This window comes from Hymenobacter cavernae, assembly GCF_014641455.1.
GTDB classification, from domain to species: domain Bacteria; phylum Bacteroidota; class Bacteroidia; order Cytophagales; family Hymenobacteraceae; genus Hymenobacter; species Hymenobacter cavernae.
The window spans coordinates 394,605-452,275 of record NZ_BMHT01000002.1 but is presented as its reverse complement, the minus strand read 5'-3'; the positions used below and the strand labels follow the sequence as shown (position 1 = coordinate 452,275).

Below are 57,671 nucleotides of genomic sequence, written 5' to 3'. Positions count from 1 at the left end.
GCTGATTCGTCGAAGCAAAAAGTTGTAAATTCCTTATTCCCGCGAGGTAAGCTAGCTTCGTACGTCATGTCCTTGCGGTAGATGGCACCAGCAGAAGCAGTGATATACTTGTTGCCTTGCGGAAAGAACTCAAAGATGTTTGCATCTAGTGGATAGTCTCCATGATATCGATCATTCACGTGGTATGAAGAAGTCCCATTTGCATTAAAGCTATAGTAATCCTGATCAGTGGGTCCAATGTTCAGCGTAATTTCTAACAACTCAGTCGCTGAGTTGGGAAAACGTTTGAAGCGTGTTTGATCAAAGTCACCAGTTTCTGATATCAACTGCTTGGTAGCTCGATTGTATACTTTGAGCGGCCGATTAGTCCATGCAGAGGTAGAGATGAAGAGTAAACCATTATAGGCTACTACACAAGAAGAAGACAGGCCCACATTGAGTTGGTCTACTTTGGCCAGCGTAGCTGCATCATAAATAAATATCCATCCATCATTACGCGGTACATAAAGCTCTTCTACACCATTGTAGGTACCAAAATCACAGTACCCAATAGTAGCCGCCGTATTCACCGATTTGACAATCTGTTCGCTCTTAACATCGTACTTAGAGATAGTGCCGCTCTTTTCGAAGAAGTATAGCAGTCTATCCTGGGGCCGGAATTGTACATCGTACGGCGCAATAGCTAGCGTTTTTATATCCTTTCGCTGGTAGCTAATAATGTTACTACTGATCGTCTGACCAGCCTGATTAGGTTGGTTAGGTTGGTTAGACGATATCCGGGCTATTACTTGATATTCAACCGTAGCGCTGTAAGGCACAGTATTATCCACAAAAGACACCTGATCTGCCCGATAGTTCTGAGCAATAGGAATCTGATAGCTGTCAGACGGTGTTTTACGCAATACGCTATAGCTCATAAAGTTGGCATTTTCCAGCTTGGTCCACTGGAGCTTAATCGAATCACCGACGACTTTAGGCTCGCTCAATACTATCTTGTCCGGGTAGCTGGTTGGACCATCTGGATCATCTTCTTTTTTACAAGCTAATAAGAAGACCAAGCCAATCAGAAATAATAAATTCTTCCTCATGTTAGATTTTATGTGGATTATAAAATGATGAATCATACTCCTATTCAAAGAATAGTAATTACAAATGTATGACCAACCTTATGATATATAATATTAGCCAACCTTAATTAATGATAGTCACTTTCACTCAGTTGATTATGCTCTGGTTTTAGCAGGAAGACTAGTTCATACCTTTTCCAAACGTCCTCGCCCTTCAGGCAAAACCCTGACCGGCCTTGAAGCCTGATCAGGGTTGCAACCTCGGCAAGAGGCACATTCAACATTTGCGGGCGCTACATCTAGCCGCCATTTTCGCCTTTCTTCTGATCATCGTTGCGGATGGCTTTGCGGGGGCGCGACGGGCCAGCATCTGTCGAGCCGAACTGGTAGTTGAAGCTGAGGCGCACAGCGCGATTATAGGCATACTGGTCGCTGCGCAGGTTGTAGCTGTCGGGCACAGCGAAATCGGCGCGAAAGAGGATGGTGCGGGAAAACGGATTTTCGAGGTTGAGCGTGAGGCTAGCTTTCTTATCAAATAGCTCCTTTTTCACGGAAAGCGTATGGGTCTGAAAGCCACTCACATCACCCTGCAACAAGATGCGCCGCGAGCTGACGTACATCGAGGCTTGCAGGCTGTAGCCGTGCTCGAAAGTCCAGGCCGAGGAGAAGTTGCCGTTGTACATGAAACCTTGGTTGCCAAAACCTAGCATCGGGCTCTTCACGCTGAGATAGAAGGCATTAAGAGTAGCGTTCAGCGTCCATTTGGGATTGGGTTTGGTAGAGCCGGTGATGCTCAGACCGCCACTAGACCGACGCGCGACGTTCTGGAAAGTGCTGTAGAGCACGCTGGTGTTAGTAGTATCGTCGGGGAAGATGGTGCGGGCCGGCACCGGGGTGAACACCTGCTGGATGGCATTGTTAGTCTGCCGCCAGTAGGCCGAGAGGTTCAGCGTGCTGCTCTTGTGACTGGTGCTGTAGCCTAGCTCGTAGGCGTCGGCCAGCTCGGCGCGCAGGTTGGGGTTGCCGGATTGGGCCGAGCGTCCGTTGTTCACGTTCACGTACGGATTCAACAGCCAGATATCGGGGCGCTGAATGCGGCGGGTGTAGCTAATCTTGAGCTTCTGTTCTTTGTTAGCGCCAAAGTCATACGAGGCCAGCACGTTCGGAATCACGTTCGTGTAGTCCTGCCGCACTTGGTCGGTGGAGGTGGCAAAATCGCCGAGCACGCTGGTGTGTTCCACGCGGGTACCTAGCTTGAAGCTGTACACTTTATGCAGGCTGAAGCCATACGACAAATAAGCTGCGTACACATTCTGCTGATAATCGAACTGGTTGGAGCGAGACGGCACTAACGCCAAGCCGCGGCCTTCGAGGCTATCGGCCTGCACGGTGTAGTCGCTGCTGGCGCGACGCAGGATGGTTTTGGCACCTAGCTCCAGCAGGCCCGTGCTGTCGGTTGGCTGAGCGTAGTCGGCCTGAAAGGTCAGCTCGCGGTTGCGGCTCGTATTCACGTTCGTTTCGTGGTAGTCGATGCCTTCGCTCCGGAATTGATCCAGAAAATACGCCTGCCGGCCCGTGCTCGTGCTCAGCAAACCCAGCACGCTGAACTCCTGCTTCGGCCGCTTGCCGGTGTGGGTATAGCCAGCATTCACATCGAGGCTCGGAAAGCGGTTTTCCGCATAAGGCCAGTCAATATCGCGGCGATAGATGTCATCGGGCAGATTTGGCGCCGTGTAGGCGGAAGTCATGCCGCGCGTGCCGCGGTAGCGGAACAGCTCGGTGTTGGCACCTAGGGTCAGCACATCCTTGGTAGTCAGGTCGTAGTCGAAACTCAGCCGGCCGGTCAGGCCTTGGTTGTAGTTGCGGGTGGCGGTGCGCTGACTGAGTTGGGCAACTTCGCCGGGAGCCAGCACATCGGTGCGGCTAATCTCGCTGTGGTAGCGGTTGAAGTACGACGCCAAACCTAGCTCTGACGTAGTAGTCAGCTTGCCTTGGTGCTGCGTGATGCTGCTGTTCAGGCTGTTATTCATGTTGCCCACCGTGGCGCTGATTGAGCCCGTCGTGCCCGATAGGTCGCCTTTCTTCAGAATAATGTTGATGATGCCACCCGAGCCTTCTGCATCGTATTTGGCCGAAGGTGAGGTAATTACCTCCACCGACTTGATCTTGTCGGCGGGTAGGCGGCGCAGGGCGTCGGCGATGTTGTTGGCGAGCATGCCGCTGGGTTTGCCGTTGATGAGCACCTTCACGCTGGTGGAGCCGCGCAGCTCGGGGTTGCCGTCGGCGTCGAGGCTGAGCATGGGCGTTTTCTTGAGCACGTCGGCGGCCGTGCCACCGGTGTTGCTCTGGTCTTTCTCGGCGTTGTACACGAGGCGGTCGGCTTTGTTCTCGATCAGCTCCCGCTCGCCGGTCACTTTCACCTCACCTAACTGCTGGGCGGCCGGCGTCAGCAGAAGTACACCTAGGTTTGGGGCGCTGCCGCTCGTCACGTTCACATGCTCCAGTATTTTGGTTTGGAAGCCTACAAAGCTGATACTGAGCTTGTATTCGCCGGCCGCCACTTTGGTAAAGGAGAATTCGCCCTTGGCGTTGCACACGCCGCTTTCCACCATCTTACCGGTGGCCTGATCGAGCAAGCCGACGGTGGCAAACTCGACCGGCTGCCGGGTGCTGGCATTCACCACCGAGCCGCTGAGGCGGCCTTGCCCCGCCGTGGCTTTTACCGCAGGCGCTGCTACGGCAGCCGGGGCTTGTGCCAGCAATGACTGACTGAGCCCTATGAACGCAGGAATAAATATTAAGTGTTTCATAATGAGCATTTTGATAGAACCAGACAGCTCCGGTGAAGGCACGTAAAGAGCCGGCTGCCAGCAGAGCGGGCAGAGGAAGAGTGGAAAATGGAAGGAGGTTTGTGGGAGCTAGCTGGGCGCTTGCGGAAAGGCAGGGTGCAAGTCTAGGTTGTGCTTACTGCGTAGATACGGAAGGGCAACATAGGGCGACTTTTAGTACGAATATTATCGTACTTCAAACTTATACGAATAGATTCGTAGCACCAATTAATTCTACGAAATATTTCGTTTTTATTTTAGAGAGCAGGATTGCTGTAGAGACACCTAGCTTGGGTCTCAATCGTTGCTGATGCTATTTACCTAGGTTGCTCTAGGCTAAGCTGTTCTATTGCAGATCGTTCTGACGCTGAGACACAGACAGGTGTTTCTACTTCGTTTTGCGGAAGTACACGTCGTTGCTGATGGACTCTAGTTGCACGAGCGGGCCGGTGCCGTTGAGCGTGCCGCGGAGCTGGTAGCCAACCGGGCCGGGCTTGTCGCGCTTGTTCTGGAAGACAATATCCTGATCCGTATACACTTCGCCGGTGATGGTCTTCATGGCTAGCTCGGCACCCTTGGCGGCGGGCCAGCTCACGTCGACGGCGCCGCTGATGGATTTGGCTTTGATGGCCGCCGTGGCGCCTTTCACGTTCACATCACCACTGATAGACTTGGCATCGAGGGCGCCGGTGGGACCTTGCACGTCGATGGAGCTGCTGATGGTGCTCACGGTCAGGTCGACGCCGTCGGGGACGGTGATTTCGTAGGTGATATTGGTGCAGATGGAGTAGCCTTTCTTGCCATTCGACCAGTTGGAGTAAGTTCGCGGGCCATTCTCCGGGCAGTCGTTGGCTGGCGAGTTTTTCAGCATCTCCTCGTTTAGCTCCGATTTCAGCGTGACGGCGTCGGTGGTGCTGGTGAGCGTCAGCTGCAAGGCGTCGTTGAGCTTGTTCTGGTTGATATCGACGCTGGCTTTCACCGCCAACGCCTTGCCCACGCCTGCCCGAATCCGAATAGCATTGCCCTGGGGCAGGTTGAGCACTACGCGCTGGCCCTTGGCAATGGGCGCGTTCTTTTCGATGATTTTTTGGGCCATAGCACCAGGCGCCACGCCCAGCACAAATCCAACTACAAGAAGAGAGAAGAAAGAGGGACGCATGATGGTAGGCTTTGAAGGTGAAGGGGTTGGTTATTTTACAAGGGAGTAATTCTGGAAAAGGCAGCTGCTGTTTCCCGCAGAGGAGCGCGAAGGTTCGCAGTGTTCTGGCAAGCACCTAGGTTGGCTCCTTCTTTCGTGCTACTTGGCTTTGCGCACGAACACGTCGCCGCTGATCGTCTTTAGCGTGATGGAGGTGCCGCCGCCGTTGAGGGTGCCGTTTACCGTTGTGCCGCCGACCTGGCGCATGGTTTCGTTGCCGCTGCCTTTGGGCAAGGCCAAGTCGAGGTCGGTGTACAGCTCGCCCGAAATGGAGCGCATCGTGAGCGTGGTTTTGCTGTTGGCCGGCAGCGTCACGTCCACGTTGCCGCTGACGACGGAGATGGAGCTAGGTTCGGGGCGCAGATTGGCGAAGCGCACGGTGATGTCGCCGCTCACGGTGTTAGCCACGACCGGGCCGGTCACGTTCAGGAGCTTGGCGCTGGCATTTTTCATGGCTACTTCCACGCTGCCGTTCAGGTTCTGGAGGAGCACGTCGCTACCGCCGCCCCAGCCGCTTTGGGTGAAGGCTACATCGGCGCGCCGCGGCACCCGGATGGTGTAGGTACCTTCTTTGCGGGAGGCTTTCACGATGCGCAAGGTGTTGTCGGAGCTGGTCACCGACAAACCTAGCTTGGTGTTGTCGACGGCCGAATTGTAGACGGCGTGCAGACCTTCGGCGCGCTTGTTAGGCTCTTCGTAGCCATTGCCTTTAATGACAACCTCGTCGCCGTCAACACCTTCCACGGTCACGTCGCCGGCCTGCATTTCGATGACAATTTTGTGGTCTTTGCCGCTCAGCTTGGTGCGGTATTCCTGGGCATGAAGGGCAGAAGACGAGGCGAGCACGACGCCGGCAGCGGCCAGCAAAACAGACTTTTTCATAGCAAACAATTAGTTTTAATTTGGGCAAAAGCAGGCCTGCGCCGGGAATTTTCATCCGGCTGGAAAGGCAAGCTAAGTGTGGTGTGAGACTTTAGTTGATTGTCATGTTGAGCTGGTCGAAGCATCTCTACCGCTTCGTTGTGCTAGCGTCAGAATTACCATTGCGGTGGAGATGCTTCGACCAGCTCAGCATGACGTTCTATTCTAAATCAGTAAGCCGATGCCTTGTTCGGCCTGTTGGCGCACGGCCGGCAGGGCGTCGCGGCGCTGGGCGAGGCGCTCTAGCTGAGGCACGGCCTCGGGCGTACGCAGCGCCACGAGCAGCTCAATCAGCGTGATCTGCACGTTGGGGTCAGTTTGCAGGGGCAGGGAGTGTACCAGCGCGGGCGCTACCCTAGGATCTTTGCGCAGGCGGTAGAGCGCTTCGCAGGCAGCCAGACGCACGTTGGGGTTGGGGTCAGTGTTAAGCGTATTAACAAGCACCAACACCGTAGCATCGTTCTGCTGATTGGTGGTAGGCGCGTTGCTCACCAGCTGAATCCGGTCGCTGGCGGTGGCGGGCTGCGTGGCTGCCGTGGCAAGCTGGGTGGCGAGGGAAGGTTTGCGCGTCTGGTTGGCTGCAAGCTGCTCAGAACCAGGATGCAACACCAGGCCGAGTACCACGCCCACGGCTACCAGCAGAATGCTGGCTGCTACTTGCAGCCACTGCCGCGTGGCCGGCCGGCTCCACATCAAAATTACCTTGGCTTCGTGCTCAACCCTAGGTTCGGCGTTGGCAATTGGCGCGACGTTCTCAGTCGTTAAAGCCGCTTTTTCGCGGTGCAGCATCGCCATAAAGTCGGTGCGCATTTCGGGCGTGGGGCAAGCGAGAGGCAGCCCTAATAGATCTTGCGCAAGGGTCTGGTACTGGGCTACTTTCTCCTGGCAAGCGGCGCAGGTAGCTAGGTGTGCTTCCACTTGGGCTACCTCCGCCGGAGCTAGCTCGCCCTCGGCGTAGGCCGGCAGCAAGTCTTCCAGCGCGGCGCAGGAAGCAGGCAGATCGTGAGAGGTGAAAGACGTATGCATGGCACTAAGGAAAAATCAGCTGAAGTAAATTTTACGCAACGCTTCCAGGGCGCGGTGCGCTTTCACGCGGGCGGCCCCGGCAGTGCACCCCAGCAGCTCCCCGATTTCGGCGTAGTCGAAACCCTGGAAGCGGTGCAGCACCAGGATTTCGCGCTGGTCGGGCGGCAGCAGGGCCAGGGCTTCCTGTAAGGCCGCGTCACGGTCGGTGGCGGCAGCGTGGGCCAAGGCCGAACGCCCGTAGCTGGCGGTGTGCTCGATCTGATCCACGTCGGCGGTCGGCCGGCGGTTTTGCTGCCAGTGGTCGGTGTGCACGTTGCGGGCCAGCTGGTAGATCCAGGCCCGAAACGGCTGGCCGGCGTGGTAGCTGGCGCGGTATTTCAGCACGCGGTAAAACACGTTCTGCGCTAGGTCTTGGCTCACCTCCCGGTCGCCGGTAAGCCGGCACAGAAAGCTGAACAACGGCTGGTGGTAGCGCTCAAACAGCGGCACGAGCTGATCCAGGTTGTCGGCCTGTACCTGCGTCATCAGCGCCTCGTCGGTCGTTTCCACCAGGGTTTCGGTTGGGGGTGAAAGGGTGCGTTTTTGGAAATTTGACAGGAGTACCGGAAGCAGCGGCAAACGTTACAAGCACTCTGAAAAATTTTTCGGGTAGGCTGTAGAGCCGCAACATATTGCGTCTTGTAATTGAACGACCTGCCTAGAACGATGCGGTTCAGAATGACCTAGGTAAACAACATCCGTAACGACGAGACGCAATATGTTGCGTCTCTACAGGTCGCTGGATGAGCTGCTGTAAAATATTACGCCGCTATAGCACGTTGAGCAGGGCAAGCACCTAGGTCTGTGCCATCAACAGCAAAATTCTGGTAGTAAGTAGGACCAAAACTTTGTTCGTGCCTCACTAATAGTATTCTGTCTATGATAACTATTCACATTCAATCTTCTGAACGAATGTTAGTTAGCAAAACAGATCGGTATTATTTCACGATTTGGCACGATTTTTCAAATATACCTAGCACAGCCCCTAGCTCCTGGGTAGCGCGCCCGAGTAGTCGCTGGCTTATTCTTCTTTCCACTCCCTTCTCTTCTTAGCGATGAACTTTCTGCGTCTTGGCAGCCGCCTGGCTGTGGCTATTCTTTTGGTTTCTGCTTCTTTGTCAAACGTTCAGGCTCAGGTATTTAAGCCTATTCACCGGCCGGTGTACACGTATTATGAGGAGCCAGTTCACCCCAGCGTGGCGCGACCCGTAAAGTTCGGCGTGCGGGCCGGCCTGAACGTAGCCGACTGGTCGGGTGAGGCAGCGCAAACGCTGCTCTCTACCAGCAACTTAACCAACGCGGCCTTAGCCAAGGATACTAAAACCGGTTTTCACGCGGGCCTCTACGCCACCATTCCGTTGGGCAAGCACTTCGCGCTTGAGCCCGGCGTGCTCTACTCGCAGAAGGGCATCACGACCATGGGCACAGTGCCGGTGCAGCAAGGCGAGGCTCTTGCCCTACGGCAGGGCACAGCTACAGCGCGCATGAACTATATCGACGTGCCGGTGCTGCTCAAAGCCTACGTAGTCAAAGGGTTGTACCTCTACGCCGGGCCGCAGGCCTCTTATCTGATGAACGGCAACGTACACGTCACTTCAGGCGGCACCGATGGCTCAGGCTATCAGCAGGATATCAACGTGAAAGACCAGTTCCGTGCCCTTGACCTAGGTGCGGCGGGCGGCCTGGGCTACCAGTTCGACAACGGCCTAGGTTTCAGCGCCGGCTACGACTACGGCCTTTCTTCCCTCGACAAAGACGGCAGCTCCAACTCCCAGAACCGGGTCTTCAAAGCCTCCGCGAACTTCTCTTTCTAATGCTCCTTTTCCACTGCCAAGTAAAAAGCCCCACTGCATTGCGGTGGGGCTTTTTGGTGGTGATTGGAAGTAGAGGGGGTTATAAAGATGATTTACATATTGATCGAACACATCTTATAGATAAACAATACGCTTTCCTTACCTGCTAGCGCGCCCCGTACACCGGCGCCTCCGGGCGCAATCCTTCCGCCATTTTCAGCAGCCGCACCAGCTCGGCGCGGTAGCCTTCCGGGTCTTTGCCGCGGGCGCCGCTAGCCAGGCTGATGGTGTTGGCGTAGGTAGCCGAACCTAGGTGGTCGGACTGGCGCAGGAGCATGCCGAACTGGGCCACGGCCGCCGCAAAGCGCAGGTTTTCGGAAGCCTTTTCGATGGGATTGGCTGCCCCGCGCAGGCTTCGCTCCAACAGGCGACTGGTGGTGCCCTGTGGTTCTTTGTAGCGCAGCTTCACCGTCATCACATCAGCAATGCTAGGCACCTTGGCAACCGCCGCCGCAGGCTGATACTTAAGCTTATCGACAACGGGCGGCGCACCCACGGGCACGATTTCGTAGAGGGCCGTGACGGTGTGGCCGGAACCTAGCTCACCGGCGTCTTTGCGGTCGTTGTTAAAATCTTCGGCGGCGAGGGTGCGGTTTTCGTAGCCGATGAGGCGGTATTGCTGCACCCGCGCCGGGTTGAATTCGAGCTGAAGCTTCACGTCTTTGGCAATAGTGAACAGCGTGCCGCCGAACTGCCGCACCAGCACGCGGCGCGCCTCGTCGAGGTTGTCGAGGTAGGCGTAGTTGCCGTTGCCTTTGTCGGCGAGCAGCTCCATTTTGCTGTCCTGCAAGTTGCCTTCGCCCACGCCTAACACGGTGAGGAACACGCCCGACGCGCGCTCTTGCGTAATGAGCTGCTCCATGGCGTCGTTGCTCTGCTCACCCACGTTGAAGTCGCCGTCGGTAGCTAGGATCACGCGGTTGTTGCCACCTTTCTGGAACTGCTCACGCGCGATGCGGTAGGCCAGGCGCAAGCCCGCGCCACCAGCCGTGGAGCCGCCGGCTTGCAATTGGTCGATAGCACCTAGGATTTTCTCCCGCTGCGCGCCGGAAGTTGGCGGCAGCACCAAGCCGGCAGCACCGGCATACACCACCATCGCCACCTTATCCTGGGGGCGTAACTCCTTCACCAGCAGCCGCAAGCTAGCTTGCACCAGCGGCAGCTTGTCGGCGTCCATCATCGAGCCCGACACGTCGATGAGAAACACCAGATTAGCCGGCGGCAAGTTCTGGGTTTCCACTTTGCGACCTTGCAAGCCGATATGCACCAGCTGGTGCTGCGGATTCCAGGGGCAGGCAGCCAGCTCCGTCGTGACAGAAAAAGGCTCGTTGCCAGTTGGTTGCGGGTAGTCGTAGGTGAAGTAGTTCACCATTTCCTCGATGCGCACCGCATCACGGGGCGGGCGCTGGGCTTGATTGAGGAAGCGTCGCACGTTGGCGTAGCTAGCCGCATCCACGTCGATGGAGAACGTGCTTAACGGCTCCTGCTGAGCAGAATGGAAGCCGTTTTCCTGAATTTTGGCGTACGATTCGCGGGTTTCGGGAGTGCGCAATACCGGAACCCGTTCCACATAGGAGTACACTTTGTGCTCGACCTGCTCCTGTACTGGCTCGGAGCTGGTTCCACCCTCAAGCCCATTCAGATCAGGTGACACTTGCTCGAACTTACGTGCTTTCGTGGGCGCACTTCTCTTCAGCATTCTCGCGTCCGTAACAACACTAACGCTGCCCGTCACGTCACGCCTGTGTTGTACCGCCTCACCCGTCACGACTACTTCCTGCAACTGGCTAGGTGTTACCGCCAATACGACATTCACAACCCGCTGCTTACTAATGGTTTTCTCGACCGTTATGTAGCCGATCTGGCTGAAAACAAGCACCCGACTATTCTTCGAAGTGGTTAGGCGGTAGGTACCGTTGAAATTGGTTGAAGTACCCGTTTTGGTGCCTTTCACCACCACCGTCACGCCGGGTACGCCCTGGCCGTTTTTATCCGTCACGCGGCCGCGCACCGTGAGCGTATCAGCTATTGACTTGGTAGCCAACTGCCTTGCTTTCGCAGATTTTGGAGTTTGACCGCTGGCGAGCAGCACGGCCGCTAGCATGATGGCGAGAACGGCGAAAAATAGCTTGTTCATGATAGCAGAGGTTTAGTGAAAGGTCTGTTTGTAAATCCTGATGCTGGAGTGCGGAGAATTCCACACGCGGGCACCGGATTTTTTTAGGCTTTCGGAAAATCTGCTTAACTCTGTAACGCATGTTTTTCAAGCGCCGCCCGAAGTCGCCTGCCGAGCTATCTGATGAGGAGCTGCTCGTCCGCTACCGCCGCCACGGCGACGTAGCCGACCTAGGTGCGCTCTACGAGCGACACATGCCGGCGGTGTTTGCCATCTGCCGCCGCTACCTGCGTCCCGATGAAGACGCTCAAGATGCTGTGATGCAGCTATTTGAAAAGCTCGTCGTCACGCTGCAGCAGCACGAAGTGAGCAATTTTCCGGCGTGGCTGCACACCACGGCCCGCAACTACTGCCTCATGCAGCTGCGGGCCCGCCAGCGGGCCGGACCGGAGAGCGGACCGCTGGTGCTGCACTTTCCCGACGCAGCCGCTGTGGAATCGGCGCCCGCCGCGCATCTAGATGATGAAGCCGACGACCTGGCCCTCACCGAAGAACGCCTCCAGGCTATGGAACACGCCTTGGCCGAACTACCGGAAGGCCAGCGCCGCTGTCTGGAGCTGTTTTACCTGCAAAAGAAATGTTACCGGGAAATAGCCGACGAAACCGGCTACGACCTAGGTCTGGTGAAAAGCCACTTGCAAAACGGCAAACGCAACCTCAAACGCTCCCTCGAATCTTCTGCCAATGCGGCCCGCTAATCCGTCACCGTCTTCCTCGCTGCCTACCTCCTCGGGGGGGCACCTGCCGCTGGCTTTGCTGCGGCAGTACGTGGCCGGTACGCTCACGCCGGCCAGTCAGCACGCGGTGGAAGCGCACACCCTAGGTTGTCCGTATTGCGCCGAAGTGCTGGAAGGTCTTTCCATGACTGACCTGGCTACTACCGACAAGGCTTTGAGCCAGTTGCAGCAACGGCTGCGCACTCGCATCGAGGAGGAAGAGCCACGGCAGGCACCCATTGCGTGGCAACGCCTGTCGACCATCGCGGCGGCGGTTTTGCTCTTCGTGTTGGTGGGCGCTGTTGGCTGGCTAGGTCAGCAGAAGTTTAAAACCCGGCACTCGACCCGGGAAGTCGCCACCGTGACCGTGCGCCCTAGTACGCAGCCGGCTGACGCGCCACTCGCCGCGCCGGCTGCTGCCGCACCTAGCATCCCGCAAGCGGCACCGGCCGACATAGCCATGGCACCTAGGTCCGCATCCAAGCCGCGCTCGGCTTTGCTTGCTAAAAGTGCCAGACCTTCAACTGCCGAAACGGCTACATTAATGAAGGCCAGTGAGTTGCAAAGCGTGGCCGATAGCATCAGCACGGAGCCCAGAGACATGGTAGCGCAGGCCAGCGTGGCCAGATCAGCCAGCACGCCTGATTCGGTTCTGGCACCAATAGCGCAAGAGGCGAAGACCAAGCACGAAGAAGTCGCTGTTGCTGCCGCACCCCAAAATGCGGCAGCTGTCAGATTCCGGCGAGCAGCTCCTGCGGCGCGGCCCAACACGCGACTTATCACTGGCCGCATCATCGATCAGCAATCCGGGCAAGCCTTGCCGGGCGCGACAATTCTGGTGAGAGGTACCAACATCGGCACCAGCACAGGCCCGGATGGCCGCTTTTCCCTAGCTGTACCTAAAAACATTGATGCCCTGACAGTCAGCTCAATCGGCTACGAAACACAGCAGAAAAATCTAGCTAATGACACCACACTCACCCTAGCTTTGGCCGCCAACACGAAGGCGCTCAGCGAAGTAGTGATGGTAGAATCTGGCAGCAAAAGGAAGGGCCAGATGCCCGCGCCGCCCCCCGTTGCCCCCATGCCCGTCGGTGGCTTTCCAGCCTTTGAAGAATACCTCAAAAAGGAGCTGCATTACCCTGAGGAAGCCGAAAGCAAGCATCTGGAAGGAACGGTGAAGCTAGAGTTCACCGTGACCGTAGAAGGCAAAATCGAAAACCTGAAGGTGGTGAGCGGCCTAAGCAAAGAGTGCGACGCCGAAGCCTTGCGACTCGTGCAGGAAGGCCCCAGTTGGCGCCCTGCCATTATCAAAGGCCGCCCTGCCGCCCAAAAGGTTAGAGTAAACGTGCCGTTTATGGTGAAATAGTGAGCTGGTGAACTGGTGAGTTATTGTTTTAATCCGTAAACAGAACGGAACGACAACTCACCAGTTCACCAGCTCACCATTTAGCCGCTGTAGCCGCCGCCGCTTTCGGGTTCGGTGGCGCTGCCGCCGGGCTCAACTTCGCGGGGCAGGTCGGGCTGGGTTTTGATTTCGATGTGGCTGTAGTCGGGGGCCCCGCCGCCTTCCGGCGCGTCTTCGGCTTCATCCTCGGCGCTGATGGCGTTGGGGTTCCACTTGTGCATCACTTCAAACGTAACCTTGGCCGTGATGCGGTACTCGACAATCTTGTTGTCTTTCACCTTGCAGCTCTGGTCTTTCACGTAGATGGAGGTGATGCCGCGCACGGTGGTGCTAGCTTCGGTGAGGGCTTGTTGCAGGGCGTCTTCGAAGCTTTTGGGCGAGCTGGCCAGTACTTCGATTACTTTCTTGATCGTGCTCATCGGTATAAAGGGCGAATTGGTAGGCTCTCCTGTACGCAAGCTTGGCCGACAAGGGTGTGTAGGAACGCGCCACGGCGCGTTCTTACACACCCCATTTGCCGCCGTATAAGGCAGCACGAGGTTGTTCAACGATTGAACGCGCCGTGGCGCGTTCCTACACCGCAGTTCCTTACTTTTGCCGCACCAAGTCGGATTCCTTTAATCAGCTTTCCCGTTCATGCAATTCCGGACCGAAAAAGACACCATGGGCCCCGTTCAGGTGCCCGCCGACGCCTATTGGGGCGCCCAAACCCAACGCTCGATCGAGAACTTCCAAATCGCGCAGGACATCAATAAGATGCCCAAGGAAATCATCCGCGCGTTTGCGTACCTCAAGAAGGCTGCGGCTCTCACCAACCTCGACGCGGGCATCTTGCCGCAGGAAAAATCCGACCTGATCGGCCGCGTGTGCGACGAGATTCTGGAAGGCAAGCTCGACGACCAGTTTCCGCTGGTGGTGTGGCAAACCGGCTCGGGCACCCAGAGCAACATGAACGTGAACGAAGTGGTAGCCTACCGCGGCCACGTGCTGCAAGGCGGCGACCTCCTTGATGAGAAAAAGGCCCTTGCTCCGAACGACGATGTGAACAAGTCGCAGAGCAGCAACGACACCTTCCCGACGGCCATGCACATTGCCGCCTACAAGATTCTGGTGGAGGTGACCATCCCCGGCATCGAGAAGCTGCGCGACACCTTGGCGCAGAAGTCGAAGGAGTACATGAACATCGTGAAGATCGGCCGCACCCACCTCATGGATGCCACGCCACTCACAGTAGGGCAGGAGTTTTCGGGCTACGCCTCGCAGCTCGACCATGGCCTGCGCGCTATTAAAAACACCCTAGCTCACCTTTCGGAGCTAGCCCTCGGCGGTACGGCCGTGGGCACGGGCATCAACACGCCTCCCGGCTACTCAGAAAACGTGGCCAAGCACATTGCCAACCTGACGGGCTTGCCCTTCGTGACGGCCGAAAACAAGTTTGAAGCCCTGGCCGCCCACGACGCCATTGTGGAAGCGCACGGCGCGCTCAAGACGGTGGCCGCCAGCCTGATGAAAATTGCCAACGACATCCGTTTGCTGGCTTCGGGTCCGCGCGCGGGTATCGGCGAGCTATTCATCCCCGACAACGAGCCTGGCTCCAGCATCATGCCCGGCAAGGTGAACCCGACCCAGTCGGAAGCCATGACGATGGTAGCAGCGCAGGTGATGGGTAACGACGTGGCCATCAACATCGGCGGCATGAACGGCCACTTCGAGCTGAACGTATTCAAGCCCTTGATGATCTATAACTTCCTGCACTCGGCCCGTCTGATCGGCGACGTGTGCGTGTCGTTCAACGATAAGTGCGCCGTAGGCATCCGCCCCCTGGAAGACAACATCAAGAAGCACGTCGATTCGTCGTTGATGCTGGTAACGGCCCTGAACCCGCACATTGGTTACTACAAAGCCGCCGAAATCGCACAAACGGCCCACCGCGAAGGCAGCACGCTGAAGGCCACGGCGCTCAAGCTAGGTTACCTGACGGAAGAGCAGTTCGACGAGTGGCTCAAGCCGGAAGACATGGTCGGCGAGCTGCCGAAGTAAACGCTTAATGCTACAGGCGCTAAACCTTAGCGCTGTGCTTTACGAACAACGGGCTGCTGGCTACCATGCTGGCAGTCCGTTTTTTATGCCTGCTGCTTTCCCTCAGTTTGTGGCGCCGTTCCGCGCCTTTCTGGATAAGATTCCGCCTAGCGGCCGCGTGGTTGTGTTCTGCCACTTCGATGCGGATGGACTGGCAGCGGGTGCCCTATTTGGCCGCGGTCTGCAACGCCTACAATCTAGCTGGCAAGTGGAAGTACTGCCATCGGGCAAAGGCGAAAATGCTTTTTTGACGCCTTCCATCCGCGAAAAGCTGCTGGCGCTAAAGCCCGATGCTTTGATCGTCACGGACCTAGGTGTCCATGCCAACGGCACCCTGGAAGCCGACGGCGTGCCGGTGCTCTACGTCGACCACCACATTCCCGAAGGCTACCCGCCCACCGGCAGTACGGTGCTGACCGGCTATGGCCTCGACCCAGTGCCGTGCTCGGCATGGCTGGCCTACGAGCTAGTTGCTACGGAAGCAGAAATCAATGATTTACAATGGGTAGCGGCCATCGGCATCATCTCCGACCTAGGTGACGCCGCACCGTGGCCGCTGCTAGCCGAAACCAAAAAGCAATACACCGCCAAGTGGCTCAAAGAAGCCGTAGCGTTGTGCAACGCCGCCCGCCGCGCCGGTGAGTTCGACCTAGCTCGACCGCTAAGCCATTTAATGCTAGATGATAACCCGCGTCCATTAGCGCAGGATACCGTGCTGGCCGAATACCGCGCCGAGGTAAGTGCCGCTCTGCAAGCCGCCCGCCGTCTGCCGCCGCGCTTTCCCAAAGCTAGCCCTGATGCGGCGCCGGTAGCCCTCATTACCTTGGATTCACCCTGCCAGATTCACCCGCTTATTGCTCAGCAATGGATTCAGCGCCTGCCGGATCGGGTGGTGCTGTGCGCCAACCTAGGGTATTTACCGGATGGCAACATAGCTGTAGCCGGCCGCACGGCCAACCGCGACCTGCATATTCCGGAGCTGCTACGGGCTGCCTTTGCGCGCACTGTCGCCGTGCCGCCCAGCAATTTTGCCCACGGCCACCCGCAAGCGAGCGGCGGACATTTGTCGGCAGCTGATTTTGAGACGTTGTTGCGCGGGTTGGGATATGAGGTGTGAGCTTCTCTGTCATTCCTCGCTTAGCTCGGAATGACAGGAAAACCAAAGGTGCCTTTTCATTTTCCGGAACTCTATCTTTGCGGCCCAAATCCACCCCTCTATGGACTGTTCCCGCTGTATCACGCTCGAAAATTCCCGCGTCCGGCTTCGGCCACTGGAAGCTTCGGATTTTGACGCGCTGAAAGCCATTGCTTTCGACGCTGAAATCTGGCAATGGATGATAACGCCGGCGCCCAGAAACAGCGTCGATCTGGCGGCTTACCTGGCTGATGCCATAGCTGCCCGCAATGCTGGCGCACGCTACCCGTTTGCTATCATCGACCGGAAAACGGGGCGCCTTGCGGGCACCACCAGCTATTGTAGCTTCGCCATGAACGACCGACGCCTCGAAATTGGCTGGACGTGGCTGGGCAGGGAGTTTCAGCGCACGGGTATCAACCGGGCTGCCAAGCACTTGCTGCTGAAATACGCCTTCGGAGAGCTAGGTTGCGAACGGGTTGAGCTGAAGACAGATGCCCGCAATACTAAATCGCAGGAGGCCATGCGGCGCATGGGTGCTACGGAGGAAGGCACGTTGCGCAGCCACCTCATCACGCAGGGCGGTGTACGTCGCGACTCGGTGTATTTCAGCATCTTAAAGCCTGAGTGGGACGAGTTGCGCCAAACCGTGTTCCGCGAATATGACGCCCGTGGCTAAGCCGAACCCCGACAAACGCAGTCTGCTGCGGCGCCGCGCGGCTAGCTTCGGGCACGCCTTTCGGGGTATCTGGCTGGCGTTGCGCTCGGAGCTGCACTTGCAGTTTCACGCCGCGGCTACCGTTATTGTGGTTGGCCTAGGTTTTTACTTCGAGCTTACCGCTACCGAATGGATGCTGGTGGCCGTAGCCGTCGGTACCGTCTGGACGGCGGAGCTGGTGAATACGGCCATTGAAGCGCTAACTGATCTGGTGTCGCCGGAGTACCACCCGCTGGCGGGCAAAGCCAAGGATGTAGCGGCGGGTGCTGTACTGGTAGCCGCTGTTGCGGCGTTGGTAGTAGGACTGTTTATTTTTGGGCCGCGCGTGCTGGCGTTGGTTCACTAACTATTGCTGAGTTGATTCGTTAGATAGAGAGAATGGACAACCTAGGGTATTGAACCTAGCAGATAAGCTGCAAAGCAACTTGTCTGCACGTTCTACACGCTGAGTTCTACATCCTTCGTTCTACTCCAAATCTCGCAAAATGAAGCTTTCTACATTCGTTGCCGCTGCGGCCTTGCTGCTCACCACAGCCTGTCAGCATAAGTTAGCCGTGCAAACCCCCAACGACCCACCAAATACCGGCACGACGAATCCTTCCTCAAGTCTGACGCCGGCCCCAACCAGCACCGCTACCAATATTCCGGTGCCCGATGCGGCAGTGGCTACGTTCGATACAACGGCGCGCCCGCCGTGGCTGCAAGCCAAAATCCAGAAGCTGCAAGCCGAGGAAAAATCGAATCCGCCGACGCAGATTTTTCGCTACCGCTACCGCAACCAAGTCGTGTATTATGAGACCGGTCCGTGCTGCGACCAGTTTACTAACCTTTACGATAGTCGCGGCCGCTTGCTGTGCCACCCCGATGGCGGCCTGACCGGTAAAGGCGACGGCAACTGCCCCGATTTCACAAAAGAACGCACCAATGAAATGCTGGTCTGGCAAGATCCTAGGTAATAGTGAAATGGTGAGATGGTGAAATAGTGATTTGACGTTCTACTTGTGCAAATTGCGCAGCCAGAACAGCAAATTCACTATTTCACTACCTCACCATTTCACCTCATGGTTAACACCAACGAGAAGCTCGCCATTTACAACGTATGGGCTAATGAGACGCTGCTGCGTCATCTGGACAAAACCGTAGCCGAAACGGGGCAGCCAATTCCGGCACCCATTCTGCGCCTGTTCAGCCACGTTCTCAATGCCCAGTTCATCTGGGTTGGCCGCCTCACCAACACACCCAGCCCCGTGAAAGTGTGGCAGGAGCACCCGCTGGAAGAGTTGCACCGCATGCACGAGCAAACGTCGGCAAAGTGGGTCGGCATCGTGCGCGCCGCTGATGAAGCGGAGCTGAACCGCACCATTTCGTACACCAACTCCGCCGGCGATGCTTTCACGAGCGTGGTGTCCGACATCTTCACCCACATGCCCGTACACGCCAACTATCACCGTGGTCAGGTAGCCATAAAAATGCGCGAAGCGGGCCTAACGCCCATCAATACCGACTTTATCACCTACTGCCGCGAAATGGATGCGCAGGGCAAAGACCACATGAGCCTGTAGGTCTACTGAATATTTTTCAGCAGAAAAGCCTTCCTGGTACGATCCAAGAAGGCTTTTTTTTGTTATAGCTCTGTTTCTAACGTTTATCTATGCCAACTACAACCGCGCCCGTCCTGACCGCTGAGCAACTAGCCACCGGTTATTCATATGCCGCTTACCGTCAACTCATTGATGAAGCGCTCGAACAAGACCGCACCACCGGCCCCACCCAGTCGGAGGAGCTTACCAAATACACGCGCCTGAACGTGCAGCGCATGAGCCGCATCGACAAAACGGTGCAGCTTCTGCCCGAGCTGCGCGAAGCCGTAGCCAGCCTGCAAAACCGCTACGTGTGGGCCGTCATTACGGAAGGCTGGTGCGGCGATGCCGCCCAGATTGTGCCCGTACTGGAAGCCGTGGCGCAAGCCTCGGGCGGCAAGATCGAAACGCGCTACCTGCTCCGCGACGAGAACCTAGGTCTGATGGACCGTTACCTCACCAACGGCGGCCGCTCCATCCCAAAGCTCGTCGTGTTGAACGCTGATGCGCTTACGGAAGTCACCAACTGGGGGCCGCGCCCGGCGGCCGCGCAGGAGATGTTCATGCGGCTGAAAGCCGAAGGCCTGTCGCACGACGAGTTCGTGACGCAAGTGCATGGCTGGTACGCCAAAGACAAAACCCAATCGACGCAACAGGAGCTGTTGCAGCTGGTTCAAGCCCTAAGCTAGGTTCTGAGGTCATAAAAAAGCCCAACCAGAATTCTGGCTGGGCTTTTTTATGACCTGCTTCTACTCTAGTTCAGATTCACCTTGCCCATATCCGAAATCTGATCATTAGCTACAGTAATCGGCGTAGCTACTGCGTTCTTGTAGGGTGCTATCGTCTTGAACTCAACGCGGTAAGCACCAGCGGGCAAGCCACTCATCAGGAAACCACCCGCAGCATCGGAAGTGGTGCTCACCGTGTCGTTGGGTGCCACGGAAGTACGAATAGCCAAGATCGTCGGCCTAGCCTCCGCAGGGGTTACCGTCCCTTTGATACCACCCGCCACAGCGTTGGCCACGGTGCGAATAACTGGCTTAAGCAGGAAACGCTCCTTTTTGTCGTTGCCGGGCTTCCAGTTGCCGCGCTCCACAATAGACTTTGCCACGTCGAAGTCGAGCACCAGCGCATACGTTACGTTTTTCGTGAGGTCGGCATCTACTTTCAGCTTCACGCCGGCGGTCTGGCCGCTGGGCGTCTTGAGGTCATAGATTTGTCCGTCTTTGGTCGTCACAGAGTTGTTAGGACCTAGGATCAGCCGGATCTGAGAAATGCGGCCCGCCGGGAAGTCGGCGCTGGTGAGCAGGGCCGAGTTGCCGTTGGTGTACGACATTACATCGTAGGCGCCGGGCTTCAGCAAGGTGAGCGTCTGCCAGCCTTGCGGGTCTACGGCATCGCCTTTCACGTTGATTTCCACTTGCTGCACGTCCAAGGTCACGGCTTTGTAGTCGCCGGGCGCGTCGGTGAGGCGAACTTCCATTTTGGCCATGTTCGAGGCCGAGTCGTTGTCTTTACCGCAACCTGCCAAGGTGGCTATAGCGGCGGTCAGGCAGGGCAGAAGTAAGCGCATTGATTTCATGAAGTGGGAGAGGTATAGAATATAATGAAAACGCGGACCTAGCTTTCAGTAGCTAGGTCCGCGCTCTTGTTAGCAATTATGATTCCTATTGTCCCGATTTCGTACTATCAGCGGGCGTCGTGTTTGTAGAGGCTGCTTTCGTTTTGGGCTTGCCGAAGAGCAGGCCGTTGAGTTTATCCTTGGCTTTGGCTTGCAGCTCCAGGCGCTTCTTTTCCACCTCTGCCTGAGCCTTGGCTTGCAACTCCTGCTGCTTGCGGGCTAGCTCGCGCTGCATACTATCCTGCGCTACCTGGGCGCGGGCTTGCAGCTTCAGCTTGGCATCGTCCACTTTAGCCTGCACCACGTTGCTCACCAAGGTTTTCGCCTGATCTTTCACGCTGCTGGTCGTAAGCTTCACCTGCGGGTTCGTCACCGTACCGCCGATGTTCAGACCTAGGGTCACGCGGTCTGTGCCTTGTAGGTTCGACACACCCGCGAGCTGCGACACCTTGCTGTTGAGCTGGTTACCTAGCTTGCCAGTGGGCACGTTCAGGGCCGTTACGTAAGCCAAAGCCCCGGCTATCGAGTTGGAACCACCCACGGTCATTTTGATCTGCCCTATGGTGAGGTCGAACGGCTTCACGATGAAGTTGCCGTTCACGATTTCCGCCGATATGTCCTTGTTGGCTACGGCAAAGTTCTTCAGCTCCTGAAACTGCGTCAGGCTGCTGATTTTGTTCAGCACTTCAGAGTTGCCCACGGCGGCTTTCACTACTTCAAACAAGCCTTTGCCGTTGAGCGTGTTGTAGTTCGGCATCATATCCGGGCCCATCTCGCCGCTCACATTGAAGTTGGTGGAGAAGACACCCTGCACCAAGCCGGCCATCGGCACCAGTGTCTTGACGGAGTTAAACGCCTGGAAAGCGTTCTGGAAGTTCAGGTCCTTGATGTTGAGGCCAAAGTTGAACTTCGGGTGCGCCAGATCTTTGCTGCTGTAGCTGCCGTTGGTGGCAAAGGCACCACCTAGGGTATTGAAGGTCAGGTTGTTCATCGTAGCGGTTTGGTCGCGCACAGTCACCACCCCTTTCACGTTGCTCAGGTTCAGGTTGTCGTACACCACCTGGTTCACGTTGCTGTTCAGCGTCAGGTCGAAGTACTTCGGAATCTCCAACACGCCTTCCGCCTTGGCGGGCGCTTTGCCCGTGGCCGTCGTTGTCGGCTTAGCCGACACCTCATCCACCATCCATTCGTTCACGTTAAAGCGGTTGCTGTTCACCGTCAGGTTGCCGCGCAACGGCTGGCCAGGCGTGAACAGGTAGCCCATGTAGTTGCTGATGGTGCCCGACGCCGCAATGTCCGACGAGCCCACAAAGCCGGTCATGTTTTGCAGCACAATCTTGTCGTTGTTGAAAGTCGCCGTGGCTTTGGTCACCTTCATGCCCTGCGGCAGATCGGTACTCTTGTAGGTCACGTTTTGCGCATTCACTGTGCCTGAAGCTACTACGCTCTGGTAACGACCCGCTTCGATATCAGCCATCTTGCCTTTGGCGGCTACGTTGCCGCTCAAACGTCCCGTCACCGTCATACCTTCCAGTGGGAATATTTTGGTGATTTTGGTTAAATCAACGACACCTTTCACATCAGCGTCGAATACCGGCTTGTCGATGTTCTGGGCAGCCACCCGGCCTTCCAGCGGCTCCCCATCCAGCAACATCCGGAACTGCGGAATGTCGATACGCGTGTCGTTCACCTGGCCGGTCGTGTTTACGACGGTGCCGTTCAGCGTCAGATTTTCAATCGGGGCCGGGAACTGCTTGCTCTTCACGTAGCCGTTGGTCAGGCGCATGGCCGCATTCACGACCGGCATTTGCGTCTTCGAGTAGGTACCCTTGGCTGTAGCATCCACGAACAGCAAGCCGCGCAAGAGCAGGTCCTGCACCGGATACACCTTCATCATTTCGGCTAGGTCCACGTTGGCTTTTACGCGGCCATTCACGTTCATCGGCTCCAAACCATCCACGGCGACGTTGCCGTCAATCGGGTTCTTACCTAGGTCCAGGTGGAACTGTTTCACATTGACTTTCACATTGTTGGTAAAGCCCGAAGGATTATCCACCATCATATCCACGTTGATGTTACGGGCAGCTTCCGGCAGATCAGGGTATTTGAACATGCCGTTCTTCACCTGCAAGTTCACGCCGTAGCCGGGCATGCGCACATCATCCATCGTGCCTTTGAAGTAGCCATCAAACGCCATCTTGCCGCTCGTCTCGATGTTCTTGAACTTCTCCGTGAACACGCCCGGCACCAGGCTCAGGATGTTTTTAAAGTCGGTTTCCAGCGCTTTAAACTTCAAGTCGAAGTCCATGGCTTTGCCCGGCATGGCAATGGTGCCGGTGAAGCTAGCCGGGAAGTCATTAAGGCGTACGTTGTTGTTCTTGAAAGTGAACAGCATCTTGGCTAGGTCCATCGACATAGTCACATCCGCATCGAGCTTGGTCTTGGAGAGGTAATCCACGCCGGCGTAGTTCATCGTGAAGCTGTCGGCGGTGGTTTTTGAGGTCATGTCGAACACATCCTGCTCGAAGTCGCCGGAGCCGGTATGGTTCACGTTCAGGGCACGCATCGCAAACGGAATGCTCAGATCCTCGTACCGCAACTTGCCGTTCGTGATTTCCCAGCCCTTAACAGCCAGGCTCATGTTGTTCTTCGTCGTGTCTTTGCCTTGCTCCGCCATCGTGGAGTCGGACAGGAAAATATCCCAGTTAGCGCGGCCGCTTTTCAGCACCTTAATGCTGATATCCGGCTCATCCAGCTGAATCGACTTGATCTTGATCTGGTCGCCGCTTACTACGCTCATCAAATCCATGCCCAGGCGAAAAGCGGGCAGGTAAGCCAGGGTGTCGCGGGCGAAAGAATCTTTGCCGATGATGCGCAACTTCTTCACGCTCAAAGCTAGATTGGGAAAATCGCGCAGCAAGCTCACGTCGATGTTGTCCGGGTTGTATTCCACCTTGGCATTCACACGCTCGGCAATCTGTTTGTTAACTGCCGCGGTAATTTTATCCTTGAACAGCACGGGCGCCAAAGCCAGTGCCGCCACCAACAAGACCAGGAAAATGATCAGGCCAACAAAAAATTTACGCATAAGAAAGTAGAGTATGTAGCGCGAGCGTACCTAGGTTGGAACTTGCGCTATAGTCGAAGGAAGGGTTCCGTACGATACAGCCGGTTGAGGGCGCAAGCTAAAGTCTGCGCTTCCATCATAAAACGTTCCGAACTCGACTGCTGTAATTCAACCAATGGAAATAAGCACTTTAGTTCCGGCATTTGTCCGGCACTACGTACGAAACTGCCTGACTAACGCGTTAGAAGGTCAGGTTATGCGCGGATACCAACTCAAATTTCTAACGCAGCGGCGGCAGCTACCCAAACGGCAAGTCGCTGCAACTACGCTGGTGTTAGGACTAAGCGCTGGCTTTTGCATCACGACTACCGCCCAGGCGCAGGATCTGTACTTTGCCCAGCCTTTCGCCTCGCGCCTGCACACCAACCCCGCTTTTGCGGGTCTGCTCGATGATTACGGCGTTACGTTCAACTACCGCAATCAATTTCCGACGCTAGCCGGCTCCTTCCAAACCAGCCAGCTCGCCGCCGATTACCGCTTTCCGACCCAAAAAAGTGCCGTTGGTCTGCTCATCGACTACGACCGTACCGGCAGCATCGGCTACACACGTTTCCAGGCCGGCGGCGTGTACGCGTATCACACCCGCCTCACCGAAGGTCTGAGCCTGAGCGGCGGCATCAACCTGAGCTACGGCAACCAGCGCATCAGCTACGGCAATCTGGTTTTTGGCGACCAGCTTTCCGATGATGGCCTCGTTTTGAACCAATCGTCGGAGGCTTTTGATTACAAACCTACCAGCTACTTTACCGTAGGTACGGGGGTGCTGCTGTACTCCGAGCAATTCTGGCTTGGCGTGGCGGGCCACCATCTCAACCAGCCGGACCTAGGCTTCGCTACCCAGACCCAATTGCCTGTTCGCCTGAATATTAATGCGGGCTACAAATATTATTTTTTGAAATCGACCGTTAAGCAAGAGTATCGCGAAATCAGCCTTTCTCCGGTTGTGAATTACGCCAAACAAGGCGGTTCGCAGCGGGCAGAAGTAGGATTATACGGTACCGTAACCCCCTTAACGCTCGGAATTGTGTACCGCGGTTTGCCTTTGCCGGGCACCGATCACCCCCAAAAAGTGCTAACTACCATAGCAGGAGTGAGCTTCGGAGCATTTCGGCTCGGTTATAGCTATGACGTCAGCCTGAGCCAGTTCAGTGCCGATTACGGCGGGGCTCATGAGATTTCCTTAGCCGTGCGCAACTTCGATAAGTTAGAAGCCGCATGGCGCCGGCTGAAACGGCGGAATTACCCCGCTGCTCCTTGTCCGGCCTTTTAGTTTGTTGTAATATTGCACTCAATTGCCTTATATAAAACCTTTTCTCTCAGGTAGTTTCAACTCGATCATGAATTTCTCCAAGTACCTGCGTTATGCTGTTGTAGGAGCCTGTGCGTTGGCTTCTTGCAAAGGCGGTCCGCCGACAGCCACCAAGCCCGGTAAGTATAGCTCCACTACGGGCATGGAATATAATACCGAGGAAGGGATGAAGGTTGCTGATTATCAAGGCATCCCCGAAGGTCCTGGCCTCGTGTTTATTGAAGGTGGTCGCACTGTACTCGGCTCCGCGGAAGAAGACGTGGCCATGACCCACGACAACATAGAGCGGACCGTAACCATCGCCTCGTTCTACATGGACGAAGCCGAAGTTGCCAACATCCACTGGCTCGAATACCTGCACTTTGTGCGCAAAGACTCTTCGGAGGAATTCTACCAGTCGGCCTTGCCTGATACCACGGTTTGGGCGCGCGAGTTGTCCTTCAACGACCCCTATGTTGACTATTACCTGCGTTACCCCGGCTTCCGCTACTTCCCGGTAGTGGGCGTAAGCTGGCTCCAGGCCAACGACTATTGCACCTGGCGTACGAGCAAGGTGAACGAAACCCTGGCTGGCAACGCGGATGATGGCGGAAGCAGCGGTGGCGGTGGCCTCTTCAAGAAAAAGAAGAAAGGTGGCGACGGCGGCGATGCTGCTGAAGGCACCGACGACTCGGGCAAACCAAAGATTTCGATTGAGAACGGCAACACGCTGCCGAACTACCGTCTGCCCACCGAGGCAGAATGGGAATACGCTGCGCAAGCCCTCATTGGTACGCAGGAAACTGGCAACGAGAACCAAGAGAACAAGCGCATTTATCCTTGGGATGGTCGCCAGGTGCGGAATCCTTATGGTCAGAAGATGGGCCAGTTCCTGGCTAACTTCAAGCGCGGCCGTGGTGACTACGCCGGTATTGCTGGTTCGCTGAACGACGGTGCTATGATCACCGAGTACATCTACAACTATCCTCCAAACGACTACGGCCTGTACAACATGGCCGGCAACGTGAACGAATGGGTGCAGGACATCTACCGTCCGCTGTCGTTCGAAGATGTGGAAGACCTGAACCCCTTCCGTCGTAACGGCTTCCTTGACCCTGCCGAGAAATATGACAAGAAAGGCTACCAGTCGCTCATCGACGACCACGTACGGGTGTACAAAGGGGGTTCGTGGCGCGACGTAGCGTATTGGCTCTCGCCTGGTACGCGCCGCTTCATGGCCGAAGACTCAGCTACGGCTACCATCGGTTTCCGCTGCGCGATGATCAACGCTGGCTCAAACAAGTAAGTCTGAACCACAGATTACGCGGATTTTGTGGACGATTAATAACCTAGGTTCCGATCAACAAAAAAGCCTTCCCAGCAGTGGGAAGGCTTTTTTGTTGTAAGCTTAATCAGAATTAGGAAGAGCACCGAAGCGAATCGTCCACAGAATCCGTGTAATCCGATTAATACGTCGAATTCTTAGTTCAGACTACTGCTCAGCGCAGGCAATGGTGGCGATGCTTAGCTCGGCGGCGCCAGTGGCTAGCAAGACCGCGGCGCAGGCCTCGAGCGTAGCACCCGTTGTCAGCACATCATCTACTACCAAGATGCGTTTGCCGGTAACGGCGGCTGGCTCGGCTACTTCAAACACTTCGGCCACGTTTTTCCAGCGCTCTGTACGGTTTTTGCGCGTTTGCGAATCGGTGTGCTCGGTGCGACGTAGCGCTGTAGCGCTCCAGGGTAGCGCTAAACCTAGGGCTAGCCCTTCGGCAAACGTATCGGACTGGTTGTAGCCTCGCTTGGCCAGCTTGCGCGGGTGCAGCGGCACGGGCACGATCAGGTCGAAGTCGGTAGCCAGGCCTTGGTCGGTGAGTTCGGCGCCGTACCAGCGACCCAGCACCAGCCCAATATCACGCTGGCCTTTGTACTTGAGCTGGTGCAGCAAGTGTTGTACCCGGCCCCGGCGCAGAAAGCGCAAGTAGCTCAGCGAATGGCGCAACGGCACCTTGCCCCAGAAGCGGCGAGCCAGCGGATTTTCACTGGCCGGCAGCTTGTGGTAGTCGGTGTAGGGCAACTGGGCGCGGCACATGGTGCATATGTGGTCTTCGCCGCGGGCGAGCGGCTCCGCGCAGGCCAGGCATACTTGCGGAAAGATCAGACCAAAGAAATCGGATAGCGCCGTGCGAAATAGCATATGAAATAGTGAGTTATAGCAGCCATTATCCAGAGGCCATTCCATCAGATTTCTCGCTTTGCTCGGAATGACCTAGGTAGGCTAGGTTCTTATTATCGATACTTTGTAAACCTTTGTATTCGCAAAGCCATTATCTAGCCAAGCTTTGCTGCTTAAAACTCACCCTTTCACCACTCACCATTTCGCCGGATGAGCCTAGTTACCGAATTCAACGATTACCGCGCCCGCATGAACGAGAAGATCATGGCAGCTGATAATAAGGTCATTAAGCGCTTTTTCAACCTCGACACCAACGCCTACCAGGCCGGCGCCCTCGACATCAAGACGAAGGAAATGCTAGGTCTGGCCTGCTCCATGGTGCTGCGCTGCGACGACTGCATCAAGTATCACCTGGGCAAGTGTCACGAGGAGCGCCTCACAGACGAAGAGATTTACGAGGTGTTTGCCATTGCCAACCTCATCGGCGGCAGCATCGTGATTCCGCATTTCCGCCGCGCCGTGGAGTATTGGGAAGAGCTGAAGGCAGAAGCCGTTGCACCCACGGCTCCTCATTCGCACGAAGCATGAGCTTAGACCCGCAGGAAACCGAAGCCGAGTTTGAAGCACGCTGGTGGGGCCTTATGAATGAAATGCGCGCCCGTTTCGGCAAAAAGCCGGATCTGAATGCCTTGCTTTTGCTTATTGGCGTGCAGGAGCTAGGTCAGGGCGCGGGGCCGTTCACGAAAGAGCAGAAGCAGGACCTGATGCACATTGCCACTTGCCGCCTTTTTAGCAGCTCGGGCCACTACGAGCTTGACCACATCGATGAGGATGGCTGGCCGCATTACAGGCTGCTGCGCCCGGTGCCCTTCGCCAACCTCAAGGAGCAGGAGCGCATGCTGAAGTGGCATATTCTGGAGTATTTCGACACGATTGACAACGATTGAATAATTGGCAGGAACGCGCCACGGCGCGTTCTCGTCTGCACGATCTGGCTCACGTACAGAGGAATAGCTCTGCCAATTCGGGCGAGAACGCGCCGTGGCGCGTTCCTACATCTTTCTTATCAATACCCTTTTGAAAATCATTTCTTACAACGTCAACGGCTTGCGCTCGGCGCTCAGCAAGGGTTTGCTGGACTGGGTGAAGCAAGCCGACCCCGACGTGCTTTGCTTGCAGGAAATAAAGGCTGGGAGAGAGCCGCTGGACGTTTCCGGCTTTGAAAACCTAGGTTACTATGCCTACCTGCACCCGGCTGAGAAACCCGGCTACAGCGGCGTGGCAACCTTCACGAAGCAGAAGCCGAATGCGGTAGCAATCGGCTGCGGGGTGGCCGACTACGACAGCGAAGGCCGCGTGCTACGCCTCGATTTTGACGACTGCTCTGTCCTGAACGTGTACATGCCTTCGGGCACGAGCAGCGCCGAGCGGCAGTCGTTCAAGGTGGCTTGGCTGCACTTTTTTCGGCACTATGTGGCGGAGTTAAAAGCAAGTGTGCCGCCCTTGATCATTGGCGGCGACTACAACTGTTGTCAGACCGATATTGACCTGCATAACCCCAAAGCCAACCAGAACAGTCCCGGCTTCACGCCCGAGGAGCGCCGGTGGTTTGCTGATTTTCTGCAAGATGGCTTCACCGACTCGTTCCGCCACCAACACGGCGAGGCTACCGGCCATTACTCCTGGTGGACCTTCCGTGCTGGTGCCCGCAAGCGCAATGTGGGCTGGCGGCTCGATCATCTGCTCGTGGATGATGCCCTGAAACCTAGGATTGCTGATGCCGGCTTGTTGCCCGACGCTGTGCACTCGGACCACTGCCCGGCCTGGGTGGAGCTGTAGTCGTCTGCCATCCTGAGTGCAGCGGAGCGAAGGATGATAGTAGTATTTCCCTTCGCAACCGTTCGGCACTTTTTCCCGCCGGGCCGTAGTTATACACGCAGCCAAACAAACCTTTGGCGCGCCTTTCAGATAAACCGTATCTTGCTGTAGCCTGATAACGGGCTGTTTTCATGTTGGTGGAGAAAGAACCCGTGGCTGCTACAACTTCTCAGACAACTACCGCATCCTCCGCCTTGCAACAGGTGCTCGGTCAGCTGGATGCTTTCAAGCGCAAGTTTTACCTCAACCTGCTGGTGCGCGGCGCGCTGGTAGCGGGTGGTTTGCTGCTCACGCTTTTCGTCGTTTTCAACCTGCTCGAGTACTTCCTGTACCTGCCCACCTGGGTGCGGGGCGGGTTGCTGTTTGGCTTCTTGGGGCTAGCTGTCTACGCCTTTGTGCACTGGATCTGGCAGCCGCTGGCAGCCCTTACCAACTTGCGGCGCTTACTGACGGACGAGCAGGCGGCGCGTAGGGTAGGGGAGCTGTTTCCGCAGGTACAGGATAAGCTGGTGAATGCCCTGCAGTTGCAAGGGCAAGCCCGCGAGAATGCCCTGATTGCGGCTAGCCTGGAGCAGCGCGCCGCCCAGTTCACAGGGCTGGAGTTTGCCGAAGGAATCAAGATTAAAGATCAGACCAAGCCGCTGTGGAAGTACGTGGCCGTGCCGGCTGGCGTCATTATCCTGCTGCTGCTGGTGTACCCGGCGCTGTTTGTGCAGGGCACCGAACGCATTCTGAACTACCGCCGGGCATATTCGCCGCCGGCACCGTTCCGGTTTGTGGTAGCGAATAAAGATCTGAAAGCCTTTCGCGGCGAAGATTTTAAGCTGGAAGTAGCCGTGCAGGGCGACGCCTTGCCGAACGAAATCAGCATTCTATATGGTGGCCGTGAGCGGCACCTGACCAAGGAAAGCGGCAACCGCTACAGCTACGAATTCAAGCAGTTGCAGCGCGATACGGAGTTCCAGCTATCGGCCGCGGGCTTCACTTCCGACGACTATAACCTAGCTGTGCGCGAGCGGCCTAATCTGCGCGACTTCGCCGTGCAGGTGACGTACCCCGCCTACATCGGGAAGCCCGCCGAAACCATCCGCAACACCGGCAACCTGACGGTGCCGGAAGGCAGCACGGTGCGTTGGGAGTTTGCCACCGCCGCTACCGATCAGCTACAGCTGCTTTTTAAAAGCCCTGATGAAACGGTAACGGCGACGGAAGCCAACGACCAGTTTCAGGCAACCCGCCGCGTGATGCGCAGCCAGGAATACGCCGTACGTCTGCAAAACGCGGCTAGCCTTAACCGTGACCCCATTTTATACCAGCTCACTGCCATTCCCGATCAGGTGCCGGAGGTGACGGTCGAGGCATTTGCCGACACCACTTCGCGCAACTACCTAGCCCTAGGTGGCTCAGTGCGTGATGATTACGGCCTTTCGCGCCTGGAGCTGCATTACCGCATTACCTCCACGCAAAACCCTAATGCGGGCTACAAAGCGAAGGCACTGCCGTTGCAAAGCGGGTCGGCGCAGACGTATGCCTACCAGTGGGACTTGCGGTCGTTGAACCTGAAACCGGGTGCCCGGCTGGAATACTTCGTGGAAGTGTGGGACAACGACGGAGTGCACGGCCCGAAGAGCGCCCGCACCCGGTCGGCGGAGTTCCGTTTGCCAAGCCGCGCCGATATGCAGAAGCAGCTGAATGCGCAATCGCAGTCGGTGCAGAACCAGTTGAGCCGCGCCGCGCAGCAGTCGAAGCAGCTGGAGCGCGAGCTGGCGAAGTCGGAAGACAAGCTCAAGACCAAGCGCGACCTGAGCTTCCAGGACCGCAAGCAGCTGCAAGACATGCTCAACGAAAAGCAGCAGTTTGAGCAGCAGCTGGCCGACATGAAGAAGGCGTTTGAGCAAATGAATCAGCAGCAGGACCAGCTCAACCCCAAGAGCCAGGAGCTAGCCGAAAAGGCGCAGGAGCTGCAAAAGCTCATGGAATCGTTGCTCGACCCGGAGACCAAGAAGCTCTACGAGGAACTGCAAAAGCTGCTTGAAAACCAGAAGGACGCCAACCAGATGGAAATGCAGCAGCTTCTGCAAAAGCTCGAAAACAAAGAAAATACTTTGCAGAAAGAGCTAGATAGGGCACTAGAAATGTTCAAGCAACTGCAATACGAGCAGAAGCAGGAAGCTGCTACTCAGAAGCTGGAAGAGCTAGCCAAGGAGCAGGAAAAGCTAGCTGAGAGAACTGAGCAAACCGACAAAAACAACAAGTCAGATAAAAATGACAAGTCGGCGGCGGATAAGAACAAGGACAAAGCCGACGACAAGAACAAGTCGGACAAGGGTGATATGCCTTCCGACAAAAACGACAAAGGCAACCAGGATAAGAGCAGCCAAGAGAATAAGGATCAGAAGAACAACTCGAAAGCCGACCAGCAGCAAAAACAGCAGGAGCTAAAGCAGCAGCAGGCCGAAAAGCAGCAGGAGTTCGAGGAAGTGAAAAAAGAGTTGGAAGACCTGAAGAAGATGGACCAGCAGCTCGACGGCGAAAACGGCGCCGACGAGATGAAGGAGCAACAGGAGCAGGTCGATCAGGAAATGCAGGAAAGCCAGGAGCAGCTTTCCAAAAACCAGAACCGGAAAGCTAGCCAGAGCCAGCGCAACGCGGCTCAGCAAATGCAGAAAATGGCGCAGCAGATGCGCCAGCAGCAGGAAGAAGAGGAAAGTGACCAGCAGCAGCAGAACATCGACAACCTGCGCGACATCCTGGAAAACCTCCTCAAGCTCAGCTTCGACCAGGAAGGCCTGATGAAGCAGTTTCGCCAGGTTGATCAGACCGATCCGCGCTTCGTGCAGCTAGGTCAGACGCAGCGCAAGCTCAAGGACGACGCGCGCGTGGTCCAAGATTCTCTTTATGCGTTAGCTAAGAAGGCCTTCCAAATTCGCAGCTTCGTAACTGGTCAGGTAGGCATTATGAACGGCCACATGGATGCCGCCTTGACGCAGATTCAACAGCGCAACTTACGGCTGGCAACCAGCAATCAACAGCTCGCCATGACCAGCATGAACAACCTAGCCCTCATGCTCAACGACGCGCTGAAAGATATGCAGCAAGCCCAGCGCGACGCCCAACAGGCGCAGCAGCAGGGCGGCGGCAAGTCGGGCAAGAAGAAGAAAAAAGGCAGCGCAGCTGGCGATGGGCAGCTGGGTAAGATGCAGCAGCAACTCAACCAGCAGATTCAGCAGTTGCAGCAAAGCGGCAAAACGGGCCGGGCGCTGAGCGAGGAGTTAGCCAAGCTGGCCGGTCAGCAGCAGATGCTCCGCGACGCGCTCAGCCAGCTTGAGAAGATGCAGCAAGGCAAACAAGGCCAGCAAAAAGGGATGAACAAAGATGGCCAGGGCCAAGACGGAATGGGCGGCGTAGGAGATATCAAAAAAATGATGGAACAAACCGAAACCGACCTCGTAAACAAGCGGCTGACGGAGCAGACCATTATGCGCCAACGCCAGATCATGACTCGCCTGCTGGAGGCCGAGAAATCGGCCCGCGAGCGGGACCAGGATGACAAGCGCGAAGCGCAGGCTGCCAAGAACCTGCCCCCTGTTTTTCCGCCTGCTTTTAATAAGTACAAGCAGGCGAAAGAGCGGCAAACGGAGCTGCTTCGCACAGTGCCCCCGGCTCTCACACCGTATTACCAGCGGGAGGTGAGCGAATATTTTCAGAAAATGAAATAGCCTTCTGCTACTTTTACCGCCCTCGCCCTCTCTAATTTTATGAAGCAGGTTAAAATTCAGGTTCCGTCACTTGTCGAGAACATCCGTGTAGTTGAAAGTTTCATCGACAACTCGAAGGATACTTTTCACATCGAAGATGACATTTATGGTAATATCATGGTCGCCGTGACGGAGGCCGTGAACAATGCCATTCGCCACGGCAACAAGTTCGACAAAGACAAGCATGTGAACTTGTCGCTGTACGTGGACAAGGATCGGGTGCGCTTTGAGGTTGAGGACGAAGGGGAGGGCTTTGATTATACAAACCTGATTGACCCCACGGCGCCCGAAAACCTGGAAAACCCCGGTGGTCGCGGCATCTTCCTGATTCGGCACCTGGCCGATGAGGTGGAGTTCAACAACGACGGCCGTCAGGTTTCGCTGACGTTCTTGCTCACGCATCCCTCCGATGAGTCAGCGGAGGAATCTACTTCTGAAGCATCCACCTCATCTGATCACGCCACCGCATGAACCTGCATCCACCCGGTACCGAAGGAGAAATGAACACCGGCCTGCCCGAAGAATCGCACGAGCTGCACGGCATCGAATTCCTCGTGGAAGACGTGGACTTTGAGCTAGCCGATGCCGAGGAGCTTACCTCGTGGATTGAACGGGTAGCAGAAGTGCACGAATACGAAATCGTGCAGTTGACCTATATTTTCTGTTCCGACGAATACCTGCACCGGGTGAATGTGGAGTATCTCGACCACGATACCTACACCGATGTTATCACCTTCGACAACGCCGATACGTCGGATGTAATTGAGGGAGATATCTTTATCAGTGTGGAGCGGGTACGGGAAAATGCGCAGCAGCTCGGTGTCTCGTTTCATGATGAGCTGCACCGCGTGATGATTCACGGCGTGCTGCACCTGCTTGGCTACGCCGATAAAGATTTGCTGAGCCAGACGGCCATGCGCAAAAAAGAAGATGACTGCCTGTTGTTGCGCGCCTTCTAGCCAACCTAGGTTATTACACTCCAAAACGCCTGCCTTTCCGGTGGGCGTTTTTTGTGCTAGGTTATTGCCACAGTAGCAGCCCGACTGAAGTATTCTGAAGTGGTATGTAGCGCGAAGCTCCCGCTTCGCGTATCGTTGAACGATTATCGTTGGAACGGACCTAGGCACGAGTCGTTCATCGATACGCGAAGCAGGAGCTTCGCGCTACAGCGTTCTACTAATTTGCCCGTCCGTGCTAGAATTTCTCCTGAGCTTTGAAAGGAACCTAGCTAGTCTGGCTTAGAAAACTGCGTTCTTGTTGCGCGTAAATTTCTTCTTTTTTCATGTCCGCTATTCCCCCTTCGCCAATACTCAGGGGCGATGCCCTGGATTACTACCTAGGTCAGGGCTATTACCGCATGCAGCAGGATCTGTTTACCTGCCAGTTTCTGCCCATCAACGACGGCTTTTTCACGGTTCACTGGCTGCGCCTGGTGTTGCCGCAGGTGCAGTTTGGGGCCGAGCAGCGCCGCTTGCTTCGCCTGAATCAGCCATTTTCCGTGAGCATCCGGCCTTTCCAGCTCACCGCAGAATACGAGGAACTATACGCGCGCTATCGCTTCTCCACCAACTTTGAAGCGCCGCCCACAGTCGAGTCGTTTTTACTGGCCGGGGCGGAGCGTTCGATCTTCACCACCAGCGTTATCGAAGTGCGGGATGGAGCGCAGCTTATTGCGGTGGGTATTTTCGATAGTGGGTTGCGCAGTCTGGCCGGCATCATGAACTTCTACGACCCAAGCTACCGCCGCCATAGCCTGGGCAAGTACCTGATGCTGCTGAAAATCGAGTATGCCCTTGGCCAGCAGATGCACTACTACTACCCCGGCTATCTGGTGCACGGTTATTCCAAATTCGACTATAAGCTGTTTGCCTGCCGCCCGGCCACGGAAGTGTTCGACTGCATCAGCGGCTATTGGGTGCCGTTTTCGTGGCCGGAAGTTGAGCGGCAATCGGCGGAGCTGATGGCGGCCTGGCACGACGAAGCACCGGATGCCGATGACCTGGTCTGAGTGAAAACCTAGGCCACACGGCTATGCGCAAAAGAGCCGCCGAGTGCTTATCTTTGCGCACGTTTTGAACGTGTTGCGTCAGGCTTTTACGGCTTATAGATAATCGAAACGCTCGCCGAAACGCGGGCGTTTTCTGTTTTACAGCCACCTGAGTGTAGCGCGAAGCTCCAGCTTCGCGCCCCGTTGAACGACTAGAGCTACTTATAGTGTTTATCTTCAACAATCATTATTAGCGAAGTTCAACGATGCGCGAAGCTGGAGCTTCGCGCTACTGCTTACCCGGCCATGTTTCAGCAAGAAGAATACGATGTCATTGTAGTAGGCGCCGGCCATGCGGGCTGCGAAGCCGCAGCGGCTGCCGCCAACCTAGGTTCCAAGGTGCTGCTGGTGACGATGAACATGAACACCATCGCGCAGATGTCGTGCAACCCGGCCATGGGCGGCGTGGCGAAAGGCCAGATCCTGCGCGAAGTCGACGCGCTGGGTGGCCAGAGCGGCATCGTGACCGACAAGACCATGATTCAATTCCGCATGCTGAACCGCTCGAAAGGGCCGGCCATGTGGAGCCCGCGTGCCCAGAGCGACCGGATGCGCTTCGCTGAAGAATGGCGCCTCACGCTGGAGCAAACGCTGAATGTAGACTTCTGGCAGGAAGCCGTAATGGGCTTGGTAGTCGAAAATGACACGGTAGTAGGCGTGAAAACTCAACTCGGTATCGAGTTCCGCGGCAAATCCGTTGTGCTTACGAATGGCACGTTCCTGAACGGGCTGATCCACATCGGGGAGAAAAACTTCGGTGGTGGCCGGGCGGCTGAACGCGGCAGCACGGGCATTACAGAGCAGCTGAAAGAGCTAGGTTTTGAAGCGGGGCGCATGAAAACTGGCACGCCGCCCCGCGTGGATGGCCGCTCGTTGGACTACTCCAAAATGGAAGAGCAGCCCGGCGACGAGGTGCCCAGCAAGTTCAGCTACCTGAACACGCCCGCTCTCACCAAGCAGCGGCCGTGCTACATCACCTACACCAACGCGGAGGTACACGAAATCCTGCGGGAGGGCTTCGAGAAGTCGCCAATGTTCCAGGGCCGCATCAAGGGCCTAGGTCCGCGCTACTGCCCGTCGGTGGAAGACAAAATCAACCGTTTCGCCGACAAAGACCGCCACCAGATTTTCGTGGAGCCGGAAGGCTGGAGCACGGTGGAAGTGTACGTGAACGGCTTTAGCTCGTCATTGCCCGAAGATGTGCAGTATCGCGCCTTGCGCAAAATTGCTGGCTTTGAAAACGCGAAGATGTTCCGCCCCGGCTACGCCATCGAGTACGACTTCTTCCCACCGACTCAGCTCAACCTAACGCTCGAAACCAAGCGCATCAAGAACCTGTACTTCGCCGGCCAGATCAACGGCACCACGGGCTACGAGGAAGCAGCTTGCCAGGGCCTGATGGCCGGCATCAATGCCCATAACCGCGTGCATGGCAAAGAGCCTTTCGTCCTGAAGAGGAGCGAGGCCTACATCGGCGTACTCATCGACGACTTGGTGAACAAAGGCACCGACGAGCCCTACCGCATGTTCACGAGCCGCGCAGAGCACCGCATTTTGCTGCGCCAGGACAACGCCGACCTGCGCCTCACGCCGCTGGGTTATGCCCTAGGTCTTGCTTCGGAAGAGCGCATGGAATTGGTGCGCCAAAAGGAGAATGAAACCGCCGAAGTGCTGGAATACCTCAAGAATAAAACCATCGAACCCGCCGAAATCAACGGCATGCTGACGGAGCTAGGTTCGGCCACGATCAGCGAGAAAACCCGCGCCGTGAACCTGCTGCGCCGCCCCAACATTGAGCTGGCCGACCTCACGCGCACCTTGCCAACCATGGCCTTAGAGTTAGCTCCGTATCTACCCGACAGTCTGGAGCAGGCGGTTATTACCATCAAATACGAAAGTTATATTCAGAAGGAACACCAGCAAGCCGGGCGCTTAGCCGAGTTGGAAAACTTCGTCATTCAAGGCCGCCTCGACTACAAGCAGATGCCGGCCCTGTCGCACGAAGCCCGCGAGAAGCTCTTGCGCGTGCAGCCCGAAACCATTGGCCAAGCGGCCCGCATCAGCGGCGTGTCTCCCGCCGATATTTCGGTGCTGATGGTGTACCTTGGGAAGTAAATCAATGAGCAATTATCAATGAACAATGAGCAATGGCTGTTCTGTCGGGCTCGTGGTCATTGTTCATTGCTCATTGTTCATTGATAATTGAACACGCGTGTCTTACGAACGTCTGGAGAAGTGCCCGGTGTGCGGAAAAACTGAATTCCGCAACAAGCTGGTAGTAGAAGATAAGTCGGTTAGCAAGGAAAGCTTTGCCATCGTGCAGTGCACGGCGTGTAGCTTTCAATTTACCAATCCGCGGCCGGATGCGGCCAGCATTGGGCGCTACTACGAGTCGGACGCGTACGTGTCGCACAACAGCGCGGCGGCGGGCCTGATCAACCAGGCGTACAAAGTAGCACGCTTCTTCACGATGCGCCGTAAGGTGGCGCTGCTCAATAAAGTAGCGCCGCGCAAAGGCAAAATCCTTGATTACGGCTGCGGCACGGGCCACTTTCTGGCTGCTTGCAAGGCCAACGGCTGGCAGGTGCAGGGCTTGGAACCTAGCCCCCGCGCCCGCGCCGAAGCCACGGAGCGCGTCGGCAAACCGATTGAAGCCGACAACCTAGGTTCCTTTGAGGCTGGCTCCTTCGAGGCGATTACGCTCTGGCACGTACTCGAACACGTTCATGATCTGAACGATACCCTGCGGCAGCTCATCGGCTTGTTGAAGCCCGAGGGTACGCTCATCATCGCCGTGCCCAATGTTGACAGCCCGGATGCGCAGCACTACCGCCAAGATTGGGCCGCCTACGATGTGCCGCGTCATTTGTACCATTTCAGCCCGAAAACCCTTACCCAGCTGCTGAAAAAGCACAAAATGCAGGTGCAGCAAACCCTGCCCATGCCGCTGGACGCCTACTACGTGAGTATGCTCAGCGAGAAAAACCGCGCCGAGCGGGGCGAGGGCCTGTTGGCAGTGCTGCGCACCGGCTACCAGTCGAACCTGCAAGCAGCCCGGCGCGACGGTAATTATTCGAGCCTGATTTACGTGGCGAGCCGCCGACTGGTGGGGTAGGGGAGGGGCTAGGTCTGGCGGAGCTTATGCTAACTTGGCGGCCGTATTCGTTACTACCGACTTCTTCATCGCCAGGCTGTCATGCTGAGCTGGTCGAAGCATCGCTACCACCAAAGTAACTTCTAATTACCATTGCAGTAGCGATGCTTCGACCAGCTCAGCATGACGGTCTGGTTTAGATTAAGCTTCTGCTTACTGTCATCACCTCTTAGTTCTGATTACCACTGCATGTCTGTTCGTTGTTTGCTGTCTGTTCTTTCCGGGGTTGCCCTGCTGAGTGGTTGCGCCGCCATTAGCTCGCCCCAAGGCGGACCGCGTGATAAGGAGGCACCAAAGCTGACCAACAGCATTCCGGCCAACGGCGCCCGCAACGTGACGAGCCGGTCGATCCGGCTGGAATTTTCGGAGACGGTGCAGCTCAAGGATTTGCAGAAAAACCTGGTTGTGGCCCCGGTTATCTCCGATTCCAACCGCTACAAAATGCGCCAGGAACGCACGGCGCTTACCCTGACTTACGAGAAGCCGCTCGCCCCGAATACCACGTATTCGTTCAACTTCGGCAACGCCATCACCGACATCACGGAGAGTAATGTGGTCGCCAATCCGATTGTGGCGTTCAGCACGGGTGCCGAGCTGGATTCGGGTAAGGTGAACGGCCGGGTAACGGATCTGCTCATGGCCAAACCCGCCGGCGAGGTAGCCGTGATGCTGTATCCGGAGCAGGACACGGCCAACATTCGCCGCGGACGGCCTTATTACCTCACGCACACCGACAAGCAGGGCCGCTACGCGTTTCGCTACCTCAAGGAAGGTTCCTACAGGTTGTTTGCGTTGGCCGACAAAAACCAGAATAACCGCTACAACGAGGGCGAGAAAATTGCCTACCTGCCCGACCTGATTACGGTGCAGGCGGGGCTCGACTCCGTACACCTGATCATGACGCGCCCCGACGCGCGTGGGCCTTTGGCAACCAGCCAAACGCCCGGACCCGTTCAGTTTCGGGTTGGGTTCAACGAAGGCCTGACGCAAGCTAACCTAGCTCCCTTGGCTTCGCCAACCACTGCTCCGGCCGGCCTGAACGATGCCGTGCAGCTAGCCGAAGGCGGCAAAACCGTGGTACTCTACAAGACCAGCGCCTTGTCGGAAGGCCGCTACGTGCTGGCCGCCACCGACAGTGTCGGCAACTCCTCCCGCGACACCCTGAACGTGCGGTTTCCCGGCACGCCGCCGCCCCGGCGCGGCGCGGCCTACACCGTGGAAGGCAACCCCAAAGAAATAAATGCCCAGGGCCAACTCCGGATTCAGTTCGTTGATCCGGTGCGGCTGATAGCTGATAAGCCTTTCGGGACGCTGGTAGAAGACTCAGTGCGTCGGCGGCCGCTCCGCATTCCGGCCGATGCCGTGCTCAGCCCCGACCGCACGCAGCTGACGATTTCGCCGAATACCAAAGCGAAAAACACGATCATTGTGCAGCTCGATAGCACCGTGCTGACGGCCGTCACGGACCGGCCCCTGCGGCTGCGCCCTATCCGGCTGCGCATCACGGAGCAGTCTAGCACCGGCAGTCTGGCGGGCACAATTGACACCAAGTATCCGAAGTTTCAGCTTCAGGTTATCAACAACGAGTTTCAACCCGTAGCGGTGCTGAACAATCCGAAAGGCACGTTCCGCTTCGACAACCTAGCTCCTGGCACGTACCGTCTGCGGGTGCTCGTCGATGCCGATGGCGACGGCACCTGGCGCTCTGGCGACCCTAATCTGAAGCGGCCCGCTGAGCCCGTGTACTTCGGCCCCACTATTCCGCCCGTGCGCGCCAACTGGGAGCAGGAAGGCATCAAGCTGAAGTTTTAGTCAGCCTAGGTTATACCTAGCCCCAGCGGGGCAACACCTAGGTTGGGTGTCGCCCCGCTGGGGCTAGGTCGTTTCTAATGGCTGTGTTCTAGCGATTTACCGCTCCGCTGAGGCTACGTTCGCTTACTCCACAATCTGACTAAGCTAGCTTCCTCACGTTGTCATCCTGACGCAGGAAGGACCTTATCACGCGTGAACGACAGCCATAACAATGACTCCTTCAACTGGCCGTAGGTCCTTCCTGCATCAGGATGGCAAGAGGTGGGTTTTGCCTTCCAAGGCTCCTGTTCCTTGTTCAACCATCTTCCCCACCTAGCTTATCCACAGCGAAAGGTTCGTTTCCGATTTGTCAGGGTCCTTTCCACACGTATTCCACATAGTTTTCCACTGCCTAATAGCCAATCCACATAAAGTGTGGATAATGATGGGGAAACGTGGGGATAACTCGTGGAGAAAAAGAGGATAAGTTTTTTTGTAGTTCACAATTACACCACAGGTGAAATTGAGTGTGGATAAGCGTGGATAACTTCACACGAAAAAGAACCTAATCCACACCGGCTGTTTACTGTGGATTGTGGATTCGTGGATAACTATGTGGATTGTTAATAAATCATACAAAGTATTGGCTTTTAGTGTTTTATTATCCACACACCCTGTTGATAGACGGTGTATAAATCCAAACTTGTACACAAGTTTTCCCCGCTGTGGATAACAATTATTTGTTATCCACTTATTAACACCCCTAACGACAGGGGATTAAAAAGATTTATTTAAAAAATATTTTTTCAAAAGTTATTAACGGTGTGGAAAACTGAAACCGGTTTCAGTTTTCCGAAATTCAGCCAGGCAGGTAAAGCGAATAAAGTGTGGGTGCCGCAATCGGAAAGTTGTAGGCGGTGGGCAAGTAGCGGAACCTAGGTACCTAGGTCGGTGAAAGGTGGAAAAGCTAGCCTGCCCGGCAGCCGGCGTAGGATTTACCGGGCACAAGTATGTTCAACAGGTTCACCAGTAGCTGGTTAGTGCCTAAGTTATCCACTTTTCCACATAAGCAGATGTGGAAAACCATGGAGAAGCTAGCTATCGAACCCTGACTTGGCGTATAAGACGCAACAGCTGCGCTGCGTTTATGCCCTTCGACTACAACCTAGATTTCCACACCACCGACTTTCGGCGGCAGCCGGAGCTGTACCGCGTGGGCAAGGGCGAGCAGGGCGTGCTGCTGGTGGAGCCGTACAAGTCGGAGATTCTGCCGCACTGGCGCTTTCGCACGCCCGAGGTAGCCCAGGAATCATCGGAGCGCATCTATGAGCTGTTTCTGGCTTACCTGAAAGCCGAGGATTTTGTGGGCGCCGACATGGCACGCAAGTTCCTGCAAATGGGCTTCACCAGGGCCCGGCGCTACGCCAACCACCGCGGCGGCAAGAAATACGACGGCCCCGTGCCCGCCGATAAGAAAGGCCAGAGCGGCGCCCACGGCCGCGCCGAGCTGCCCCGCGCCCCCGAAGACCCTGAGAAAGCAGCCGCTGCGGCCATCTTCAAGCAGAAATGGGACGACGCTCAGCACCACCCCGAGTACGTGCAGCAGCGGGCCTTATTTGAGACGCAGTACGGCCGCTGACCGCCGAATACCTACCTTTAACTTCCCAAAACACTACTTGCCTAACGCTATGCAAACGCCCCAACCCCAATCAGCCGGTACGGCAGAAAACGAAATCGTGCTAGGCACCGGCATGGGTCCGCTCCGGTTTGGTGCTTCCATGGACGAGGTTCGCGCCCTGATGGGCGAACCGGAAGAAATCGAAGAATCGGACGAAGACGACGAGTTTGAGCACCAGGCTTGGAACTACCTCGACGAGGGTTACTCGCTGTACTTCGACCGGGAAGACGACTACCGCCTGAGCTGCATCGAAACCGACGACCCCGATATGCGTCTCTACGGCGAGCAGATTCATGGCAAGTCGCAGCAGGAAATTCAGGACCTAATGCGCCGCCACGGCCACGAAACCAGCGAGATAGAAAAGATGGATACTGGCGAAGTGCGCCTCTCCTACGAAAAGGAAATGATTGACCTTTACTTTGATGAGGATGAGCTACAGTTCGTCAACTTCGGTGTGTTCATCAACGATGACTTGGAAGTCCAATGGCCAAGCTAGGTCTGAGTTATCCACAAAACCTAGCTTTTTGGGTGTGGATAAGTGGATAACTCACTCATAACCCGTAGTATTAGAGAAGTCTTTCCTGAATAAAGATAATTTGTAATCCTATTTGGTTTTGCACTTCAAAAGTACTAAAGGCAAAAAAGCCGCTCTTCAGGAGCGGCTTTTTTGTTGTAATTCCAAGATTGTTGTCCAGCTTAAAGAATAGCGCGGAACAGCAGAAAGATGCCGCCGGCCAGGAACATCGTGACGGGCAGGGTGAGTACCCAGGCCAGCGCAATGTTGCGCACCATCTGTGGGTTCAGGTTCTTGATGCCGCGGTTAGCCACCATCGAGCCGGCAATGGCGGACGACAGTACGTGGGTGGTGCTGGTGGGCAAGCCGAAGGCCGTGCTCATGCCAATCATGCTGGCGGCTACCAGCTCCGAGGAAGCGCCTTGCGCGTAGGTCAGGTGCTCTTTGCCGATTCGCTCGCCAATGGTTTTCACGATGCGCTGCCAGCCGATCATGGTACCTAGGCCCAGCGAAACCGACACGATGATCAGCACCCATTTCGGGGCGTAGTCGGTGAAGGTGCGCATCTCCTTGATGGCTGAGTCGTACTGCTCACGGTCGGCGGTGCTGATGGGGAGCTGCTTGCTGGCTACCAGCTTGGAAGCCCGGTTGTTGAGCAGCAGAATGTCGCGACGAATCTCGAAGCGCGTGTTTTGCGGGAGCTGATCGATGCTGGTTTTGCCGGCGAAGATGCGGTCTAGGTCGTCCGTCTGCTTTTTAGAATCAGCTAGTAACTGCTGATCGGTGGCGCTCAACTCCGCCGGATTTACTTTACGCAGTACCTGCTCCACCTTCGTCAGCGAGTCGCGCATGTCCAGCGGGTTCAGGTCTTTGTTGAGGGCATAGAACGTGGGCACGATACCGATCAGAATCAGCATCACCAGGCCTACACCTTTCTGGCCGTCGTTGGAGCCGTGGAAAAAGCTCACCAGCGTACAGGTCACGATCAGGATCAGGCGAATCCAGAGGGGCGGGGGCTTACGCTTGTGCGGCTCCTTGAAGATGGCTTTGCTGCGGATAAAGCGCTTCAGCAAAAACATCATCACGATGGTGAGCGAAAAGCCGAAAATGGGGCTGATCAGCAGCGCCAGGCCAGTTTCGCCCGCTTTGGTCCAGTTGACGGCGGCGCCGCGCGAGTCGGGCAAAAAGGAAAACGCAATGCCCACCCCTAGGATAGAACCAATGAGGGCATGGGAACTGGACGACGGCAGGCCGTAGTACCAAGTGCCAACGTTCCAGATGATGGCCGCCACGATAAGCGCGCCCACCATCGCAATGCCGTGGTACACGTTCTGGTCGACGAGGCTCTCGACGGGCAGCAGGTACACGATGCCCATCGCAACCCCAATACCGCCGGCAAACACGCCGATAAAATTCCAGAAGGCCGACCAGATAACCGCCACCCACGGCCGCAGGGTGTTGGTGTAGATAACCGTCGCCACGGCGTTGGCCGTGTCGTGGAAACCGTTGACAAATTCGAAGGCGCAGGCTGCCAGCAAACAGGCAAGCAGCATCAGCAGCACATGAGGCTCTAAGCCAAGCATAAGGGGTGAGTTAAAGTAAAATCAAATTTTGGGCAGTCAAAGGTAGGTTGGCCCGCAAAGGCGGCAAGATTATGAAATTGTTACGAACCACTGATTTTTATGACGCTGAACAGACCTAGGTTCAATTGCCGGAGGCAGTGAATTGAACGTCATTTCGACCAACGGGAGAAATCTCGCGTGCTCCGTTAGAACGTCATGCTTCATCTGGCGTCCGCTTGTTGAAACATCTCGCGTGCAAAGGTTGTGATGGGAATCCTCATGATTGAAGTTAGCATTGCACGCGAGATTTCTCCCGTTGGTCGAAATGACCGGCTGTGGGGCTAACCTAGGTCTGGTGCGTATAGTAACGTAACGAAGACTCAAAAAGCTGACTATTGTGCCGGGTTAAAATGACCCCATACTAGCTTAGGACTAGAATCATAAAAATCAGCGGTCTACTTTTGCAGCTATGAGCAATCCGACGCAAAAACCTTCCCTCGAAAATACCCAACTCAAGGACATTGTGGCCCACGCCAAGGAATACGGCTTCGTATTTCCGTCGTCCGAAATCTACGATGGTCTGGCGGCCGTGTACGACTATGGCCCCAACGGCGTAGAGCTGAAGAACAACCTGAAGCAGCTGTGGTGGCGGGCCATGACCCAGCTCAACCAGAACGTGGTGGGCATTGATGCGGCCATCTTCATGCACCCGCTGACCTGGAAAGCTTCCGGTCACGTTGATGGCTTCAACGACCCGCTCATCGACAACCTGGACTCGAAGAAGCGCTACCGCGCCGACGTGCTCATCGAAGACAAAGCAGCCGAGTTGGCCAAGCAAGGCGACCAGGCCGGCGCCGACATCCTGCTGGCCGACATGGGCCGCCTGCTGACGGCTGAAGACCTAGGTGGTGTGCGCCAGCTCATTATCGACTATAAGATTACCTGCCCCGTATCGGGCACCGCCAACTGGACCGACGTGCGCCAGTTCAACCTGATGTACTCGACGCAGGGCAGCGCAGTGGAAGGCGACGCCGCCCAGATTTACCTGCGCCCCGAAACCGCCCAAGGCATTTTCGTGAACTTCCTGAACGTGCAGAAGTCGGCGCGGATGAAGATTCCGTTTGGTATCGCCCAGATTGGCAAGGCCTTCCGCAACGAGATTGTGGCCCGGCAGTTCATTTTCCGGATGCGCGAATTCGAGCAGATGGAAATGCAATTCTTCATCCGCCCTGGCAGCGAGATGGAGTGGTACAACAAGTGGAAAGAAACGCGGCACCGCTGGCACCAGGCCGTCGGTCTGCCCGCTGAAAAGCTCCGCTTCCACGACCACGATAAGCTGGCCCACTACGCCAACGCCGCCGTGGACATCGAGTTTGAATTCCCGTTTGGCTTCAAGGAAATCGAAGGCATTCACTCCCGCACCGACTTCGACCTTTCGCAGCACCAGGCGCTGTCAAAGAAAAAGCAGCAGTACTTCGACAACGACCTGGACCCCGAAACCGGCAAACCCTACGGCAACTACGTGCCTTATGTGGTGGAAACCTCCGTCGGCGCTGACCGCCTGTTCCTGGCTACGCTGTGCCAGGCCTTCACGGAGGAAACCATTACGGAAGGCGAAGGCGAGAAGGAGCAGACCAAGACGCGCACCTTCCTGAAGCTGCATCCGGCTCTGGCACCGATAAAAGCCGCCATTTTCCCGCTGGTGCGCAAAGACGGTTTGCCCGAGAAAGCCGAGCAGATTTTCGACGAGCTGCGCCACGATTTCCGCCTGATCTACGAAGACCGCGACGCCATCGGCAAGCGCTACACGCGCCAGGACCTGATTGGCACGCCCTTCTGCATCGCCGTCGACCATCAGACGCTGGAAGACGACACCGTGACCGTGCGCCACCGCGACTCCCGCGAGCAGACCCGCATGCCGATTTCGGAGCTACGCTCTTATATCGGTGAGGCCGTGAGCTTCCGCCGCATTTTCGAGCAGCTGTAACCTAGGCTAGGTTAGCTTCATCACGTAAGCCCCGCTTTCTATTGATTGGCAATAGAAAGCGGGGCTTTGTTGTAGGAGTGATTTAGCAGTTCAGCAGGCAGTTTTGAGCCTTATTTCGTGTGCTCAGCTAAGCAGCTGACATAGGGTTGTCAGTGCGGGTGGCGAGTTTTGTTGGCGTAAGCAACCTAGGTCTTTTACAGACTACTAGTAAGCCAACCTAGCCCACGATCATGGCAGAAGAATTGGAAACGTTTTGTCCTACCAACCGCCAACACTGGCGCGCGTGGCTGCAAGAGCACCACGATAAAAAGCAGTCCGTCTGGTTGGTGTATCACAAAAAGAAATCGGCCACGCCCACTCTGACCTGGAGCGAAGCCGTTGACGAAGCCCTGTGTTTTGGCTGGATTGATAGCCAAGCCAAACCAATAGACGACGAAAAATACCGGCAGTTTTTCAGTCGCCGAAAACCGAAAAGTGGCTGGTCCAGAGTCAACAAAGAGAAGATTCAACGGCTAATTGCCGAAGGCATGATGACGCAAGCCGGCCTCGACAGCATCGAAACTGCCAAGCAAAACGGCTCGTGGACGATTTTAGACGACGTAGAGGCACTGATCCTTCCCGCGGACCTGGAGCAGGCGCTGCAACGACGACCAAATGCCAAGAGCTACTTTTTAGGCTTAAGCCGCACCGACAAACGAAACATCCTGCAACGGCTGGTGCTAGCCAAACGGCCCGCGACTCGGCAAAACCGAATTGCTGAACTCATAGCACTAGCCGACCAGCAGCTGAAGTCCAAATAGTTCCGTGGGCGAAAAACGACTATCAAGGAGAAGCCTCTGAGGTACTTCCACTGGCTGTACTGTTTCCTCCAACGAACTCCTGCGTAATCATTACCGGCGGCTTCCAGGGAGTGCTCTACCTGGCTTTTAGCTAGAAACAATATAATATTTAATCTGGATATAGTATAAGTCAGACGCTTAGGAATCCTTAGCTTTACTCAGCGGCAGTATGCCCTAGGTTATTCATTTAGCTTGTCATTGTCTATGCGTCTTTCTACGCTCGTCGGTCGCTCTGGCCGGTTGGTTGGATTCTTACTTGCAAGTTTCTTTTTACTAGAGCCGGTGCTGGCCCAGCCCGCCGCGAAAGTGGCAAGTGCGCCGCCTAACCAGCCCTTGCAGTTTGTGGCCAACCATAACCAGTGGCCTAGCCCGGTGCTGTTTGCCGCCGATGTGCCGGGCGGACGCTTGTTTCTGGAGAAAGGACGCATCACCCAGGCACTCTATGATGTAAAAGCGCTGGCGCAGCACCACACGGATGCTGGCGGGCACGCGGCGCAACGCATCAAAGCGCATGCGTATTCCGTCACGTTTGAGGGCGCTAACCTAGGTGCTCCGGTGCAGGGCGAGGCCGCAACCGGCAATGAAACCAACTATTTCCTGGGCAACGACCCAAAGCGCTGGGCCAGCCACGTGCCCGCTTACAACGAGGTGCGCTACCAGGAGCTGTACAAAGGCACCAACCTGCGCTTTTACACCCACGACGACCAGTTGGAATACGATTTCGAGCTAGGTGTCGGCGCCGACCCCAGAAATATCCGCCTGCACTACGAGGGCCAGCAGCAGCTGCGCGTAGTAGATGGCGCCCTGCACATCACTACCTCCGTGGGGAAGGTGGTGGAGCAGCGGCCGGTGGCGTACCAAAAGCTAGGTGGCCGCTCGGTGCCGGTAGCCTGCAACTACGTGCTGGACCCTCATGGTATCGTCTCGTTTCAGCTGCCGCAGGGCTACGACCGGGCGGTGCCGCTCGTTATCGACCCGGTGCTGGTGTATTCCAGCTACTCCGGCTCCACGGCTATGAACTGGGGCTTCTCGGCCACCTACGATGACCAGGGCAACCTGTACTGCGGCAGCATGACCTTCAACGTGGGGTATCCAGCCACATTGGGTGCTTATAGCATGACGTTTGCGGGTACGCAAGACATTACTATCATGAAATTTGATCCACGCTCGTCGGGTGAAGCCAGTCGGGTGTATGCCACCTACCTAGGTGGCACGAGCGTGGAGCAGCCGCATAGCTTGCTGGTAGATCATGCCGGCAACCTGATCATCTACGGCTCCACCACGTCGGACGACTTCCCGACTACGGCCGGCGCTTTCAACCGCACGATTAACGGGCAGGCGGACATTGTGCTTTGCAAGCTAAACCCAAAGGGCACTGCGCTGCTTGCCTCTACCTACCTCGGGGGCAGCGCCATCGATGGACAGCTGCTGGATGAGTCGTCGGGGGGCGCTTTGTCGAAAAACCTAGGTGACAACTATCGAGGTGATATTGCCGTCGATAGCCAGGACAATATTTACCTAGCTTCTTCCACCTCATCCGGCAATTTTCCCATCGTCGGCGGGTTCCAGACGGCCTTACAAGGCACCCACGACGGCATCGTGGCGAAGCTACCGGGCAACCTGAGCGGCATCGCGTGGAGCACCTACCTAGGTGGCGCACAGGAAGATGCGGCCTATTCGATTCAGCTGGATAGCCTGAACAACGTGTTCGTGAGCGGCGGCACCACCAGCCCCGATTTTCCGGGCGTGGCGGGCAGCTACCACGCCAGCTACCAGGATTCGGTTGATGGCTTTGTGGCGCGCATTGCGGCAAACGGCCGCACGCTCACGCAGGCTACCTACCTAGGTACCTCCGGCTACGATCAGGCCTACTTCGTGCAGCTCGACCGCAAGAGCGAGGTGTATGTATTTGGCCAAACTTCTGGAGCTTACCCGGTTACGCCGGGCGTGTACGTGAATCCGGGCAGCCAGCAGTTTATTCACAAGCTCAGCCCCCAACTGACGGCTTCGCGTTTTTCCACGGTTATTGGTAATGGTTCGCTGGCTGGTAGGCTCACGAATATCTCGCCCACGGCGTTTCTGGTCGATGATTGCGGACAGATTATGCTGTCGGGCTACGGGGCCAACATCGCGAACATGCCCATCACGCCGAATGCCATTCAGCAGCAACCCACCAACAAGGAGGCGGCCAACGTCAACGGCGACTTCTACCTGATGCAGCTCTCGGCCGGAGCCGGAAAGCTGCTCTACGGCACGTATTTCGGCAATGGCACGCTTCACGTCGACGGCGGGGTGTCGCGCTTCGACAAGCGCGGGGTCATCTATCAAACGGTGTGCGCCGGCACCGGCGAGCCGCAGGTGCCCGTTACGCCGAATGCCTGGGCGCCTTACTACAACAAGGGCGCCGTGCGCAGTGCCGTGGCTTTCAAGCTCGACGTGGTGCAGCTGAGTGCCAGCTTTGTGGCGTCGACTACCCCGGCCGGACCCCGCACCCGCGTGGGCTGCGCGCCGTTGCAGATGTATTTTCAGCCGAATACGTTGGGGCAGACCAGTTGGGACTTTGGCAACGGCCAGACGTCGACCAGTGCTGGCATCGTCTCGACGATGTACACTAACCCCGGCCGCTACCTGGTACACCTGACCGTGACGGACCCCGCCGGCTGCCTGAAAAGTACCGCCGCCGTCGATACGATTCTGGTGTACGGCCCACCTAGCCTGGGGCCCGATCAGCGGATTTGCGCAGGCAGCTCCACCACGCTCACCGTCGCCGATACCAGCCCGGACGTGACGTATTCCTGGCTGCCCGACCCTAGCCTGAGTGCCACTACGGGGCGCACGGTCACGGTCAGGCCCAACGTCACGACGACGTATACCGTCATTTCAAACCTGCCCACCGGCTGCGTCAACCGCGCTACGGTGGTCGTGAACGTAGAAGCCTTGCCGCAGCTCGTGCCTGGTGCCGACCGCAGCATCTGCCCGGATGCTTCCGTTACGCTTTCCGTTGTGCCGGTCAGCACCAGCTCCATCACCTGGTCGCCGGCTACGGGGCTGAATACCACCTCGGGGCCCAGCGTTATTGCCTCGCCCAAAGTCAACACCCAATACACGGTGCGCGCTACTTCGCTCACGGGTTGTACCAATGAAGCCAAGGTGCAGGTGCTGATTTATGCCCAACCTAGGTTGTCTTTCTCCAGCCAGCCCGTCGAATACGTCAACCGGGAGGTGAGTTTCCTCAACAACACGCAAGGCGCCACCAGCTACCTCTGGGATTTTGGCGACGGCCAAAACAGTTCCGATGCTGCCCCGACGCACCGCTATGCCGCCACCGGCGACTACACCGTGAAGCTGACCGCTTTCTACGGCAATGGGTGCCAGAAGGAGCTAACCCAGCCGATTAACATCCGGGAGGTGTTCATTGCCAACATCATCACGCCCAACGAAGATGGCCTGAACGATCATTTCGCACCGCAGGTGAGCAACCAGCCGGTGCAGCTGAAAATGTATAACCGCTGGGGAAAGCTGGTCTTTGAAAATGCTAACTACACCAGCGGTTGGGGCGACCTGACTACCACTCCCGGCATCTACTACTACCAGATCCTGACCAAAACGGGCGAGTCGTGGAAGGGCTGGCTGCAAGTGAACCGCTGACCTAGGTGCGCAAAGCCAGCTACCTGGCTTAACGCTGAGCACAAAAAAGCCCCGGCAACTGCCGGGGCTTTTTGCTGGGTGGGCGGTGCTGAAAATCGTTAGTTGGTGCTTAGCCAGGCTGCGGCTTCGCGCCGGGAGGTGAAGTAGTTGAACTCTACTTCCGGCGGGGGCAAAGATCTAGCTGCTAGTGAATTGCCAATCTGATACTGGTACTGCCCTTCTGACACCACGGCCGCAATGAAGATGGGCTGCGGTAAGGGTTTAGCCAGCTGCCGAATCAAGGGGGCGAGCAGCCAGTAGTCGGCGTCATCAGTGGGTGGGGCGTTGCGCTTTAGGTCGAGCAGCAGCTTGGGTACTTGCTGTTCTTGCATGGTTTCCAACGCGTGTTGGTAAGCCTGCTCAAAGCCCACCGCTAGGCTCAGTGCATTGTAGCTGAGGCGAAGCGTGGCTGTATCCGGATGATACGTGAGGGACGCATCCGGGGTCTGGTACAAAGTCATTGGAAGACAAATAAGGAAGCTAGGCACCCACAGTGGCGCGTCGCTGTGCAAGCAGGAGAGTAGAAGGTAGGAAGCAGGACAAGCGGCTTTTACGGCGGAGCTTATGTAATAGGTTACAATTATTTGCCACAATAAATTTCAATTTTCTAGAAAAAGTAACAAAATCAGGAGGTTAACAGCGTATACCCGCTGGCTGCCGGGCTTTGCGTACCTTTGCTCCATTTTAGCGGCCTATGTGGAGTAAACTTGCCTTATTCGTCATCAAGCAGCGGCGGCTGTTGCTGCTGTTGCTGGCGTTCATCACCGTTTTCATGGCCTGGAAGGCCAAGGACGTGGAAATGACCTACGACTTCGCACAGGTCGTAAGTCCCGATGATCCGGAGATGGTCTACTTCCAGCGCTTCAAGAAAACGTTTGGCGAAGACGGCAACGTGCTGGTGCTAGGTCTGCAAGACAGCAGCATCTACCGCTTAGGCAACTTCACCGAGCTACGCGCCCTCACCGACACCCTTACCAAAGTAAAAGGTGTGAATGGGGTGCTGTCGGTCACGAAGCTCATTGCGCTGGGCAAAGACACGGCTAAGCAGCAGTTTGTGGCGCACCCCATCTTCCAGAAGTTTCCCCAGACCCAGGCGCAGCTCGATAGCCTGATGCGGGTGGTGAACCGGCTGGAATTCTATAAGGGCCAGCTCATTAGCCCAACTACCGGCGCCACGCTGCTGGCCCTCACGATGGACCCCGCGTACCTGAACTCCTCGCGGCGGCAAGCCGTGATGAACGAAATCCTAGGTCACGCCGACCGCTTCACGAAGAAGACCGGTATCCGGCTGCACTACGCCGGCCTGCCTTACGTGCGCTCCACGATGACTTCGAAAGTGGCCGGCGAAATGAAGTTCTTCGTGATGCTGACCATCGTCGTAATGGGTGTCACGCTGCTGACGTTCTTCCGCACGTGGTCGGCGGTGCTGTTTCCGTTGCTGGTCGTGGTGGTGGTCGTTATCTGGTGCGTCGGCTCGATGGTATTGCTCGGGTTCAAGATCAACCTGCTTACGGGCCTAATACCTAGCATTCTGATTGTTATCAGTATTCCGAACTGCACCTACCTGCTCTCGCGCTACCACTACGACTACCGAAAATCCGGCAACCAGGTGCTGGCCATGACGCGCGTGATCCGCAAAATCGGGCTGGTCACGCTGATGAACAACACCACGACGGCCATCGGCTTTTTCGTGTTTTGCTTCACCAATATTGCCATTCTATACCAGTTCGGCTTGGTGGCGACGGTCAATATTTTCGCGGCTTTCATCATCTCGTTCATCATGATTCCGGCGGTATTCACCTACCTGCCGCCGCCCACGCCCAAGCAGCTGGAGCACCTAGATGCCAAGCCGCTGACCAAGCTGCTGGAGTTCTTCGAACACCTTGTCATCGATAAGCGGGCTACGGTGTATGTCGCTGCTTTCGTGATGGTCGGCCTGTCGTTGCTCGGTATTTCGAAGGTGAAATCGGTGTCGTACATGGTAGACGACCTGCCCAAAGATAGCTCCGTAAACAGCGACCTGAAGTTCTTTGAGCAGCACTTCAACGGCATTATGCCCTTGGAAATCGTGGTGGATACGGGCAAGAAGCGCGGCATTTTCAAGCTGAAAAACCTGGAAAAAATCGACCGGTTCGAAGCCTTTCTGCGCACGCAGCCGGTGCTTACCACGCCGGTCAGCATTGTGACGTTTCTGAAAGCGGCCACGCAGGCGTTCTACAATGACAACCCCGAGTATTACCGCCTGCCCGACAATTCGGAGAAGAACTTCGTGCTGAGCTACCTGGCCAAGGCCCAGGCAACGGGCGCCGGCAATGCCAAATTGCTCCGCTCGTTCGTGGATTCGACGGGCCAGAAGGCGCGTATTTCGCTGAAGATTGCCGACATCGGCTCGCGCAACCTAGATACCTTACTCACCCACCAGATTCAGCCTCAGATCCAGCAGATCTTCAACGGTACCGGCATGGACGTCAAGCTGACGGGTACCACCGTTATCTTCACCAAAGGCAACGAGTTCCTGATCAATACGCTCAAAGAAAGCTTGTTCTGGGCTTTCGGCTTGGTGGGTTTGGTTGTGCTGATCCTGTTCCGGTCCATCCGTTCGGTATTCTTCACGTTGCTGCCGAACCTTGTCACGCTCATCTTGACGGGCGGGCTGATGGGCTTCTTTGGCATCCCGCTGAAACCTAGCACGGCGCTCATTTTCAGCATTGCCTTGGGTATCGACGGCGACAACTCCATTCACTTGCTGGCCAAGTTCCGGCAGGAGCTAGCCGTGAACGGCCGGCGCGTGAAAGCCGCCATTCGCACCACCCTGAGCGAGGCGGGAACCAGTATGCTCTACACAAGCATTACGTTGTTCCTGGGTTTCGCCGTATTCGCCTTCTCCGAGTTTGGCGGCACCAAGGCCCTAGGTCTGCTGATGTCAGCTAGCTTGCTGATTACGAACTTCTCCAACCTGATTCTGTTGCCTAGCTTGCTGGTTACTTTTGAGCACGGCAAAGACGAAGAAATTGATAAATCGATGCTGCGCCACTACGACGATGATTACCACGAAGAAGACGATGATAAAGATCTGAATCTTGATCGGATGACGGTAAAACGGCTTGGCGACGCGCCTAGTGCCTAGCGATTCGCCTCACCCCCTAGCTCCCTTTCCTAAGGGAGGCGGGAACTAGTTCTAGTACTGGATTTCTAGTTTGTAAAAAGCTAGGTCTAGAAAGCTAGAGCTAGTTCCTCCTCTCCATTTTGGAGAGGGGGCTAGGGGGTGAGGCACCCCACCAGAACGACAATACCCTACACCATGAAATACCCCGAGTTTAAACAGCCGCTCAACTACGCTCAGGTTGGCACCGACATCCTGAAGTGGTGGCAAGAGAACGGCATCTTTGAAAAGAGCGTGAGCAGCCGCGAGGGGCAGCCGACGTTCGTGTTTTATGAAGGTCCGCCCTCGGCCAACGGCGCGCCCGGCATTCACCACGTAATGGCCCGGACGGTGAAGGACATCTTTTGCCGCTACCAGACGCTGCTCGGCAAGCAAGTGCCGCGCAAAGGTGGCTGGGATACCCACGGCCTGCCCATCGAGCTACAGGTGGAGAAGGAGCTAGGTATCACGAAGGAAGATATCGGGAAGAAGATCAGCATCGAGGACTACAACCAGCGGTGCCGCGAAACCGTGATGCGCTTCAAAGCGCAATGGGACGATCTGACCCAGAAAATGGGCTATTGGGTTGACCTCAACGACCCGTACATCACCTTCGAGCCGGAGTACATCGAGAGCTGCTGGGCGCTGCTGAAGAAGCTCTACGACAAAGGCTTGCTCTACAAAGGCTACACCATCCAGCCGTATTCGCCGGCTGCTGGCACCGGCTTGTCGTCGCACGAGCTGAACCAGCCCGGCACGTATAAGGACGTGAAGGATACGACTATCGTGGCGCAGTTCAAGGTGACCCAAGATGAGGCTTCGGAGAAGCTATTTGCTGCTGCTGGCGACGATCTGCCGGTGCATATCCTAGCTTGGACTACTACACCATGGACCCTGCCCGCCAACACAGCTCTGGCAGTTGGTAAGAACATAGATTATGTCTTAGCTACTGCTGAAAATCCGTATACTCATCAAAAGGTTGCTGTTGTTGTTGCCAAGGTTTTGCTCGATAAGCTGGTTACTGTACCTAACGTAGGAGCACTTGCTAAACAGCTTGAAAAAGATCCGTTAGTTCAAGATCCTTTGAAGCAAGCTATAGCTACTGTTGAGTCTATGAGGCCGAAAGTTGTAGCTGAGTTCAAGGGCGCTGACCTCGTGGGCATCCACTACGAGCGTTTGTTCGGCCAAGACCAAGGCTTCCCGGCATTTGAAGGTGAAGAGCGGGCGTTCCGCGTTATCCCCGGCGACTTCGTGACGACGGAAGATGGTACCGGTATCGTGCACATCTCGCCCACGTTCGGAGCCGATGACTTCCGGGCTGCCCAGCAAGCGGATATTCCCGCGCTGCTCGTGCCGGATGCGGATGGAAAGCTAGGTCCTATCGTGGACCGAACGGGCCGCTACGTGCCGCAAATGGGTGAGTTCGGCGGCCGTTGGGTGAAGAACTACGACGGCCACGATCAATCTGGCGCCGACTACAAGACGCTGGACGAAAGCATCGCCATCCGGATGCGTACCAACGGTACCGCCTTCAAAACCGAGAAGTACGAGCACACCTACCCGCACTGCTGGCGCACGGATAAGCCCGTGCTGTACTACCCGCTCGACTCGTGGTTTATCAAGACGACGGCGGTGAAAGACCGGCTCATCGAGCTGAACAAAACCATCAACTGGAAGCCCGAAAGCACCGGTACCGGCCGCTTCGGCAACTGGCTTGAAAACCTCGTGGACTGGAACCTGAGCCGCTCGCGCTATTGGGGCACGCCGCTGCCCATCTGGCGCACGCAAGACGGTACGGAAGAAATCTGCATCGGCAGCATCGCCGAGCTAGAAGCGGAAATCGAGAAGGCCGTAGCGGCGGAAATCATGACGCACAATCCGCTGCGCAAACCTGCTAGCTCTTCGCCCAACGAAGAGGCTGACAGCCAACAGCCAACAGCTAACAGCTCAAACAAAATCGACCTGCACCGGCCGTATGTGGATGATATCTTCCTGGTATCGCCTTCAGGCCAGCCCATGTACCGCGAAACTGACCTCATCGATGTGTGGTTTGATAGCGGTGCTATGCCTTACGCGCAGTGGCATTACCCCATCGAAAACGCTGAGAAATTCCAGAAGAATTTCCCCGCCGACTACATCGCCGAAGGCGTCGACCAAACGCGTGGCTGGTTCTTCACCTTGCACGCGCTGGCTGTAATGCTGGAAGATTCGGTGGCGTACAAGAACGTTATTGCCAACGGCCTCGTGCTCGACAAGAACGGCAACAAGATGAGCAAGCGCCTCGGCAATGCCATCGACCCGTTTGCGACCCTAGCCCAGTTTGGCCCGGATGCCACGCGTTGGTACATGATTGTGAACGCGCCACCGTGGGATAACCTCAAGTTTGACCCGGCCGGCGTGACGGAAGTGCAGCGCCGCTTCTTCGGCACGCTGTTCAACACGTACTCGTTCTACGCCCTGTACGCCAACCTCGACGAGTTCCAGACCAGCGAATTCGACCGGGTGCCGCACGCCGAGCTGAGCGAGCTGGATCGTTGGGTGCTGAGCAAGCTTCAGTCGCTGGTGCTGGAAGTGCGCGGCCACTACGACAGTTACGACCCTACGAAAGCGGCCCGCGCCATCCAGGATTTCGTAACCGATCAGCTCTCCAACTGGTACGTGCGTCTCTCACGGCGTCGCTTCTGGAAAGGTGAACTAACCGCTGATAAGCGTGCGGCTTTCGAGACGCTGCAAGAGTGCCTGGTGGTGGTGGCGCAGCTCATGGCACCGATTGCGCCGTTCTTCGCCGAGTGGCTGTACAAGAACATGACCGACGGAATGCGTGCCGAGGCCGTGGCCAAAAACACGCCGCTGGCACCCGAATCGGTGCACCTGACGCTGCTGGTAGAAGCCAATGAAGCGCGCATCGACAAGGCGTTGGAAGAGCGCATGGAACTAGCCCAGCGCATCTCGTCGCTCACGCACTCACTGCGGAAGAAGTCGGTGCTGAAGGTGCGCCAGCCGTTGCAACGCATCCTGGTGCCGGTGCTGAACGAGTCGACGCGTGAGCAAGTAGGCAAGGTGGAAGACCTGATCTGCGCCGAGGTGAACGTGAAGCATGTGGAGTTCCTCGACGATACCAGTGGTGTGCTGGTGAAGTCGGTGAAGCCCAACTTCAAGCGCCTAGGTCAGCAGTACGGTCCGAAGCTGAAGGTAGTGGGTGCCCGCATCCAGCAGATGACGCCGGAGGAAATCACGCAATTGGAAAAGCTAGGTTCCCTCACCGTCGAAGTAGAAGGCGAGACGTACACGCTCACTACCGACGACGTCGAAATCCGCACCCAGGACCTGCCCGGCTGGCTCGTGGCTACCGATGGTCCGCTAACGGTAGCCCTCGACGTGACCCTGACCGACGAGCTGCGCCAAGAAGGTGTGGCCCGCGAGCTGGTGAACCGCTTGCAGAACCTGCGTAAAGACAGCGGCCTGGAAGTGCAGGACAAGATCCGGGTGACGCTCGGTAATCAGCAGCCTGAATTGACCGCCGCCGTACAGTCGTTCGGCGACTATATCCGGACCGAAACGCAGGCTCTAGCCCTCGATTTCGCGGCCGATGTGAACGGCGGGGTCGTGCTTGAATTTGATGATTATAACGTACCGGTGCGGCTAGAAGTCGCAACGAGCTGAGGCTGAACTACTCACCCGCCTTTTTCAAGGGCGGGTGAGTACACCGCCGCACAAAGCGTTTTGTCGCCCTGCTTATTCGGTTCAAAAGGGCACAAACGACCCATCAGAGCATATACCAATGGCGCGGAGGCAACGCTGCATAACCTTGCCGCGAAGTCCAAAAATCTTCGTCACTTTGTACTACGAGAGGAGAGAAGGCAACTACTGACAGGACGTCAGGCCTAGGTCTCCCTTCTCACGTTTATCCTCTCTTTCCTTATAGAATGAAATACTGGAAGTATTACTTGGTGGCATTGTTGGTCATCGCCATTGACCAACTCTCGAAGTGGGCCGTGCACACCTACATGCAGCCCGGCATGCCCGGCGAAATTCCAGTGTTCGGCGACTGGTTCAAGCTCCATTATACGCTGAATCCCGGCATGGCTTTCGGCGTGGAACTGCCGCCGCCCTACGGTAAAATCCTGCTCACAAGCTTCCGTTTAGTAGCCGTAGTGGGCATCATGTACCTGATTCGCTACTACTGGAAGCAGCACGTTGCGGCTGGCTTTCTGGTGTGCATTGGCCTGATCCTGGGTGGCGCTATCGGCAACCTGATCGACTCCATTTTCTACGGTATCATCTACAACAACGCACCCTTTGGAGCGCCTACGCCGTGGTTTCACGGTCAGGTAATCGATATGCTGTACGCCGATATTTACGAAGGCTTCTTACCCGCTTCCTGGCCCTTGGTAGGCGGCTCTCACCTTTCGCTATGGCCGATCTTCAACGTTGCCGACTCGGCAATCTTCATCGGCGTTGTGTTAATTCTGCTCAATCAGAATCGCTTCTTCAATCACGAGGAAGCGGTGCCAGCAGTAGATGCGCCGCGCCACAGTGCCGAAGCACCTTCTGCTTCGGAGCCAGTACAGCCGGTGTAGCTGGAGCTTAGCGCTCCAGCTTGGCGCACGAGCAGCGCGAGTTTCTAAGCGTGCATGCAAGTGGCGCGGTTCTGCCTATTCGCGTTGCTCATGCGCCA

43 protein-coding genes (1 of these 43 only partly in view) are annotated in these 57,671 nt (G+C 56.4%); 30 read left to right on the top strand and 13 right to left on the bottom strand.

Annotated features, from left to right (window positions below; all coding sequences use genetic code 11):
* The 6 genes from IEX74_RS06365 to IEX74_RS06340 form a co-directional block, all read right to left on the bottom strand.
* A protein-coding gene (locus IEX74_RS06365) for a hypothetical protein (RefSeq protein ID WP_188812223.1) crosses the window boundary here: on the bottom strand, nucleotides 1-1,088 show its 5' portion. Its footprint begins 211 nt before the window's first position; the window shows 1,088 of its 1,299 coding nt (coding positions 1-1,088); the start codon lies at nucleotides 1,086-1,088; the stop codon falls past the left edge of the window.
* Between the two features lie 278 nt (nucleotides 1,089-1,366).
* Nucleotides 1,367-3,877, bottom strand: coding sequence for a TonB-dependent receptor (locus tag IEX74_RS06360; protein WP_188812221.1), 2,511 nt, complete (start codon nucleotides 3,875-3,877; stop codon nucleotides 1,367-1,369).
* Nucleotides 3,878-4,283: 406 nt separating this feature from the next.
* Nucleotides 4,284-5,054 (bottom strand): DUF4097 family beta strand repeat-containing protein, encoded by a 771-nt coding sequence (locus IEX74_RS06355; RefSeq protein ID WP_188812220.1) that lies wholly within the window; start codon nucleotides 5,052-5,054, stop codon nucleotides 4,284-4,286.
* Between the two features lie 138 nt (nucleotides 5,055-5,192).
* On the bottom strand, nucleotides 5,193-5,975 hold the full coding sequence (locus IEX74_RS06350) for a DUF4097 family beta strand repeat-containing protein (protein ID WP_188812219.1): 783 nt from the start codon (nucleotides 5,973-5,975) through the stop codon (nucleotides 5,193-5,195).
* Nucleotides 5,976-6,179: 204 nt separating this feature from the next.
* A complete protein-coding gene (locus tag IEX74_RS06345; RefSeq protein WP_188812218.1) occupies nucleotides 6,180-7,040 on the bottom strand; it encodes a HEAT repeat domain-containing protein in 861 nt (286 codons plus the stop codon).
* Between the two features lie 15 nt (nucleotides 7,041-7,055).
* Nucleotides 7,056-7,589 carry an RNA polymerase sigma factor gene (locus IEX74_RS06340; protein WP_188812217.1) on the bottom strand — a complete coding sequence of 178 codons (534 nt, stop codon included), beginning with the start codon at nucleotides 7,587-7,589 and terminating at the stop codon, nucleotides 7,056-7,058.
* Nucleotides 7,590-8,134: 545 nt separating this feature from the next.
* Between IEX74_RS06340 and IEX74_RS06335 the strand changes: the two genes are divergently transcribed.
* Complete coding sequence (locus IEX74_RS06335) at nucleotides 8,135-8,893, top strand: porin family protein (RefSeq protein ID WP_188812216.1); 759 nt, start codon at nucleotides 8,135-8,137, stop codon at nucleotides 8,891-8,893.
* A gap of 145 nt (nucleotides 8,894-9,038) precedes the next feature.
* Here the strand turns inward: IEX74_RS06335 and IEX74_RS06330 are convergent, their stop codons facing one another.
* Nucleotides 9,039-11,069, bottom strand: coding sequence for a vWA domain-containing protein (locus tag IEX74_RS06330; RefSeq protein ID WP_229755136.1), 2,031 nt, complete (start codon nucleotides 11,067-11,069; stop codon nucleotides 9,039-9,041).
* Nucleotides 11,070-11,188: 119 nt separating this feature from the next.
* Here IEX74_RS06330 and IEX74_RS06325 point away from each other — a divergent pair, with 119 nt between their 5' ends.
* Together IEX74_RS06325 and IEX74_RS06320 are read left to right on the top strand one after the other, a co-directional pair.
* Nucleotides 11,189-11,806 (top strand): RNA polymerase sigma factor, encoded by a 618-nt coding sequence (locus IEX74_RS06325; protein ID WP_188812215.1) that lies wholly within the window; start codon nucleotides 11,189-11,191, stop codon nucleotides 11,804-11,806.
* On the top strand, nucleotides 11,793-13,193 hold the full coding sequence (locus IEX74_RS06320) for an energy transducer TonB (protein WP_188812214.1): 1,401 nt from the start codon (nucleotides 11,793-11,795) through the stop codon (nucleotides 13,191-13,193). The genes IEX74_RS06325 and IEX74_RS06320 overlap by 14 nt, the downstream gene beginning before the upstream one ends.
* 80 nt (nucleotides 13,194-13,273) lie before the next feature.
* Here IEX74_RS06320 and IEX74_RS06315 read toward each other — a convergent pair whose 3' ends face one another.
* The gene (locus tag IEX74_RS06315; protein ID WP_188812213.1) at nucleotides 13,274-13,651 is read right to left on the bottom strand and encodes a dodecin family protein; all 378 of its coding nucleotides are present in this window, start codon (nucleotides 13,649-13,651) and stop codon (nucleotides 13,274-13,276) included.
* Nucleotides 13,652-13,868: 217 nt separating this feature from the next.
* Between IEX74_RS06315 and fumC the strand changes: the two genes are divergently transcribed.
* From fumC to IEX74_RS06280, 7 genes are all read left to right on the top strand, one after another.
* On the top strand, nucleotides 13,869-15,272 hold the full coding sequence (gene fumC / locus IEX74_RS06310; RefSeq protein ID WP_188812212.1) for a class II fumarate hydratase: 1,404 nt from the start codon (nucleotides 13,869-13,871) through the stop codon (nucleotides 15,270-15,272).
* Between the two features lie 34 nt (nucleotides 15,273-15,306).
* Nucleotides 15,307-16,428, top strand: coding sequence for a DHH family phosphoesterase (locus IEX74_RS06305; protein ID WP_188812211.1), 1,122 nt, complete (start codon nucleotides 15,307-15,309; stop codon nucleotides 16,426-16,428).
* Between the two features lie 100 nt (nucleotides 16,429-16,528).
* A complete protein-coding gene (locus tag IEX74_RS06300) occupies nucleotides 16,529-17,125 on the top strand; it encodes a GNAT family N-acetyltransferase (RefSeq protein ID WP_188812210.1) in 597 nt (198 codons plus the stop codon).
* Nucleotides 17,109-17,510 carry a diacylglycerol kinase family protein gene (locus IEX74_RS06295; protein WP_188812209.1) on the top strand — a complete coding sequence of 134 codons (402 nt, stop codon included), beginning with the start codon at nucleotides 17,109-17,111 and terminating at the stop codon, nucleotides 17,508-17,510. Before IEX74_RS06300 ends, IEX74_RS06295 begins: the two co-directional genes overlap by 17 nt.
* A gap of 139 nt (nucleotides 17,511-17,649) precedes the next feature.
* The gene (locus tag IEX74_RS23150) at nucleotides 17,650-18,120 is read left to right on the top strand and encodes a DUF6970 domain-containing protein (RefSeq protein ID WP_229755135.1); all 471 of its coding nucleotides are present in this window, start codon (nucleotides 17,650-17,652) and stop codon (nucleotides 18,118-18,120) included.
* Nucleotides 18,121-18,225: 105 nt separating this feature from the next.
* Complete coding sequence (locus IEX74_RS06285; protein WP_188812208.1) at nucleotides 18,226-18,726, top strand: DinB family protein; 501 nt, start codon at nucleotides 18,226-18,228, stop codon at nucleotides 18,724-18,726.
* An 89-nt stretch (nucleotides 18,727-18,815) separates the two neighbouring features.
* Nucleotides 18,816-19,433, top strand: a complete 618-nt coding sequence (locus IEX74_RS06280; RefSeq protein ID WP_188812207.1) for a thioredoxin family protein — start codon at nucleotides 18,816-18,818, stop codon at nucleotides 19,431-19,433.
* A gap of 65 nt (nucleotides 19,434-19,498) precedes the next feature.
* Here the strand turns inward: IEX74_RS06280 and IEX74_RS06275 are convergent, their stop codons facing one another.
* The gene (locus IEX74_RS06275) at nucleotides 19,499-20,326 is read right to left on the bottom strand and encodes a DUF4382 domain-containing protein (RefSeq protein WP_229755134.1); all 828 of its coding nucleotides are present in this window, start codon (nucleotides 20,324-20,326) and stop codon (nucleotides 19,499-19,501) included.
* A gap of 85 nt (nucleotides 20,327-20,411) precedes the next feature.
* The gene (locus IEX74_RS06270) at nucleotides 20,412-23,453 is read right to left on the bottom strand and encodes an AsmA family protein (RefSeq protein WP_188812206.1); all 3,042 of its coding nucleotides are present in this window, start codon (nucleotides 23,451-23,453) and stop codon (nucleotides 20,412-20,414) included.
* Nucleotides 23,454-23,688: 235 nt separating this feature from the next.
* On the opposite strand from IEX74_RS06270, the gene IEX74_RS06265 reads away from it, so the two are divergent.
* The gene (locus IEX74_RS06265; RefSeq protein ID WP_188812205.1) at nucleotides 23,689-24,762 is read left to right on the top strand and encodes a PorP/SprF family type IX secretion system membrane protein; all 1,074 of its coding nucleotides are present in this window, start codon (nucleotides 23,689-23,691) and stop codon (nucleotides 24,760-24,762) included.
* Between the two features lie 67 nt (nucleotides 24,763-24,829).
* The gene (locus tag IEX74_RS06260; RefSeq protein WP_188812203.1) at nucleotides 24,830-26,086 is read left to right on the top strand and encodes an SUMF1/EgtB/PvdO family nonheme iron enzyme; all 1,257 of its coding nucleotides are present in this window, start codon (nucleotides 24,830-24,832) and stop codon (nucleotides 26,084-26,086) included.
* A 186-nt stretch (nucleotides 26,087-26,272) separates the two neighbouring features.
* On the opposite strand, the gene IEX74_RS06255 is transcribed toward IEX74_RS06260, so the two are convergent.
* Entirely contained in the window at nucleotides 26,273-26,977 is a 705-nt protein-coding gene (locus IEX74_RS06255) for a ComF family protein (protein ID WP_188812195.1), read from the bottom strand.
* A gap of 189 nt (nucleotides 26,978-27,166) precedes the next feature.
* Between IEX74_RS06255 and IEX74_RS06250 the strand changes: the two genes are divergently transcribed.
* The 12 genes from IEX74_RS06250 (at nucleotide 27,167) to IEX74_RS06195 (ending at nucleotide 41,758) form a co-directional block, all read left to right on the top strand.
* Nucleotides 27,167-27,544 (top strand): carboxymuconolactone decarboxylase family protein, encoded by a 378-nt coding sequence (locus IEX74_RS06250; protein ID WP_188812193.1) that lies wholly within the window; start codon nucleotides 27,167-27,169, stop codon nucleotides 27,542-27,544.
* The gene (locus tag IEX74_RS06245) at nucleotides 27,541-27,903 is read left to right on the top strand and encodes a hypothetical protein (RefSeq protein ID WP_188812191.1); all 363 of its coding nucleotides are present in this window, start codon (nucleotides 27,541-27,543) and stop codon (nucleotides 27,901-27,903) included. The genes IEX74_RS06250 and IEX74_RS06245 overlap by 4 nt, the downstream gene beginning before the upstream one ends.
* 130 nt (nucleotides 27,904-28,033) lie before the next feature.
* A complete protein-coding gene (locus IEX74_RS06240) occupies nucleotides 28,034-28,795 on the top strand; it encodes an exodeoxyribonuclease III (protein WP_188812189.1) in 762 nt (253 codons plus the stop codon).
* Between the two features lie 242 nt (nucleotides 28,796-29,037).
* Nucleotides 29,038-32,553: a DUF4175 family protein gene (locus IEX74_RS06235; protein ID WP_229755156.1), complete on the top strand. Its 3,516-nt coding sequence runs from the start codon at nucleotides 29,038-29,040 to the stop codon at nucleotides 32,551-32,553.
* 39 nt (nucleotides 32,554-32,592) lie between these two features.
* Nucleotides 32,593-33,063 (top strand): ATP-binding protein, encoded by a 471-nt coding sequence (locus IEX74_RS06230; RefSeq protein WP_188812185.1) that lies wholly within the window; start codon nucleotides 32,593-32,595, stop codon nucleotides 33,061-33,063.
* Nucleotides 33,060-33,551: an rRNA maturation RNase YbeY gene (gene ybeY / locus IEX74_RS06225; protein ID WP_308421112.1), complete on the top strand. Its 492-nt coding sequence runs from the start codon at nucleotides 33,060-33,062 to the stop codon at nucleotides 33,549-33,551. Before IEX74_RS06230 ends, ybeY begins: the two co-directional genes overlap by 4 nt.
* Before the next feature lie 323 nt (nucleotides 33,552-33,874).
* Nucleotides 33,875-34,600, top strand: coding sequence for a GNAT family N-acetyltransferase (locus IEX74_RS06220; protein ID WP_188812183.1), 726 nt, complete (start codon nucleotides 33,875-33,877; stop codon nucleotides 34,598-34,600).
* Nucleotides 34,601-34,885: 285 nt separating this feature from the next.
* Complete coding sequence (mnmG, locus tag IEX74_RS06215) at nucleotides 34,886-36,754, top strand: tRNA uridine-5-carboxymethylaminomethyl(34) synthesis enzyme MnmG (RefSeq protein ID WP_188812181.1); 1,869 nt, start codon at nucleotides 34,886-34,888, stop codon at nucleotides 36,752-36,754.
* Nucleotides 36,755-36,851: 97 nt separating this feature from the next.
* Nucleotides 36,852-37,754: a class I SAM-dependent methyltransferase gene (locus IEX74_RS06210; protein ID WP_188812179.1), complete on the top strand. Its 903-nt coding sequence runs from the start codon at nucleotides 36,852-36,854 to the stop codon at nucleotides 37,752-37,754.
* A 228-nt stretch (nucleotides 37,755-37,982) separates the two neighbouring features.
* Nucleotides 37,983-39,605: an Ig-like domain-containing domain gene (locus IEX74_RS06205; protein ID WP_188812177.1), complete on the top strand. Its 1,623-nt coding sequence runs from the start codon at nucleotides 37,983-37,985 to the stop codon at nucleotides 39,603-39,605.
* Nucleotides 39,606-40,731: 1,126 nt separating this feature from the next.
* Nucleotides 40,732-41,223 (top strand): DUF4385 domain-containing protein, encoded by a 492-nt coding sequence (locus IEX74_RS06200; protein ID WP_188812175.1) that lies wholly within the window; start codon nucleotides 40,732-40,734, stop codon nucleotides 41,221-41,223.
* A gap of 49 nt (nucleotides 41,224-41,272) precedes the next feature.
* Complete coding sequence (locus IEX74_RS06195; protein WP_188812173.1) at nucleotides 41,273-41,758, top strand: hypothetical protein; 486 nt, start codon at nucleotides 41,273-41,275, stop codon at nucleotides 41,756-41,758.
* Nucleotides 41,759-41,958: 200 nt separating this feature from the next.
* Here the strand turns inward: IEX74_RS06195 and IEX74_RS06190 are convergent, their stop codons facing one another.
* Nucleotides 41,959-43,359: an inorganic phosphate transporter gene (locus IEX74_RS06190; RefSeq protein ID WP_188812171.1), complete on the bottom strand. Its 1,401-nt coding sequence runs from the start codon at nucleotides 43,357-43,359 to the stop codon at nucleotides 41,959-41,961.
* Nucleotides 43,360-43,807: 448 nt separating this feature from the next.
* On the opposite strand from IEX74_RS06190, the gene IEX74_RS06185 reads away from it, so the two are divergent.
* The 3 genes from IEX74_RS06185 (at nucleotide 43,808) to IEX74_RS06175 (ending at nucleotide 49,812) form a co-directional block, all read left to right on the top strand.
* A complete protein-coding gene (locus IEX74_RS06185; RefSeq protein ID WP_188812169.1) occupies nucleotides 43,808-45,325 on the top strand; it encodes a glycine--tRNA ligase in 1,518 nt (505 codons plus the stop codon).
* A gap of 230 nt (nucleotides 45,326-45,555) precedes the next feature.
* On the top strand, nucleotides 45,556-46,125 hold the full coding sequence (locus IEX74_RS06180; protein ID WP_308421111.1) for a YdeI/OmpD-associated family protein: 570 nt from the start codon (nucleotides 45,556-45,558) through the stop codon (nucleotides 46,123-46,125).
* Nucleotides 46,126-46,368: 243 nt separating this feature from the next.
* Nucleotides 46,369-49,812, top strand: coding sequence for a DUF7948 domain-containing protein (locus IEX74_RS06175; protein WP_188812167.1), 3,444 nt, complete (start codon nucleotides 46,369-46,371; stop codon nucleotides 49,810-49,812).
* A 98-nt stretch (nucleotides 49,813-49,910) separates the two neighbouring features.
* Here the strand turns inward: IEX74_RS06175 and IEX74_RS06170 are convergent, their stop codons facing one another.
* Entirely contained in the window at nucleotides 49,911-50,312 is a 402-nt protein-coding gene (locus IEX74_RS06170) for a hypothetical protein (protein ID WP_188812165.1), read from the bottom strand.
* A gap of 233 nt (nucleotides 50,313-50,545) precedes the next feature.
* On the opposite strand from IEX74_RS06170, the gene IEX74_RS06165 reads away from it, so the two are divergent.
* From IEX74_RS06165 to IEX74_RS06155, 3 genes are all read left to right on the top strand, one after another.
* The gene (locus tag IEX74_RS06165) at nucleotides 50,546-52,978 is read left to right on the top strand and encodes an efflux RND transporter permease subunit (RefSeq protein WP_188812162.1); all 2,433 of its coding nucleotides are present in this window, start codon (nucleotides 50,546-50,548) and stop codon (nucleotides 52,976-52,978) included.
* 174 nt (nucleotides 52,979-53,152) lie between these two features.
* On the top strand, nucleotides 53,153-56,656 hold the full coding sequence (gene ileS / locus IEX74_RS06160) for an isoleucine--tRNA ligase (RefSeq protein WP_188812160.1): 3,504 nt from the start codon (nucleotides 53,153-53,155) through the stop codon (nucleotides 56,654-56,656).
* 263 nt (nucleotides 56,657-56,919) lie between these two features.
* Complete coding sequence (locus tag IEX74_RS06155; RefSeq protein ID WP_188812158.1) at nucleotides 56,920-57,573, top strand: lipoprotein signal peptidase; 654 nt, start codon at nucleotides 56,920-56,922, stop codon at nucleotides 57,571-57,573.
* Nucleotides 57,574-57,671 lie beyond the last annotated feature (98 nt).

Coding starts and splice junctions, on each gene's coding strand:
- IEX74_RS06285 (WP_188812208.1), top strand. CDS start 18,226: ATGGTTAACACCAACGAGAAGCTCGCCATTTACAACGTATGGGCTAAT.
- IEX74_RS06260 (WP_188812203.1), top strand. CDS start 24,830: ATGAATTTCTCCAAGTACCTGCGTTATGCTGTTGTAGGAGCCTGTGCG.
- IEX74_RS06250 (WP_188812193.1), top strand. CDS start 27,167: ATGAGCCTAGTTACCGAATTCAACGATTACCGCGCCCGCATGAACGAG.
- IEX74_RS06230 (WP_188812185.1), top strand. CDS start 32,593: ATGAAGCAGGTTAAAATTCAGGTTCCGTCACTTGTCGAGAACATCCGT.
- IEX74_RS06205 (WP_188812177.1), top strand. CDS start 37,983: ATGTCTGTTCGTTGTTTGCTGTCTGTTCTTTCCGGGGTTGCCCTGCTG.
- ileS (WP_188812160.1), top strand. CDS start 53,153: ATGAAATACCCCGAGTTTAAACAGCCGCTCAACTACGCTCAGGTTGGC.
- IEX74_RS06335 (WP_188812216.1), top strand. CDS start 8,135: ATGAACTTTCTGCGTCTTGGCAGCCGCCTGGCTGTGGCTATTCTTTTG.
- IEX74_RS06180 (WP_308421111.1), top strand. CDS start 45,556: ATGGCAGAAGAATTGGAAACGTTTTGTCCTACCAACCGCCAACACTGG.
- IEX74_RS06185 (WP_188812169.1), top strand. CDS start 43,808: ATGAGCAATCCGACGCAAAAACCTTCCCTCGAAAATACCCAACTCAAG.
- ybeY (WP_308421112.1), top strand. CDS start 33,060: ATGAACCTGCATCCACCCGGTACCGAAGGAGAAATGAACACCGGCCTG.
- IEX74_RS06220 (WP_188812183.1), top strand. CDS start 33,875: ATGTCCGCTATTCCCCCTTCGCCAATACTCAGGGGCGATGCCCTGGAT.
- IEX74_RS06345 (WP_188812218.1), bottom strand. CDS start 7,040: ATGCATACGTCTTTCACCTCTCACGATCTGCCTGCTTCCTGCGCCGCG.
- IEX74_RS06170 (WP_188812165.1), bottom strand. CDS start 50,312: ATGACTTTGTACCAGACCCCGGATGCGTCCCTCACGTATCATCCGGAT.
- IEX74_RS06280 (WP_188812207.1), top strand. CDS start 18,816: ATGCCAACTACAACCGCGCCCGTCCTGACCGCTGAGCAACTAGCCACC.
- IEX74_RS06320 (WP_188812214.1), top strand. CDS start 11,793: ATGCGGCCCGCTAATCCGTCACCGTCTTCCTCGCTGCCTACCTCCTCG.
- mnmG (WP_188812181.1), top strand. CDS start 34,886: ATGTTTCAGCAAGAAGAATACGATGTCATTGTAGTAGGCGCCGGCCAT.
- IEX74_RS06190 (WP_188812171.1), bottom strand. CDS start 43,359: ATGCTTGGCTTAGAGCCTCATGTGCTGCTGATGCTGCTTGCCTGTTTG.
- IEX74_RS06295 (WP_188812209.1), top strand. CDS start 17,109: ATGACGCCCGTGGCTAAGCCGAACCCCGACAAACGCAGTCTGCTGCGG.
- IEX74_RS06275 (WP_229755134.1), bottom strand. CDS start 20,326: ATGAAATCAATGCGCTTACTTCTGCCCTGCCTGACCGCCGCTATAGCC.
- IEX74_RS06355 (WP_188812220.1), bottom strand. CDS start 5,054: ATGCGTCCCTCTTTCTTCTCTCTTCTTGTAGTTGGATTTGTGCTGGGC.
- fumC (WP_188812212.1), top strand. CDS start 13,869: ATGCAATTCCGGACCGAAAAAGACACCATGGGCCCCGTTCAGGTGCCC.
- IEX74_RS06175 (WP_188812167.1), top strand. CDS start 46,369: ATGCGTCTTTCTACGCTCGTCGGTCGCTCTGGCCGGTTGGTTGGATTC.
- IEX74_RS06315 (WP_188812213.1), bottom strand. CDS start 13,651: ATGAGCACGATCAAGAAAGTAATCGAAGTACTGGCCAGCTCGCCCAAA.
- IEX74_RS06270 (WP_188812206.1), bottom strand. CDS start 23,453: ATGCGTAAATTTTTTGTTGGCCTGATCATTTTCCTGGTCTTGTTGGTG.
- IEX74_RS06255 (WP_188812195.1), bottom strand. CDS start 26,977: ATGCTATTTCGCACGGCGCTATCCGATTTCTTTGGTCTGATCTTTCCG.
- IEX74_RS06330 (WP_229755136.1), bottom strand. CDS start 11,069: ATGAACAAGCTATTTTTCGCCGTTCTCGCCATCATGCTAGCGGCCGTG.
- IEX74_RS06200 (WP_188812175.1), top strand. CDS start 40,732: ATGCCCTTCGACTACAACCTAGATTTCCACACCACCGACTTTCGGCGG.
- IEX74_RS06325 (WP_188812215.1), top strand. CDS start 11,189: ATGTTTTTCAAGCGCCGCCCGAAGTCGCCTGCCGAGCTATCTGATGAG.
- IEX74_RS06265 (WP_188812205.1), top strand. CDS start 23,689: ATGCGCGGATACCAACTCAAATTTCTAACGCAGCGGCGGCAGCTACCC.
- IEX74_RS06245 (WP_188812191.1), top strand. CDS start 27,541: ATGAGCTTAGACCCGCAGGAAACCGAAGCCGAGTTTGAAGCACGCTGG.
- IEX74_RS06350 (WP_188812219.1), bottom strand. CDS start 5,975: ATGAAAAAGTCTGTTTTGCTGGCCGCTGCCGGCGTCGTGCTCGCCTCG.
- IEX74_RS23150 (WP_229755135.1), top strand. CDS start 17,650: ATGAAGCTTTCTACATTCGTTGCCGCTGCGGCCTTGCTGCTCACCACA.
- IEX74_RS06165 (WP_188812162.1), top strand. CDS start 50,546: ATGTGGAGTAAACTTGCCTTATTCGTCATCAAGCAGCGGCGGCTGTTG.
- IEX74_RS06300 (WP_188812210.1), top strand. CDS start 16,529: ATGGACTGTTCCCGCTGTATCACGCTCGAAAATTCCCGCGTCCGGCTT.
- IEX74_RS06155 (WP_188812158.1), top strand. CDS start 56,920: ATGAAATACTGGAAGTATTACTTGGTGGCATTGTTGGTCATCGCCATT.
- IEX74_RS06195 (WP_188812173.1), top strand. CDS start 41,273: ATGCAAACGCCCCAACCCCAATCAGCCGGTACGGCAGAAAACGAAATC.
- IEX74_RS06360 (WP_188812221.1), bottom strand. CDS start 3,877: ATGAAACACTTAATATTTATTCCTGCGTTCATAGGGCTCAGTCAGTCA.